The organism is Nocardia aurea (assembly GCF_003123685.1).
GTDB lineage: Bacteria > Actinomycetota > Actinomycetes > Mycobacteriales > Mycobacteriaceae > Nocardia > Nocardia aurea.
This window is the reverse complement of the sequence record NZ_QCYJ01000132.1, coordinates 1-57003: the sequence shown is the minus strand read 5'-3', so window position 1 is coordinate 57003 and position 57003 is coordinate 1. Positions and strand designations below refer to the sequence as shown.

The window sequence follows — 57003 nt, the reverse complement described above, 5'->3', positions numbered from 1 at the left end:
CACCGAGGTCCTGCATGGCAATCCAATTTCTCTGTAGGACAGCGGTTTTCTGCTCCTCTGTCAGGCCGTACTCGGCGCAGTAGGCGGCCTGGTCTGCGATGAACCGGTCGCGGTTGTCTGCATGCTTGAGCGATCCACATAGACGATTGAGGGCATAGCCGCGCCGGCCCTGCTCGAGATCGAGGATGTAGTCGTCTCTGGCGGCGGTCACGGCTGCCTCCTATTCTCGGCCTCGTGACGGCGAGCGGCGGCGATGGTCTGCGCGAGCAGCGTCGCGATGGTCATCGGCCCGACACCGCCCGGCACCGGCGTTATGAACGATGCGCGCGCGGCTGCGGCCTCGAACTCCACATCACCGCGGTTGTCGGCGTAGCCAGCGTCGATGATCACCGATCCCGGCTTGATCCACGCACCCCGCACCAACTCCGGGATGCCGGCAGCTGCCACAACGACATCTGCGCCCTCGACCTCGCGAGCGAGATCGGTCGTCTTCGAGTGGCAGTATGTGACCGTCGCGTTCTGCCCCAGCAGCAACATGCCCATCGGCTTGCCGAGAATCGGACTACGGCCGATCACTACAGCACGCTGTCCGGCGAGCGGGATGTCATACGCCGCCAGCAGCCTCATGATGCCGCCCGGGGTGGCGGAATCGAAGCCCTTCTCCGCGAAGGCCATCGTCGCGAACGATGTTCGCGTCACCCCATCGACGTCCTTGGAGGGCGCGATCGCTTCGAAAGCGGCGCGCTCATCGATGTGCCCGGGTACCGGGTGCTGCAGCAGAATCCCGTCTACCTCGGGATCCGACGACAGTTGTTCGATCTGCTGCACCAGCTTCCCGGTGGCGACTCCGGCGTCGATGTCGATGCGGCGCGAGAGCATTCCGACCTCGGCGCATCGGTTGGCCTTCATTCGCACGTAAGTATGCGAGGCCGGATCGTCCCCGACCAGTACAGTCGCCAGCACCGGGGTACGACCAAATTCTTCGACAAAACGGCTGGTATCGGCGGCTACATCGTCAAGCAGCCGGTGCGCGACCGCGCGACCGTCCAAGATTTTCGCTGTCACTACCGCCTCCTAGAACACCACGGTGGTATTGCCGTCCCGAATGACCCGGTCGTCGCAGTGCCATGAGACGGCGCGCGACAACACCAGACGCTCGACATCGGCACCCTTGCGCTGCAGTTCCGCCGTGGAGTCTCCGTGCGCGACCCGGATGACGTCTTGCTCGATGATCGGTCCCTCATCGAGGTCCTCGGTGACATAGTGGGCGGTGGCACCGACCAACTTCACCCCGCGCTCTTTTGCACGTTGATAAGGACCGGCACCCATAAACGCGGGCAGGAAGCTGTGGTGGATGTTGATCACCGGAACTCCCACCTCTGCGAGGAAATCTCCCGAGAGCACCTGCATGTAGCGGGCAAGGACTACGAGATCGACGTTGCCTTTGAGCAGATTCAACTGCTCCTTCTCGGCAACGGACTTGGTCCCCTTCTCGACCGGTACGTGGAAGAACGGAATGTTGAACTGCCGCACGTCGTCGCCCAACTCCGGATGATTCGAAATCACCATCGGGACGCTCATGCGCAATTCGTCACGACGCTGACGCCACAGCAGGTCGAGCATGCAGTGGTCGGTCTTGGAAACCATGATCGCCACACGTTTGCGACGCTTCGCCTCCACCAAGTGGAAGTCCAGATCCAATGAGCCGGTCAGTTGATCTTCGAACTCCGCGCGGAGCTCATCGAGTTTCACCGACAGATCGGGCAGGTGAAAGACGGTGCGCTGGAAAAACCTTCCCTGCGCGCCGTCACTGCTGGTCTGGTCCAGGGACACTATGTTCGCGCCTTGCCGGGTCAGGGCTGCGGAGACCGCCGCCACGATGCCGGGCTGGTCATCGCCCTGTACGATCAGCCGGCCGTAGTCGGCGGAGAGACCGGCGCTCATGAGCGATCATCCTTCCCAAGGGAGGCCAGCATCTGCTGTCGCCACTCCTCTGTACCGCGGAGCTCGTTGAAGGTGAAGATGTGCAGGCCTGCGATGTTGTTCGTCGTCTTCGGAGCGGCCACCCCAAGGCGACGAACAAGCTTGGTCGGGTTGTAGGCACCCGGCATGAAGAATTTCCAGATCAGGCTCTGCTGCTTCTGCAGGAATCGAGCGGACTGTCCGAGCCCGATGCCGGCCGAGATGCGAATCAGTTTCTGCCGGCTCACCGGGCCCGGCATACCCACGTAGACAGGCAGATCAACGCCCTTGACACGGATGTCGGCGCCCCACGCGCCGATGGCGTCGGCGTCGAAGCAGATTTGGGTGAGCACGCGGGTGGCGTGCGAAGACTTATGCGCGAGCGCCAGATCCAACGCCGACTGCGAGATCGCCGCATGCCCCTCCGGATAACCGCCGATGCCGACGCTGTCAAAGGGGTGCCCGATCTCGTCCATCGCGCGCAGCAACCCCAGGGCCTCACCGAACTTGCCCGCAGGCTTCGGCGCGTCACCTCCGATCACGAATACCGAGGTGATTCCCGAATCGCTTAGCCGCGCGATCACATCGGCGACATGACGCTCATCGACGAATTGCCGGGCAGGTAGGTGCGGAGACACGCGGTAGCCGTGCCCGGCGAGACGTTCGGTGAGAGCAAGCGTCGTATCGATGCCCTTGGCTTCGGTCACCGTCACGGTGAGCGGGACCTCTGTGGGAACGTGCTCGACGACATCCTGCTCGGTCTTCTTGAACGGCATCACCTCGTAACTCATGTTGCGCACGAGTTCGGCCAAATTCGACTTCCGACGCACGCCGGCGGTGTCGTTGTTGAAGTACAGCATCTTTTCCTCGATTCGTCCGACCGGTCCGGTCAGGACTTGCGGTAGGTGTCACGAACTTCCTGCACGTACGGCGCCGGCGCGACCGTCGCCCGGATTTCGATCTGGCGATGAGGCTCGACGGCGGGCTTGCCAGAGTTGGGCTCCTCACCCCACAGCACCGTGACTTGCGTTCCCGGCTCGGCGACCGAACGGTTGACGGTCGCAAGCGAGACGAAATCCTGTTCGTTAACGATGTAGCCGAGATCGAGGGACAGCCCGACCTGCTTGCCGTCCTGCAGCACCTTGTCGACCTGGAAGAAGGCGTAGCGCGCCTTCGGCAGTTCGATGTACTTCGCCGGAGTGCCGGGCTCGTACAGGGAACGAACCGCAGCGGCGACATCCTCGGGATTCCATACCAGCGTCACCTTCTGCTTGGCAGGGGCAGCGGAAATGCGTTCGAGGGCTTCGCGCCCCAGGAAATCGTGGTCGAATTTCACCGTGCGGCCGTACCCGATGTCGTAGGGCGTCACGTAGTAGTCGGTGATGTCAGCCGAATCCTCGCTGCCGCCCAGCGAACCGAGCGACTGCGCGCCGAGCCACTCGCGGTAGCCCTTCATCTCCGATCCGAAGATCGCAGGCACCGCGGTCGGGATCCACCCGGACTCCAGGTTGGCCGTGGAGTACGCTTTCGCACCGGCACGGACCAGGTCGAACTCTTCACCGACCTCCAGGATCGCGGCGAGCACAGTGTCGCCTTCCTCCCACGGGCCGAAGAGCTCGAACCCGGGCTGTCCGGCCATCCCGTGGCGCAGGGCACGTACCTGCTTACCCGCGATGGTGAACTCGGTCATGTTGAAGAACTTGACGTCCGGGACGGGCGCACCGGTGAGCTTCTCGACCAAAGATTTGGCCGAGGGCCCCTGCAGCTCGTACCGGTAGACCTTCGGAGGTCCCGACGGGCGATCGTAGGAGTTCTCGTCGCGTTCGAGGGTGACGTCGTACCCACCGGCCTCGGCGTTGTACTGCAGCCAGTTGAGGACCGTGGGATGGCCGACTACGTCGAGCAGATTCTCTTCGAGATGAAAAAGAATCGCGTCGCCGATGAAGTAGCCGTCGGCGTTTACCGCCACATACTGCTTGGCCTTACCGGGTGTGAAATTGGCGAACGTGTTTACACCGAAATCGCTCAGCAGCCGAATGGCGTCCGGTCCCTGGATGTACAGGTCGGTCATGTGGTGTGACTGGTCGAGAAGCGCGCAGGAGGTCCGCCAGGCCTGCTGCTCGGAGCGCCAGTTCGTGAATTCCGGCGCGACCGGAAAAGTCATCGGCCGCACAGTCGAATTGCGCAGCAGTTCGACCGGCGATCCCGCACGCACGACCGCAGCCTCGAGACTTTCCACTCCCATGTCGTCTACCTCCTCTGGCCGGACCGGGGTCCGAGCCTCGATGCTCAGAAAGCGGCAAGTTCGGCTACCGCTGGTTCCAGTACAGGCCAACGCCGATCAGTATTCGTCCGGCATCAAGGCACACTTGTCTGCGACAAATGACCGATCTCGGCAGGCGCACTGATGTATTCCTGCTCAACGGGTGAAGTTGTCACCACGGCCGACTTCGCCTGCAGTTCTGCGTACTCATCGGCCGCCACCGAATCCCAGGTGATTCCGCCTCCGGTGCCATAGACCGCAGTGCCCCGTGCCCGGTCAGCCAGCACGGTCCGGATCGCCACGTTGAAACGGAAGCGGGTCGGTGTGCCGATCGGTGCCACGACCCCGACTGCGCCGCAATAGGCACCGCGCGGGCTCGGCTCCAGGTCGCGGATCAGCCTCATCGTGCGCGCTTTCGGCGCGCCAGTAACCGACCCGCAGGGAAACAGTGCGCGGAAGATGTCGAGCAGGTCCACATCGGGCCGTAGGCGAGCCGTCACCTCCGAGGTCATCTGGTGCACGGTGCGGTAGGTCTCGACTTGGCACAGAGAGCGAACAGAGACGCTGCCGACAACGGCGAGCCTGGCTACGTCGTTGCGGACCAGGTCAACGATCATGATGTTCTCCGCGCGTTCCTTCGGACTCGTTCGAAGCTTTCGCACACGCTCAGCGTCTTCCTGCTCGGTGGCGCCGCGTCGTGCTGTGCCCTTCATCGGACGCATCAGCAAGCGATTGTCACAGGTCTCAAAAAACAACTCCGGGCTCGCACCAGCGACGACGAAGCGGCCGGTGTCGAGGTAGGCGTTGTAAGCGCCGCCTTGTGCATGGACGACATCGCTGTACAGACTGCCGAGATCACCGACAAACTCGGTGTGCAAGCGAGTGGTCAGATTGCACTGATAGGTTTCGCCTGCGGCAATATGGCGGTGGACCGCGTCGACGGCGCGACGGTGCTGTTCGCGAGTCCATTCGTAGCGCCAGGGTTCGAGCGCGAATGCGGAACCGCCGGACCGGGATACCAGTGGAACGCGCTCGGGCGCCTCGGAGACACCGAACCAGACCAACGGCAAGCCTTCGATGGGTTCATGCACAGGCAACGTCGGATCCAGACCTGCGGCCGCTTCGTAACTGACGAACCCGAAGGCCCACAGGCCCTCGGCGCTGACGCGCTCGACTTCGGCCAGCGCAGCCGCGACTTGATCCGGGCGGTGCGCGACGATCTCGGACTGAATCCGCGGAAACCGGCAAGCGGTTCCGGCGAAGAAGTCGTCGAAGCGCGCCCACGCTTCTCGCTTGGCGGTCATCCGATCACCTCCGCGGCATCGGCCACGGTGAAGAAGGACCCTGTCACCACAACCGGCGCCTCGGGAGGTGCACAGGCGACCGCCCTCCGCAGTGCTGCGGCAACCGAGGGCTCGGCATAAACCGACAAACCTCCAGCCTCGCGTGCGAGTTCAGCGAGGTCCTCGGCAGCGATCGCGCTTCCGCGGCCGGCCCGGCGGCCGTAGGTCGAGAATTCGGTCGCGATGACCGATTCGGCCTCGGGTGCCAGCAGGTGCAGCATCTGCTCTGCACTCTTGCCCGCCTTCGCCGCGAGCACCCACACCGGTCGCTGGTCAGGCCAACACTCACCCACCGCGTCGACCAGGAACGCCACCTTGAGGGGGTTGTGCGCCCCATCGAGGACAACCTGCCGCCCCTGCCATATCCGGGTCTCGAATCTTCCGGGCAGCCGAACATCGAGCAGCGCCGCCGTGGCGCGATCGGGGTCGAGAGTCCAACCGTCGCGATCAGCCAGTCTCTGGGCAGCGCGAATCGCCAACGCCATGTTCACTTTCTGGAGGCCCGACACAGTTTCTCCGCGATCGAAGACTTCGGCCAGCACCTCGTCACAGTCGCCCACCGCCAGCAGGTGCAACGTGCAGCACCGCTGGCGGGCCGCTGCACGCAGTGCGTTAAGTACCTCGGGGGATCGCTGGTCCAGCGCGACCGCCATGCCTCCGATCGGCAGGATCCCAGCCTTCTGCGCCGCGATCTCGGCCAGCGTGTTGCCGAGGACCTCAGTGTGGTCCAGGCCGATTGCGGTGATCACGGCCAGCTTGTCGTTTCTGCGCACGGTGTTGGTAGCGTCCCGCAGCCCGCCGATTCCGGTTTCGATGACTGCGTAGTCGACGTCTTCGTGGCGGAAGAATTCGAAGGCAGCGGCAGTAGCCGCCTCGAACATTGTCAAGCCGCCCAGCTCGCGATCGCCTTCCTCGGCCGCCGCGAACACAGCGCGCAGCACAGGTGCCAGGCGGCGCGGTTCCGCTAACTTACCGTCGATCTGGAATCTCTCCAGGAGAGAATGAACGTGTGGCGACGTATAGGTTCCGGCGCGGAAACCATGGGCGCATAGCAGCGCCGTCAGAAACAAGCACACCGAGCCCTTACCCGCCGTGCCCGCGACGTGTATCGTCCGCATTTCCTCCTGCGGGCTATTCAGCGCATTCAGGAGATCGAGGGTGCGCTGGCGGGAATCGAGCCGCGAACTGCCTTGGCTTGCGGGCGAAATCGTCTGTTCTAGCAGAAGCCGTTCGATTTCATCGAGCGTTTCTCCCCGCCCCCGAAGTTGTCGGGTATTCATCGTTTCGACGATAGAAAAGGCAGCCGTCGCCCGGAACGGTGTGATGTCGCCGCTCCCGTGGTCGGAATGCATACCCGCATCGGCGGAATGACGTAGTAAATACCGGACGCCGAGACCTGCTGAGCCGCTCTGAGGCCCCCTAACGTCGAGGTCGAAGTCGATGTCGATGCGAGGAGTGACCGGATGGGTTCCTTATTGGTGGTCAGCGCCCACGCTGGCGACTTCGTCTGGCGTGCCGGAGGCGCGATCGCCCTCGCGACCAGCCGTGGGGACAGGGCGAAGGTCGTGTGTCTGAGTTTCGGTGAACGTGGCGAGTCGGCGAAGGCGTGGAGGGCCGGGAAGACGCTCGACGAGATCAAGGCGATCCGGCGTGCGGAGGCTGAGAAAGCCGCTGCTGCGCTGGGTGCCGAGATCGAGTTCTTCGACGCCGGTGACTACCCTCTGCGTGAGTCTGAGGAGTTGACCGACCGGCTCGTGCACCAGTTCCGCGACGTCGATCCTGCGGTGGTGCTCACCCACCCCCTGGTCGACCCGTACAACGGCGACCACCCGGCTGCAGCCCGGATGGCTCTGCAGGCTCGTATCCTCGCGCAGGCAGTCGGCTACGACGCCCCGGGGGAGCCACTGGGCGCTCCCCCGGTCTTCTTCTTCGAGCCGCACCAGCCCGAACAGTGCGACTTCAAGCCGACCGTGCTGCTCGACATCAGCCCCGCGTTCGAGGCCAAGCGCAAGGCGATGGAGTGCATGGGCGCTCAACAGCACATGTGGGACTACTACACCGACCTGGCTGTGCGCCGCGGCGTCCAGCTCAAGCGTAATGCGGGCCCCAATCTCGGGCTGGCACACAACACAATGGGCGAGGCGTACATGCGCGTATATCCCCAGGTCACGGCGGATCTGTCATGAGGAACGTCGTCGTCACCAACATTCCTCGCGCGCCGATCAATGCGGTGGAGGCCCTCGCCGACCACGGCGTCGCCACCGTGCACGAAGCGCTCGGACGCACCGGCTACCTCGGGCCACGGCTGCGGCCCATCTTCCCCGGCATTCGGATCGGCGGGACCGCTGTCACCGTCCTGTGCTGGCCCGGCGACAACCTGATGATCCATGCCGCGATCGAGCAGTGCACCGCAGGAGATCTGCTCGTTGTCACCACCAACTCACCGAGCTCGGACGGGATGTTTGGCGAACTCTTCGCGACCGCGTTGCAGACCCGTGGGGTCCGTGGCCTCGTGATCGATGCCGGGGTCCGTGACGTCGCCGAACTGCATGCCATGAACTTCCCGGTCTGGTCGTCCGCGGTGAGCGCTCAGGGCACGGTGAAGGCCACAGCCGGTTCGGTCAACATTCCGGTCAGCATCGGCGGACAGCTCATCACCCCCGGTGACGCGATCCTCGCTGACGATGACGGCGTCATGGTCGTCCCGCGCGGCGACGTAGCACGCGCCCGACAACTCGCGGAGCGACGTCTCGCCAAAGAGGAGGCGTCTCGCCGCGCGTTCCGTAGCGGTGAACTCGGCCTCGATCGCTATGGACTGCGCGACACGCTCGCGGAACTCGGAGTCGAGTACGTCTCGGCCGACGAGCATCACCGGTAGTCACTTTTACTACCGGGCCATCCCAAAAGAACGGAAAGCAATGAGCCCGCAGAATCTGCAGGAAGTACTCGACAAAGCAGGCAACACCGTCGAACTCCTGCGCAACTCCCAGCTGGGAACATACATCTACCCGGTGGTCCCCTCCGAGTTCAGCAACTTTCGCCGCGAGGTCACGGCCTGGCGCGAGGCCGCGGTGCTGTTCGACCAGAGCCACCACATGGTCAACCTCTTCATCTCCGGCCCCGACGCGCTGAAGCTGATCTCTGACACCGGAATCAACAGCGTGGCCAACTTCGCCGTGAACACCGCCAAGCAGTTCGTGCCGGTTTCCCCGGAGGGCGGGGTCATCGGCGATGGCATCCTGTTCCGGGAAGCCGAGGACAAACTCACCTTCGTCGGCCGCGCCCCTGTCGCCAACTGGCTGACCTATCAGGCCACCAAGGGCTACGACGTGGAACTGCACCTGGACCCGCGCTCGCCGTCGCGTCCGTACGGCAAGCAGGTGACCCGCGACCTGTGGCGCTTCCAGATCCAGGGCCCGCGCGCCTGGGAAATCATCGAGAAGCTGCACGGCGGCACGGTCGAGCAGGTGCGGTTCTTCCGTATGGGCTACATCAACATCGCCGGCGAACGTGTCCGTACCCTGCGTCACGGCATGGCCGGCGCCCCTGGCCTTGAGATCTGGGGACCCTACACCAGCTACGAGAAGATCCGGGAGGCGATCCTCGAGGCCGGCCGCGAATTCGGAATCGAGGCCGCTGGCGCGCGCGCCTACTCGTGCAATACCCTTGAGTCAGGCTGGATCCCGTCGCCGCTGCCTGCTGTTTACACCAGCGACGAGCTGCGCGGCTACCGCGAGTGGCTGGGCGCCGACAGCTACGAGGCCACCAACGCACTCGCCGGCAGCTTCGTCTCCGGCGACATCAAGGACTACTACCTCAACCCGTGGGAGCTCGGCTACGGCGGGTTCGTCAAGTTCGACCACGACTTCATCGGCCGTGATGCGCTCGAAGCGCTTGCGCCGCAGACCCAACGGCGAAAGGTGACCCTGTCGTGGAACGCGGACGACGTCGCGAAGCTGCTGGCCTCTCCTGTCGACCTGGACGGGCCGGTCTACCAGTTCTTCGACCTGCCCAACGCCAACTACGGCTCGTCGAACTATGACTCGGTCATCGACGCCGACGGCAACGCCATAGGGCTCTCGCTGTTCACCGGCTACAGCGCCAACGAACGGCGGGCGCTGTCGCTGGCAACCATCGACCCTGAGGTCCCGCTGGGTGCCGAAGTGCGGGTCGTCTGGGGTGAGCCCAACGGCGGCTCTCGCAAGACCACAGTTCAGCCGCATGAGCAACTGGCAGTGCGGGCCGTCGTGAGCCCGGCGCCGTTCTCCGCAGTGGCCCGTGAGAACTATCAGCCCGGCTGGCGCACAGCCGCGAAGGTCTGACTCGTGCTCGGGCCGGTGTGGCGCTCCGATGTGCCCCCGGCCCGACGCCGCACAACTTGTCGGAAGGTACAAAGATGCGCACGCTCGACGGACGAGTCGCCATCGTGACCGGAGCGGCCGGGGGGCTGGGCGCATCCATCGCCGAGCGACTGAGCCATGACGGTGCCCACGTCGTGGCACTGGATCGGCAACCTCCGGTCATTCCACCCGACGCGATCACCACGCTTCGCTGCGACGTCACCGACGACAACGATATCGCGGCCGCAGTCGCCGCGACCGTTCTCAAATTCGGGACTGTGGACATACTTGTGAACAACGCGGGCCTGTTGTCGGGACGGGATAGCCTGCTCACCGCCACCCCCGAGCAGATGATGCGGTTCTTCGACGTCAACGCGGTCGGCGCCCTTCGCCTAGTACAGGCTTGCTTCCCGTACCTGCGTGACAGCCGATTCCGCGGGCGGGTCATCAACGTGACGTCCCGAACCTTCTTCACCGGAGCACCCGGACAACTCGCCTACGTAGCCTCGAAGGGCGCGCTCATCGGTATGACCCGAGTCATGGCTCGGGAACTGGGCGAGCACGGCATCACCGTCAACGCTGTGATGCCCTCCCAGGTGGCCACACCCGGTACTCGAGAGCACTCCGACCACGAGGACTTCGCGCGCACCATGTCCCAGCAGTCGATCCGCGAATATGTTAGTCCCGCGAGATTCGCAGGGCTGGTTGCCTTTTTGGCCTCCGACGACGGTGCGCTGATGACCGGCCAGTCAGTGGCCTACGACGGTGGCGGCCTTCTGCACTGATCAAGCGGCGCGACACCACATCGCTGACCCGGAGTTTCCGCCGGGTGGGCGCGAACTCACGATTCAGGACTGTGAACTGATCCACTCCTCAACAGCCAGCGGGACCGGGCCGTGTTCGAAGCAGATGACCACTGAGCCATGGCGTGTCGAGGGGGCTGGGATATCAGGGTCACGGCAGACGCCCGAAGATGTTGCGGTGGTGGCGATTTCTGTGTCCATACCTGCGCTTTGTGACATGCCTGCGCCACCCCCGCTACCACCTCCACCGTTGAAACTTTGGGTTGAACCGTGGAAGCCTCCGCATCCACCCGGGTTGCCACCTCCACCGCCGCCTCCACCGCTGTGGTCTCCGTCAGGGGAACCGCCGCTCCCACCGCGGCTGTCCTCGTTGGAGGCTCCTCCGGACGGACAGTTCTCGGCCTTATCTGCAGCAACCTGACCCGGCCGCCCAGCACTACCTCGGTATGGACTGGCGATGATGTCCGGACTGCCTCCGGGGACCGTACCGGTCGACGCCGAGTCCCCGCCGTGTCCTGCTGCGCCCGCTGTTCCGCACCCCACAGATCACCGCCGAGGCGTCGAAGTTTTGTGATGGGCAGGATCACCACGCGCGTCCGGATCAGTCGCCACAGCGGGAACCTCGACCTCCTTGCCGCCGACGCTCTCCGACTGAGACAGAAGGCCGACTCCGCCCCCGACAGCACCTTCACCTTCGTCCTGCGCAACGGCGCAATCCACGACTGGGCCATGGGCGGTGTATTGGCCACCCCGGAATCAGCGGCCGTGCAGCACCACATCCACCGACAACTCGGACTCCAGCCCGAACAACGATAACCACGCGCCGCAGTCACCCGGCGACCGCGGCTGGGCCGCCACTGACGGTGTCGCCGTCGACGATCGAGGTGACCGTCGCTGTCGTCGTGTCCGCGGTCGCGGCCGGGACAGGAGCCAGAAACAGTCCGGTCACCGCCGCGGCTGCCGCTATCGGGGTGATGCACATCGTGCTCATCGCGTCCTCCGAGTCCGAGACATCCGACGCTAACCCCGACACACCCAGGCCATGGCCGTTCCAGCAAGGAGGGGCAGCGGACTCGACCTCTCTACCCCGTTCGTGCCCGCAGACCGGCGAGGCGTGGTGGACGCACCAGAGTCGATTAGCCGGTTCCTGGTGAGACCATCTCACCTGGCACGTGAAATCGAAGGCGTGGCTGTGTGCTACGACTTCATCCTCCAGTGCGGCGAGATCTACAGCTGGCTGCCGTGGATAGAGAACGCACGGTGTCATGTCGCGGACGGCTCGCCGACGCATCGAAATCGCGGACTGGACAGCGGCGGGTCGACCGTGGCGGTTATCGAAAGTCCGGCTGCTTCTACGCGCCGAGAATATGCCGCGGATACTGACTGATGGCTGTCATGCCGTCCAAATTCGGGTGATATGACTGAAGAGTCGCTCGACGATGTTGGCGTCGCTGCCAGGTCCGTCGGAGTTCTCGGCGAACGGACTATTGAGACCGTTTGTCCGGGGTTCGCTGTCGCAACTGGTGTGGTTCTCGGCATCCAGGAGGCTGACAGCAGTGGCCCGGTGGTCAGAGCGTCCGCCCGGGTCGCGGTGAGAAGTACGTCGTAGGCGTGGCGGTATGCGGCGGCATCGTCGACGCCGAGAGAAACCTCTGAACAGATAGCGCTCGTGGCGTTGATGACCGAAGGTACTGAACAGCACGGTGGCTCTCAGCGCCTTCGCGTGGACGGTGCGCACGATCTCTGTGAGGAGCTTGTTCGACGGCGGCGAACTCGGTCGCGGTGGGCCGGGGCGTGCTGGTGCTGCCGAGCAAACTCTGGCAGCGGCATCGGCCAGTGGCGGTACAACGTCCGCGATCAGCGGGCCGCAGCTCTGGACCAGAAGCAACGCGTTCAGGTCGAGGTCGTTCCCGCCGATTGTGATGGTGACCTGGCGGGCGTCGGCGGCGACAGCATCGATCTGGGCGGGCACAGTGTCGCCGTTGGGCAACCGCTGTGGTGCTGCGAGAATATTGGCGGTAGTCGCTCCCCCGCAGGAGGCGTCGGTCAGTTTCAGCTCCAGCGCGGAAGCCAGCTGATGGGCGTAGTTGCGACCCGAACGTCGGCATGCTAAGTCGAGTACCGGGGCGATACCGGGACCAGCGCATAAGAACTACCTAGTGCGACATAGGTATCCGACGCCGCCAGCTGGGCATGTGACGTGCCCGTGCAGGCCAGAGCGTAAACGGTAGCTGCCACCAGCGACGTCGCGCCGATGCGAGTGTCGGCCCCGCGTACGCGGGGATGGTCCATGCCGTCCGTGCGAGAGTTTCAGCGCCCCGACAGCCACCGTCGAAGATCAACTGCTCGACAGGCAATCCAGCGGCTATTCCTACGAACGACATATCTAGCCGTTCATCGTTGCTATCTCGCGTAGGGCCGAGGCGTGGCTATGCAGCACGTCGGAAAGATCCGTGAGACCGATTGTTTCGGTGGGCTTTTCGACGATCTCGTGGTTCTGCCAGCCGACAGCCCGGTAGCAGACCTGCGCCGCTCCTGATCGGCACGCCCGTACGACGGCGGGGTCGAGGTGAATTCGTACGACCAGTTCATCGAGTGCAGCGGCGATCTGGATCGGGCTACCGAGGTGTCGGGTCTTCCACCATGCCTGAGGTTCGGTACACCAGCGCAACTCCACCGTGTAGTGCAGTTCCGGACCAGCGCCCCTACTCGCCAATGTGTCCATCGCTGTCTAACTTGCCGCCTCCGAGGCGCGATCACATCTGGCCGAATGGTGTGATTGACCACAGTCGCCAGTGAAAGCAGCTCTGCCAGCAACCAATTCGTCCGCATTTCGCTGGCGAGGCCCGAGCCGCGCATCCCTTGTTGCCGGAAGACATTCAGGCATACGACAACTTCGGCGCCACCCCATCCCTGCGCCAAACCCCCACGCATAGCCGGTCCTGCACGACTGTCTAGCTGTGCCGCTGAATGTCCGTGCGCGACCCGATCGGTCACCAGGAGCGCGCGGCGGCGCCGTTCTGATCTACAACCCCGCTCACCGACTCGATTCCGAAGGAATCTCCATGAATCAGAGGTCGTTCAGCCCTCGACAACAGAGCCAGCAACCGCTTGGATACCAAGGAGAAGATCTATTGACGGCACCTGCACCACAGACGCGCCCTCCTGGCGCGATTGTTTCGGAGGGGGATCCTCGAATGGACCTCGACATCACCTGCCCGCAATGCCATCGGCTCGATCTGGTGCAGAGCGTCCCCGCTCTGTGCGCCGATGGCCTGTCTACGAGCGACGGGTCCGGCCTGTATTCCGGGGTCGGTGTCTCGGCCGGTGGACTGGTGCCTGTGGTCGGTACCGCGACCATGCAACGCACCCACACCAGCGCGCTGGCTCGCGTGTTCGACCGTGGTCCCGCTCAGGTTCGCACGGGCCGTCTCACGTTTTTCGGTGTGCTGCTGCTGATCCTGCCGTTGATCTCCCTCGGGAGTATCTTCGAGTTTCTGCGCCCGGAAAATCCTCACGGCATCGTCACTTTTATCGCGACGATGGCGGTCCCGTTCACGGTGGGCATTCCAGCGGCTGCCCTGTTGCTGGGCGCCGCAAGTCGCCGCCGCCTCAACGCCCGAATTGCGGCCGGTCGGCCCCGCGCGCACGCCGTGTGGGCGGCCGGGTTCTACTGCCACCGCTGCGGTCTCGCGTTCTGGCCGTACTCCCCCGCCCCCGGTGTGCCCGCCCGGCAGCCGGTGACCCCGCAGCAGTTCCGGTGGCTGGTGTGGGAGGCGGCGGGCTACCACAACCTGTAACCCGACATCACGGGGACGAACACCCCGTGCAGGGGTCAATCAGGCAAGCCTCGATCGAGGGGGCCGGTCCCGAAATCAGCACCGGTTGTGGGGACTTCTCCGCTTCCTGATTCCGGAGGAGCCTGCTTTCGTTCTCGGCGATCCTGCGAGCTTCCTCGCGATGGCCGAGGGTCGCTGGTGTGTGCGTGTGCCGTGCTGATCAGTTGGCGGGCTTGCTTCGGCGTGATCTCGAGTAGGTCGGCGACGTCGTCGTCGCTCTGGCCCTGGTCACGGATCAGTGCGGCGACCGCGGCCTGCTCGGCACGTAACCGCCTGATCTCCTCGGTGGCACGATCCTGGACCGCGCTGATCCGATCACGCAGCTCCGCGACCTCACCATCACGAGCGGCCTCACGCTCCGTGATCGCCTGCCACGCTTGCAGATAACGCCGCACCGCAGCAGCGATCGTCTGTTCACGTTGACGCGCGAGCACGCGGCGCTGACGCACCCGTTCACGCGAGCGTTCCAGACGTTCGACCAGTTCCGGTGATGCAGAATTCCGCGGAGACCGCGGCAGACGACGCGACGACATCGCTGAACCTCACAAACATTCGTTGAGTCAGCCCGCTGATCCGTCCGCCCACCAGGCTACGCCACTTTCACGCCACCAGGCGTGCGCTCGGTGAGGTCTTCACAGGGCGACGGCGGGGTGGTTAACCGGCGTCGATCTGGTCGGCAGCGTTGAGCAAATGAGCAGCGATCTTGCATGCCTCGCTCCCGGTCAGGTCGGTGGCGAGCCCGTGGGTGATCAACTCCAGACACAACTCGCGACGATCATCGGAATCGAACGCGCTCACTCGCACCGCGATCGCGACACCGCATGTGTAGGGATGCGGGTGGCGCACCACCATGAACGGTCCGCGATGCTCCACCGCCACGAGACCGAGCTCGTGACCGACTTCGGTATGACCGAGGCACCACGACGGACAATCCCCGTCAACAGGCGCCAACACCAGATCCGCGCCCAGGATCAGGATCCGCGCGACTCGGCGCGCGTCGACGGCACGCAACTCGACGCCCACGCCGTGCGGGTCGATCACACCGATCACACACTGGCGGTGCCCCTCACCGTCGTGAGCGCTCGACTGGATCCACACCTGGCGTGTCGTGTCGAACGCGAGGTGATCGTACAGATTGACCGCGACTTCCGCACCGTAGTGCGTCCCCCCATCCCGCGGATCACCCGGCGGTGGGTCTCGGTGGTCGACGCACCATGTCGGACAGGAAAACATCACGGCCACAACGACTCCCCACAAGTCACCCGACACTACGGGCCTGCCGAACCCCAGGCCCACCGGCCACTGTAACCGCGCCCCACGACACCGAAGCCGTAGGCCCACCCGATTGCCATTCCACCACCAGGAGGGAGTTTTGATGACTGCGCCCGACCCGCTGTTCCCTCGAGCCGGATCGGCTCCGGATCCCGCGCTCGCCGACATGGTGTCGGCGGTGCTTCCCGAGGCACTCGCCGAGGTGTTCCGACGCCGCGCCCGAGTGCAACACGAGGATGAAGAGTCCGGCTACGACGGCCGCGACCTCGAACTCGTCCTGCACGCCATCGCCACTCTCGCCGACGGCGCCACCTTCACCGCGCCCGATCTCGCACGGTTGGGTGCGGTGCTGAGTATTCCGGCGGTGTCGCAGTGCCTGCCCGCGACCGCCACCGGCGAGCACGCCCACGAGGCCGAGGCATTGTGGACGCTGTTGACCCGCGTTCTCACCGGAACCCACCGCGCCAATCCCGCGGTCCTGCTGTGCTACAGCGCATTCCTACGCGGCGAGACCGTCCTCGCCCAGAACGCGCTGTCGATCGCACTCGAGGCCGATCCCGGGCACGTGACCGCCCGACTGCTCGATGCCGTCTACGAGGGTGTTCTCCCACCGACGACCCTGCCCCGGATCGCACGATTGGCCACCGCAGCCGCCACCGACGTCGGCATCACCATCGATTGACCCTCGGACTCCCGGTAAGGAGACTCTCCATGCCCTCGACCACCGGGTCTCGCCCTGGCAGGCTCGATGCCCTCAAAGCCCTGATCGATCACCCACGGACTCCGGACTACGAACGTGAAGCCGCGCGGGCCATACTGGCACGACTACGCGACCAACAGGACACCCCCGCGCGTTCGGAATACATCGATCCCACCTGGTATGGCGCGAAGTACAGCGAGGTCCCTCGTTTCTGTGCGACCTCGGTGATCTCCAAGGCGATCCGGGAGGAGATCAAGACCCTGCGCAAGGTCGCGGGCAAGATCGGCGAGCAGGGCGAGATGAAGCTCTACGACCCCATCGGCGACGCCCCCGCCGAGATCCGCTTCGCCGTCACCACCTCCAGGCACGGGTCGATCACCATCACGATCCGCGACATTCCCGACGAATGGGGATGGGTACGCGAAGACCGCCACCACACCGGCCATGTCGCTGACTGGCCGAGCCCGGCCCTACGCGATCTGGGCCGAGCACTGCGCGCGCTGGCCAACGCCTACAACCACGACAACAGCGACATCACCACCGACTACTTCGACCAACGCTTCTTCCTCAACATCACCGCCTGCAAGGGCAGCGACCGCTACGGCGTCTCCGTCAGCTGAGACCTCCCACAGCCCTCGCTCACGCACCCGACCACGCGCCGGACACACCCGAACCGATTGACCACCAGGCACCTCCAAGCCCACCGACTTCCGCGGTCCAGCACACACCCAATACATGCACTCATTCGCACTATTTCACCTTTCTGTCCCGTGCCCGCCAGGTCGCGAGCACCTCGGAACAAACCCGCATCCGGGCCCCGACGTGCCGTTGCCGCCGATCCCACTGCCGAAGGAGTCCGGAGATGACACCGCCACCGCCCACCGATGACAGCACCGCGCCGCTCCCGGGTCTGCCGGGACGCGTTGTGCGGGTGAGCGATCCGCACGTCGGTCAGGGCGATCCGTTCATGGAGAACCTGGCCGATTTCCTGTTGTTCCTCGTGCCGCTGATGCTGGCCGAGATGCGGGAATGGACACCCGAACAGCGCGCACGCAACGCCGTGGACACCGCGACAATCATCGCCTCTCACGGCGACGACGCCCTCTACGGCGGACGCCACCAGGGACCGGCCCGCACCGCCATCGCTCGCGCACTCGCCCTGGGCGCCTACTCCCCGGGCGGGATCACCCAGTTCGCAGTGCACGCCTGCCTGCACGACCATCCCGACTGCACCGCCACCCGATAACCGCCGCACCGGGCGACATCGTCCGCGAGGCCATCGTCCTCCGAATGCCAGCCTTCGACCGACGCTCGCCACCCATTCATTGCCGCGAACGCGCTGTCCCGCAGCGATTTCCGCCCGCCATCCGCGCTGGGTCGGGCGTTCGCCGCCGGTCCCGACTGTCCTTCCACTTCCGCCGAAAGGGGTTCTGTCATGCCCGAATCCGATCTTGCCGCCGCGTGTGCGGTGTGCGCAACGCTCCGCGCGGGTCCCCGAAATCCCGTCGAGCAGCAACAAGTTTGCGGATCGTGCGTTAGCACGGTGGCGGTGTGCGACGGCTGCCACGAGCAGGCGCTGACACTGATGGATGGTGCGCCGAAACGCCCCGTACTCCTCGAGCGCCGCAGCACGAGAACCGTTTCAACCTGCGCGAGTGGGTCAGTGTGGTTCGGGTCGGTGGGCGGGGAGTAGTCCTGCGGCGAGGGCGCGGGTTGCGACGCCGGCGCGGCTGCGTGCGCCGAGGCGGGTGATGATGCGTCCGACGCGGTCTTTGATCGTGTAGACGCTGAGGTGTACTCGTTCGGCGATTTCCTGGTTGGAGTAGCCGTCGGCGAGGAGTTCGATGATGGCGATGTCGGTGTCGTCCATTCCCGCGTTGCGGGCGACTTCCGTTTTGAAGGTGGTCTCGACGATGTCGAGGACGCGTTCGATGTGCTGAGGTTGGCTGGAGACCTGGCTGCTCAGGAAGCCGAGTCGGCGGTAGATGTCCATTGCCGCGCGTTGTTGGTCTTCGATGATGGCCAGGCGGCTGGTCTTGTCGGCCAGTTCGGTTTGGAGGCGTCGGATTTCGGTGATATCGCGGCCGATGCCTTGGCGGCCGATGATGTGGCCGTCGCGCAGGACGCTTCCGGCGTGGATCTCCATTTCGCGGACTTGGCCGTCGGGGCGCAGGATCCTGGTCTCGAAGTACGGGCTGGTTCCGGGGTTGGCGATGCCGCGGTGGAAGTGGTCGAGCGCAGTCTGTCGTGCGTCGGGGGCGATGACCTTGGAGAAGTGCCGGCCGAGCAGTTCATCGAGCGGTCGGCCGAACAGTTCGATCCCGGCCCGGTTCAGATAGAGGAAATATCCCGCGGTGTCGAGGACGTAGACGACGTCGACCAGACGCTCGAGAAGACCCTCGTAGTCGAGGGACGGACTCTGACCTGCCACTCCGTGACTCTACGAAACGGTGAAGACGGCGATGGAACCGCCTCCGAGATGTCACCGCGGACCGTCGCGCGACAAATAGCCACCAAAGGGGGGCACGACACGACTTGCGGGGGTGTCGGGCGGTCGATACCGACGCCGAGTATGTGATCCATGCCATCGCAAAGCGAGATCATTGTGCCGGTCACAACCCCGGAAACGGAGGCCGTCGACTTCGGTGGCGCGCGCACGATGTGTGATCTGTTGTTGAGCACGGTGTGGCGGCATCCGGGTCGGGTCGCGCTGCGCTCGTATGAGACCGGCATGACGTGGACCTACAGCCAGTCGATGGCACGCATCGGTGCCGTGCTGGAGCGTCTGCGTGATCTGGGCGTCGGCAAGGGTTGCGTGGTGGCGTTGATGATGCGCAATATCCCGCAGTTCCACATCGTCGACAGTGCGGTGATGTTGGTGGGTGGGGTCCCGTTCAGCGTCTACAACACCCTTCCGCCCGAGCAGGTCGAGTACGTGCTGTCGAACGCGGGAGCGCGGATCGTGATCGCCGAGTCCGGGTTCGTGCCGGTCCTGCGTGCGGCGATGGCGCTGGGGGCGCCGATCGAGCGGATCCTGGTGGTCGACGAATTGGTCGAGGGATGCGCGGACCTGCTGACGGAGTTGGCGGCGCAGCGGTGCGGGTTCGACTTCGCGTCGTTGGAGCCGGTCGATCCCGACGCCCTGCTCACTCTGATCTACACCTCGGGCACGACGGGCCCGCCGAAAGGTGTCGAGCTGACCCACGCCGGGATGCTGGCCCAGCTGCGTGGTGTGCACGCCGCGGTTCCGGTTTCCGGCGGCGGCAGGCAGGTCAGTTTCCTGCCCGCCGCGCACGTCGCCGATCGGTGGACCTCGCACTATTCGGCGTTCATGACCTATGGCAACACCCTGACCTGTGTAGCGGAGGCGGCGAATCTGGCCGCGTGCGTCGTGGTGACGAAGCCGACGGTGTTCGGGGCGGTGCCGCGGGTGTGGGAGAAGTTCAAGACCGCGATCGAGAACAGCTACCCCGGTGACGTGCTCGCCGACGTCGCCGCGGACCCCACCGTCGGCGCGGCGCTGCTGGAAGGTCTCGGGTTCGGTGAGATCGAGTGGGCGGTGACCGGCGCCGCGCCGACTCCGGCCGCGGTGGTGGCGTTCTTCGTGGCATTGGGGCTACCGCTGTGCGAGGGACTGGGCATGTCGGAAGCCTCCTGTCTGGTCGCGGTCAACACCCCGGCCGCGCTGCGGGTCGGGAGCGTCGGTCGGGCGTTGTCGTCGGTGCGCGCTCGGACCGCCGAGGACGGTGAGTTGCTGTTGCGCGGTCCGCAGGTCATGCGCGGGTATCGCGGCCAGCCCGATCGCACCGTCGAGGCCATCGACGACGGGTGGCTGCACACCGGGGACATCGCGCGCATCGATGACGACGGATTCCTGTGGATCGTGGACCGCAAGAAGGAACTCATCATCACCGCCGCTGGAAAGAATCTGTCCCCGGCCAATATCGAGATGGCCGTGCGTTCTGCGGGCAACCTCATCGCACACGTCTGCGTGATCGGCGAGGCACGCCCCTACGTGGTTGCGTTGCTGTGCCTGGATCCCGCAGCCGTGGGCGGACGCGCGTTCGACGACCCGGAACTCATCGAGACGATCCACCACCAGATCGACCGCGCCAACGCCACCCTCGCACGCGTCGAACAGATCAAGAAATTCGCGATCGTGCAACGGGAATGGACACCCGGCGCCGAACTGACCCCGACGATGAAGCTGCGCCGCGCGGCCATCGCCTCCACCCACGCCCGAGAAATCAAGGCCCTGTATGCGACCAGCCGATAGCCCTCCGCTGGTGTGCTCGGTGAGCGGAGGCCGCCACTGAACGCCGACAGCCGCCACTGACAGCCGCCGGGCGCCCTCGCGTGAACACCGCAGCGACCGGCATCCATCGACAGGAAGGTTCCCTCATCGTCGAGGGGCACCCATGAGTTCACGACACCTACCACTCGGCCATCGCATCATCTCGGCGACGGCCGCCGCCGCTCTCGCTGTGCTGATCCTGCCGACCGCGACACTGTCGGCCCAACCCCAGCCTCCCGGCACTGTCGAGGAGATCAACGCGTTGAGCGACGTCGCCGCCTCCCGCGCGGTGTGCGGCGTCGGCTCCGATCCCGCGGCGGGTCCCGAAACCGGTCTGCAAGGCGATGTTCCGGCCGCCGACCGCGGCAACCGCCGCAGCGCCCAGGGCTACAGCTGCAACATGCGCATGCTGGGCAACTACGCCGGACAGGGCGGAGGCATCAACTCGATCACCTTCGAACACTGCGCCTACATCGGCACCACCTTCCCCGGAAACCTCATGAGCGAGGCCCAGGGCGTTCAGGTGCTCGACGTCTCCGACCCCACCGCGCCGACCCGGACCGCGGTGTTGAACGAGCCCGCCATGCGCGCAGGCACCTGGGAAAGCCTCAAGATCAACGAACACCGCAAACTACTGGTCGGCACCGGTGTGCCGTTCCTGACCGGTGCGGGCCTGTTGTCGGTCTACGACATCTCCGATTGCGCGCACCCACGCCTGCTCAACCCCGGCCCCGGCACGAATCTGGGGATGCCGCTGCCGATCACCGGCCACGAGGGCGGATTCTCCCCGGACGGCAACACCTACTGGTCCTCGGGCACCGCGCCGGGACTGGTCAGCGCCGTCGACCTCACCGATCCCGCCAACCCGCGCGTGATCTGGCAGGGACTGCCCGGTCTGTCGATGCACGGCATGGGGTTCTCACACGACGGCACCACCTTGTACCTGGCCGACAACATCGGCGGCATGGTGATCATGGACATCGGCGACGTGCAGCGCCGTGACCCGAATCCGCAGGTACATCAACGCTCGCACCTCACCTGGGCCGACGGGTGGGCCACCCAGCACAACGTCCCAGTCACCTATCACGGTGTGCCTTATGTGTTCTCGGTCAACGAAGCAGGCTCGGGCGGGGTGAAGATCTTCGACGTCGCCGACCCGACACGCCCGCGACTGACCAACACGATCAAACTCGAGATCAACCTGCCCGACAACCAGGACGTTCTGCTGGCCTCATCGGGCGGCGGTTCACTGTTCAGCTACGACGCCCACTACTGCGCCGCGGACCGGCCCGTCGACCCGACCGCGCTGGCCTGCGGATGGACCTCCTCGGGCATCCGTGTCTTCAACGTGGAGGACCCGACGAAGATTCGCGAGATCGCCTACTACAACCCACCCGCGCGCGCCGACCGCAAGGACCTGCTCACCAACTCCTCACACGCTATCGCCGCGGTCCTCGGTCTGCCCGTGCTGGCGGCACCCACCGTCCTCCAGGCGATGGTGGAGGGCCGTTTCGATCTCGACCAGGCCCTGAGCAACCGCACCGGGATGCTCACCGCCGACCTGACCACCGACTGGTGCTTCTCACCACCGGAATGGCGCGGCAACCAACTGTGGACCACGTGCTCGGACAACGGATTCCTCACCCTGGAACTGTCCCCGACGGTCTACACCCCGCCCGTCGACCAGCACTCCCACATCGGCTCATGAACCCCACCCGCTGGATCCGAACCGCAGCCGTCGCCAGCCTGGCCTTGCTGCTGGTGGTCCTCGGCGCGGCCCTGCGCCCGGCCATCTCCCCTGAGCGGTCGACCGCGATCCCTGTCCTGAACGAGGTCGAGACCGGCTTCGTCCAGGACATGCTCGCCCACCACAACCAAGCCGTGCTGATGGTTCAGCGCCTCGACCTCGGTGTCGACCCGAGCGTGGCGGTGCTGGCTCGACAGATCGGCGAATCGCAACGCACCGAGATCGGCATGATGGCGGGCTGGCTTCGCATGGCCCGCGCCGCCACCATCAACCCCGAACCCATGGCATGGATGCACCCCGATCCGCCACAGCATCACGGGCATTCATCCGCCACACCGTCTGACACCGTCACACCCGCCCACGCGGCGACGATGCCGGGCATGGCCACCCAGACCGATCTGGACGCACTCGCCGCTGCCCGCGGCCGTGACGCGGAGGTGTTGTTCCTGGCACTGATGCAACGCCACCACTACGGCGGGATCCAGATGGCCCAAACCGCCGACCGGCTGATCGACGCGGGCGTCGTCGAACAAGCGGCCCGGGAAATGTATGACACCCAGACCCGCGAGGCAGGACTGCTCGGACTGCTCCTGGACCAGCGGACCCTTTAGCCGGAACGCACCGCTGCTGGCCCACCCACGATCTCGGCGCCACCTCTCGGTCGGAAACCCGACCGGGCACTTGCACCTGCCCCGCACACAAACCAGCAAGGACATGGCGTCGCAGCGACCGCCGGTCGACCGGAGCGGTGCTCGAAATCACGGTACCGACAGGCTGCGCGCCGGCACACCGCACTGCACGATCAGAAATGACGGCCCATGACCTGCGACGATATATCGCACCGCACTCCCGTTCCATCACGTCGCCGAATGCCGCCCGCATCGTCGGTCCCGGGCACTGCCATCGAAGGGATCGTCATCGAACTGATCGCCGGGTTACTGGCGCCGGACACGCACCAGGCGCGGCGACGGTGTGCGAGGATCGACACGGACACAGAACATTTCGTTGAAGCGCTGCAGGGAATCGCGGACGGCGAACCCGTCCCGGTCCGATATCCTCGCCTGGAACGCGCCGCACGCCGATGGGCACGCGGCCCGGTTCCGGTCGATGTCATCGTGCACGCCGTGCATAGGATCGCCGGTGAATTCATCGACCACGTCACCGACCTCGACCACAGCGGTGGGCATGACGGGTGCGCATCGAACGACCTCGACGTCTTCGGTACCCGCGTCGTGGCCGTGCTGGACGTGCTCGACCGACTCACCACCACCATCGCAAGCGGCTACACCTACGTCGCATCCGAACCACGCCCCACGCAGCGCCTGGCTGACCCACGAGCCCTCACGACCGGAATCCAGTACCACAGCAGCGCTGGACCGGGCCTCTCGGACGGATTCGCCATCGCCCCTCGCTACACGGTGATGGCCGTCCACGTCGCCACCGAGGCGTCGCCACCCCAAGAACCCACGCCCACGTCCACCCCCGATCGGGTAGTGCGCCTGATGCGACGCGAAATCGCGGCGCGATTCGGCCATTTGGAGATGACCGCGCTCTCCCCCATCGGCGGCACGATCGTGCTGCCCGAGCACCCCTTCACCGACCAGGACCTCGACCATCTGGTCACCGCGATCAGCCACGCAATCAACGCCGAGACGACGGTATGCCGAACCAGCGCGGACAAACACGAACTACCCGAGGCCACCGAACGTGCGCACCGACTGCTCGACCTCCTCATCGCCAATTCCTACCCACCACAGCTCTACCGCTACGAGGACATGCCGCTCGAGACCCAGATCGCTCGGCCCGGCCCCGGACGCGACGCGCTTGCCGCGATCCTCGACCCACTCGACACTCACCCCGAACTGCTGGAACTGCTACGCATCCACCTACGCAACAACTTCGACCGCCAGCGCACCGCCGAGCATTTCGGCATCCATTGCAACACCGTCGACCACCGACTACACCGAATCGAACGCCTCACCGGATGGAATCCAGCCAGCAGCGAAGGCGGCTGGCGACTCGGCTCGGCACTGACCGCCCGCACCTGGAGCCTCGGCCTGTCCCCCCGCCACTGACCAACAGCCGGGAGATCGTCCTCTCGATGCTGCGCGCTGCTTGCAGGGCCTCGATCCGCTTCGGCGAGATTTCGCATCCGCCGCAGCGATCCCAGCGGCAGCGGCGTGTCCGCCGGGAACTCGATAAGCGTCCGGACCTGGGGGTATCAGCAGTCGTGCCCTGCGGCAGGGGTGGGTCTTATCCTCCGGAACCGGTGGGCAGAACCCCGATCGCAGGCAAGACCAGGGTGCATTCCACTGGCTGCGGATGTTCGGGATCGAGAGCGTTGAGGACCAGCTGGGCGGTGACGGGGTCGGAGTTGATCGACAGATGGTCGGCGTAGTCCTGAGAGCACAGATCCTGCACGATGTAGTTGGCGACACCGGGTTCGTGGATCAGTCCTCCGGTATAGGGGAGAACTTCGTCGTACCGGGTGACGATCTGGGTGTAGGCGACGCCGGGAACAGCGATTCCACCCTCGTGCAGCTCGCGCATGAACGTCGAGCTGGATAGCCCCTCGCCTGCGACGGCATCCGCAGAGCCGCTACTCAAGCCGGGGCTGTTGATGCCCTGAACGCCACCGGCGAGCCCGACCATCCTCGACACCTTCCCGGCGCCGCCGCCGGCCTTGATATACCAATAGGGCATGGTCGCGCCCAGGGAATGCCCGACGATCGCGACCTTGCCCGCGCCGGTGACCTGGCGGACCCGGTCGATGAACGTGTCGAGAGTCGCCGCACCGTCACGCATCGATCCCAACCCCCCGATGAACCCGTCGGGGTCACCGCCGGGACTGTTGTAGGTCAGCGCGAAGACGCAGTAGCCCCCGTTGGCCAGCAGAGGACCGTATGTCTGCCAGTTGTTATTGCGATTGGCCAGAATGCCGTGGACCAGCACGACCGGCTCCGGATGCTGCACCGACGGCCGACACGCCCAATCGTTGGTCCCCGGCGGACTGGCCGCTCCACCCTGGAGCGCGGCCCGGATCGCGTCGATCAGGAATTGGTTCGGCACCGGATACGGTGTCGCGGGAGCCGGATCGGCATGAGTGGCCGCCACAATCCCGCCTTGCAAAGCCACGGCCAGCACCGCACCCACAGTCAACGTGCGCCACCAGCGATTCCGTGAACTGGTCAAACTCTTCATGCCGAGGACTATGACACGCGGCGACACGACTACATCGTCTACGAAAACTATTGTGGGGCAATCACAATCCTCTGGGTGAGACTCCACAAAATTGGATCGGAATCCGTCTCGGAAGACCTGACAGTCGCGCTCACCGCTCATCGGGCGGCGGCGCCGTCGACTGCTGGAACTGCGCTGCCTCCCGGCGTGCGTCTGATTCTGGTTTGGCACGGCCAATAATTAACCGCGCTACGATCCCACCTCGCCGCAACCGAACATCACCTCACCCCGAAATCGATACCGTGCTCGACACGCTGGTGAACACGTCCACCAGCCAGCCGTCCTACCCCGCGGTCCACGAGCCTCCCGCGCTATCACCGGCGGATTACCCGCAGTTCCGCGCCACAGTGCTCCGGCTGTCGGCCACGAGCGCGGCCGATTGCGTCGACGAGGTTCACCGCGACGGAAAACACCGCACCCTCTAGGTTCTGTGTCGAAGTCAGTTGGGGTCGCTGTTCGGCTCGACTTCAGCCATCCACATCCCGGACTCGCCGACCCGCTGTCCTGGCCAAACACGCCCCTTCTAGGGACTGCCGGATTTACACCCCTCGGCAACGGGTGATCTTCTCCACCAAAAATCATTCTTAAATGCGCATATCAACGTATGACTATACCGCCATCCGTGCCGACTGGTCCTCCCGCACCGGTCCGGCACTCCTACGTTCACGAAAGGTGTTCTCTCATGCCCGAACTCGATGCCACCGCGTGTGTGGTGTGCCGGTCCTGCCGGACGGGCCCGCGATATCCGGTCTCCGACGAGTCGGTGTGCGGGTCGTGTCTGGCCGAGTTGCCCTGTTGCGACGGCTGCCACGACCACGCCCTGCGTGTCACCGAAACCGCCGATGACCGTCGCCTCTGCTCGGCCTGCGCGCGCGCCTGGGGCGGGTGTGTGTCGTGTGCCCGGTTGACCGAACCGCACGAGCGCACCGACACCGACCGGGTCGTGTGCTATCCGTGTGCGTCGGCGTTCTTCGACCGGTGCTTCCACTGCGGTAGACACAGCGCCGCCAGCCGCTACGTCTCCGGCGGCCTGCGCGCCTGTACCCGTTGCGCGGGCGGGTTCACCGCCTGCGAGCGGTGTGGGACGCTGCGGCGCGGCGGCCGTGAATGTGAGCTGTGCAGTTATCCGGCGCGGGTGCGTAATTACAGTTTCAAACCCGACCCGCGATTCCACGGCGACGGCCCGCTGTATCTAGGGCTCGAACTCGAGATCGTCGTGCCCGACCACGTCCACGACACCGCCGTCGGCGTGGTGACCGATCGCCTGGGCGGGCTCGGGTATGTGAAGCGGGATTCCTCGATCGAGCCCGGCGGATTCGAACTCGTCTCGCACCCGATGAGTTACCGCTACGCCCTCGACGAGTTCCCCTGGGGACTACTGGGTGAACTCGCCGAACTCGGGTGCGGCACCAACGCCGGTGTCGGGTTGCATGTGCATGCCAGCCGCGCCGGGTTCGTCTCCCCCGCGCATGTGTATCGGTGGATGAAGTTGCTGTACCGCAACGAATCTCAGGTCACTCGGTTGGCGCGGCGGCGTTCACGCTATGCCCCGTTCGATCGTGTCGCGCGGTCTCGGGTCAAGGACACCGCGAAGAACCATGTCGCGGCTCTGGGTTTGGACCGGTATCAGGCGATCAACCCGTATCCGCGTCACACCCTGGAGTTGCGGGTGTTCTCCTCCTCGCTCGATGTCGGGCGGGTGCAGGCGGCGTTGGCGTTCACCGCCGCCTCCATCGACTACACCCGAACCCTGCGGATCGCCGATGTGCGGGCCGGGGCGTGGGAATGGGATCGCTTCGCCGCCTGGGTGCATACGCGCCCAGCGTATTCGCCGTTGGTCGCGCAGTTGCGTGAGTTGGAGCTCACATGTGCCTGCTGAGCTGTTTCCCACCCGGTGTCGCACCGGATCCGGCGGCGTTGCGGATCGGGGCCCAGACGAATCATCACGGCCACGGCTACGCCCTGATCACCGGCGACCGGATCCGTGTCGGGCACAGCATGGCACCCGAACCACTCATCGAGGAATTCACGCGACTACGCGCCCGATATCCGGGCGGGTACGGGTTGTTTCATTCCCGCTACGCCACCCGCGGTACCCGCAGCCTCGACAACTGCCATCCGTTCCACCTCGGCGGCGACCCACGAACAGTGTTGGCGCACAACGGAACCCTTCCCAAACGTGTACATCCCCGCGCTTACGATCCACGCTCGGACACCCGCATCGCCGCGGAGGAGTATCTGGCCGGGGCTCCGTTCGGGTCGATCGACACCCACCGCGGCGCGCGCGGGCTGGCGTCGTGGCTGGGGTCGAGCAAACTGCTGATCCTCACCGTCGATCCCACCTACGCCTATCCGGCGTATCTGTTCAACGAGTCGGCCGGCATCTGGGACAACGGGATCTGGTACTCCAACCCCGGCTATCAGCCGATGTCGCGGCGATGGCCCGAGCGTTACCGCCTGCGCTGCGGGGGATGCCGCGAATTCGACCTGGACCGCCGCGGCCGTCACTGCACCGGATGTGGTTGGTGCTTCGACTGCGAACAACCCTTCCCCCACTGCCACTGCCACACCCGCCACCGCACCACACCGCGCGGCAGCCGCGGCGCCACCGCGCGCAATCACACGCACCGCCGCGATTCGGATCGGATCCGCGCCACCACCCCCAGCACTACCTGAACCCCGGCCCACCACCGTCCGATCCTCACCTCCATACGCCCCCGAGCCCCCGCACGACCAGCCGGTTCTCCCGGTGGTCGTGCGGGGGCTTGGTCGTTTCCGTCGAAAGGTCGTGATCGCTCATGCCCACCGCCACTTTGCCCGATACCCACTGTGCGCAGTGCTCGCTGCCGGTCGCCGCGGACAGTCTGGTCGCTCTCGCCGAAGGAGACCGGGTCTGCCAGGACTGCGTCACCGAGCTGTCGTTCTGCGACGGCTGCGCCACCCCCGCCCGCACCACCAGCTACACCGTCGCCAATACCGCGCTGTGTGGTGGCTGCTCCGCAGGCTGGTATCGGTGTGAGCGTTGCGATCTGTTCACCGGTGAGATCGTCGCGATCATCGACGGCCCCGACGTGTGCGGGTCCTGTGCGCGGGAGTTCGAACGCTGCGACGACTGCGGCGCCTATGCCCGTCACACCGAGACCGTGCAGAGCGGCGACGACGTCTGCTCGACCTGCCGCCACGAGGACTACCACTACTGCGAGGACTGCTACACCCTGGTCCCGCTCGATGACCAGCATTGCGAAAGCTGCTACGACGAGGACCGTGGCCACGAGCTGGTCCACGACTACTCCTACACCCCCACCCCCCTGTTCCACGGCCACGGCCCGCTGTTTCTGGGCATGGAACTCGAACTCATCACCCCCTACTCCCGCTACAACGACGCGGTCGTGCTCGCGGTCGCCGAACTCGGAGACCTCGGCTATCTGAAAGAGGACGGCTCCATCCACCCGACCGGCTACGAACTGGTCACCCACCCGATGTCGTGGGAGTACGCGCGCACCCGCTTCCCCTGGCAACTCTTGAACAAACTGCGACTGCTCGGCTGCCGCACCGACACCACCGTCGGTATCCACGTCCACGTCTCCCGCGCCGGATTCGACTCACCCGCTCACGTCTATCGGTGGTTGAAGTTCGTGTACCGCAACGAATCCCAGGTCACGACCCTCGCGCGGCGTCGCTCGCATGATTGGGCGGAGTTCTCCGCGCATGCCCGCTCCCGAGCGTGCGAGTACGCCAAGGGCAGCCGACACGGGTGGGGCCGCTACCAGGCGATCAACGTCAACCCTGCCCACACCTTCGAGCTGCGGGTCTTCGCCTCCTCCCTGCACCCGCGCCAAGTCAAAGCCGCCCTCGCTTTCGCTGCGGCGTCGGTCGAATACACCCGCACCCTCACCGCCGCCCAGGTCGCGCGTCAGCGGGGTTGGGAGTGGTCGGCGTTCACCGCCTGGCTCACCACTCGCCCCGACTACGCCGATCTGCTCACCGAACTGGAGGTCCTGGCATGTGCATGCTGACATTCGTCAAACCCGGCGCCACCCCCGACATCGCCGCACTGCGCAACGGCGCCTGGTCCAACCCGCACGGGCACGGCTACGCCCTGATCACCGCAGACACGATCACCACCGGACACAGCCTCGACCCCGAAACCGCACTCGCAGAATTCGCGGCCCTGCGCTTCGAATACCCGCACGGCCCGGCGTTGTTCCATTCCCGATTCGCCACCCACGGCAAACCCACCCTCGACAACTGCCACCCCTTCCCGGTGGGTGGCGACGAGCGAACCGTGCTGGCCCACAACGGGATCCTTCCCCCCAACGTCCACCCCGGCCCCGGCGATGAGCGGTCCGATACGCGGATCGCGGCCGAGGACTTCCTGCCCACGGCTCCGTTCGGGTCGTTGGATTCCTGGCGCGGCCGCGAAGGCCTGGAACGCTGGCTGGGCAGCGACAAGTTCGTGCTGCTCACCCTCGACCCCGCCTACGCCCAGCGTGCCTACATCTTCAACGAAGCCCGCGGGCACTGGGACAACGACACCGGGATCTGGTACTCCAACCACGACCACCTCCCATCACGCTGGCACTACGAGGATTACAGCGACTACGGGTACTGCCACGGCTGCGGAGAGGAAGACAGCACCCTCGCGGGCCCGCACTGCTGCCACTGCGGATTCTGCGCCGCCTGCTACGCACCCTTCCCCCACTGCGAATGCCCCGACCTGGCCGGGCACCAACGCTACGCCGCACTCCTCGACATGGAAAACGCATGAACCGGAACCACTTCCGGCCGCACAGCATTCGAGAGGAGAGCGCCTGTCATGCCCGGATGCCCGAACCTGGCCGATATCCGCCTCCACACCCGTGACATCGAGGACCACCACGTCATCCTCAGCACCGACGGACAGCGCGTCCGAATCGTCATCCGCGACACCGAGCATCCCGACACCGACGGGTGTTACACCGATCTCGGACCCGTAACCGCCACCACGCTGGCCGCGGTGATCAACCTCAGACACATCCCGATGCAGTGGGCCACTGCATCGGCCGGTGACCGATGAGCCCCGATCCCGCCGTCACCGTCGAACTCCATCGCCTGCGGCGGTCGGGGACACCGGTCACGCTCACCCTGCGCGGCGGGCACCGCCAAGACGGCGTCCACATCGCCGCGGTCCACCGCCACCACACCGTCTTCCACCGCGACGGTCGCGGTGAGCAGGTGCTGCTGCCGTTGCGATTCATCCACGCCGTGGCCCCGCACACCTCCACCACCACCGTGAAGGAGTCCACCACCGATGAGCGAACCCATTCCCACCTACCGTGACCAACTCACCACACTATTGCTCGCCGAGCTCCTCACCCACCTCGACGCCGGCGCGGCCTTGACCTCCTACAGCCACGGCGTCGCCACAGCCCTCGGCCACGAGGTGCTGGCCACCTTCGACCATCTGCTCGCACCGTTCTCCGACAGCGCAGGGCGGCTGCGCGTCTACCACCAGATACTCGCCGCCCCCGATGGCGACACCGTGCGCACCGCCCCGGCGGCGGGTGAGCCCGAATGAGCGTCGACCTGTCGAGCTACACCGCTCGCCTTCGCCTGGACCCGCACTATGCCGCCTACCTGCCCGACGATGACCGGATGCCGATGTCCATGCTGGTCGTCGGGTATCACGCGGCGTTCGCCACCGGTCCGCGACCGGGCACCCCGGTCGCGGATTTCGACGGCCTGCCCTCCCTCGCCGAGAACACCGTCGGGTTGGCGCTGGTGCGGATCGAATACGCCACCCAGATCACCACGATCATCCCCGACGGTGGCAGCGAAACCAGTTGGGCACGTGATCCGTTCGGGATCGGGCTGCCGGAGTTCGGGTGGCGGCTGGTCCCCACCCAACACCGTGATGGCCGGTGGGTGATCGCGTCGGGGTCGTGGGCCGCCGGTGCCCGCCAAGCCGTGCTGCCCCGATCGGTGACCATCCAGGTCCCCGGAACCCCGACCGTGGTCGGTGTCCACGACCGCGACCCGCACACCGGAAACCGTTGGCCGAGCACATGATCATCGGTCACATCGGTGAGCTCACCGCGTGGATCGAGGCGAACCTGCCCGCCCTCGACCCCGACCGCTTCCACCCCTGGACCAGCGGCACCGCGGTCCCGGGCGCGCGGACCGCACGCATCGAGGTCCGCGTCCACAGCACCGCTCTGCCCGTACGGAAACTCGGCGTCGACCTGTTCGCCCAGCCCCTCACCGACCAGACCGCCACGTAACCGCCTGCCGAGGTGCGGCTGCTCTCGCGGCTCCCTTCTTTCTGGATTCGAGGTGAACTATGTCCTCCACACCGTCCTCTCCCGCCGACCCCGCGCGGGTTCCGGTCCCCGACCGGCTCGCAGCCAGGCCGACCTCGCGCGGGCTGGTCGTCCCCTACGTCACCCTCACCCACCGCGACCCCGCCCGACCGGTCTGGGGCATGCTGCACCACCACCGCCAACGCCACACACTGTGGGCCAAACTGTGTCAGATCTGCGGGCAGCCCCTGCACGAGCGTGTCGTGCTCTACCTTCGATCGGTCGACTACCAGCGTGGACTCTCGGTGGAGCCGGGATTGCATCCCGAGTGCGCCCACTACAGTCGCCGGGCCTGCCCCATGCTCACCGGACAGCAACAGCACTACCACCCCAACCCGGCGGTGCGGCTCGCGCGATGCGCGGATCCCGACTGCGGATGCCGCTACTGGCAGCCCCGCCACCCCGACCCGCGCGAGAAAGCGCGCGAGGCCCAACCGGCCGAAGCCTGGTACGAGGCATGGCTGGCACGCTCGGACTACCGCGTCATCGATGACCCCGGTACCGAGCATCTGGCCCCCGAAACCGGAATCGACCTGCGCGGTGTCCGGTTCTTGCGGCTGCGCAAGATCCGCGACGCCGCTCAACCCGCTACCGACCAGCCGCCCGAACCCTTGGCGATGCTGATCGCGATCCGTGCACTGTTCGGCACCTGACCAACTCAACCGGGCCATCGGCGCATTGTGTGAAAGGAGTTGTGTGGGAATGGATTTTCTCGAAATCACCCGCCGGATCGCGGCCGGGCTCGGGCCCGGGTGGCGTGCCGAGCCCGGCTACATGACCCAACGACACAGTCAGTTGTTCGGGCCCGGTGATCAGTCGTTGATGATCACCCACGGCGATGATTCCCACCGCCGGACCGATCACGGCCGCTTGCGCGTCGTCGGCACCTACCAGCCCCCGTTCTCGGCCTTCCGCTGCAGCGGCGACACCGACCACCACATCACCGTCGCCGCCCACCGCCCACCCGCAGACATCGCCGCCGCCATCGAGCGGCGTCTGCTCCCGGGCTACCGACAGACGCTCGACGGCTACCGGCGGTCCGCCCGCGCGGACGCGGTCGTGCTGGCCCGACGCGACGCGATCCTCGAGGAATTGGCCGCGATGTTGGCGCCGGTGCACCGACTGCGGGAGGACGGCATCGAATTCGGTCACCACTGCGATCCGGTCTCGGCCTCGATCCGGGTGCTGCGCAGCGGTGACGCCGAAATCGCTGTGCGTGTGGACCGCGACCACGTCCTGGACCTGGCCCGTCACCTCGCCACCCTCCGCCCTGGGACAGCGGCATGAACGCCGTGACTTCCGTCGTCGGTCGCGCGCACCACCATCCCGGCCAGGGCGCACCGACCGTCCGGGCGGCGTTGACCAGTGCTGCTCGCGGGTTCCACGTATTCCCTTTACATGCGGGCAGTAAGGTCCCCGCGGTCGAGAACTGGGAGAACGCCGCCACCCTCGACCCTGCCCGGATCCACCGGTGGTGGCGCCGCTGGCCCGCAAACAACATCGGCATCGCATGCGGGCCCAGCCGCCTACACGTCATCGACCTGGACACCAGCCACGACCAAGACCCACCAGCACGATGGGCGGGAGCCCGCGACGGCCGCGACGTCTTGGCCCGCCTCGCTCACGAGGCCGGACAGTCGCCGCCGATCCCGACGTTCGCGGGCGCCACTCCCTCCGGCGGCATGCACCTGTACTACCGACCCCCACCAACACCGCTGTTACGCAACACCATCGCCCGACTCGGCTGGCGCATCGACAGCCGCGGGATCGGCGGATACGTCGTCGCACCCGGCTCCACATTGGCCGCGGGCCGCTATCGGGTCCTCGACGACCGAGACCCGATCCCGCTGCCGCACTGGCTGGCCGAACTCCTCGCACCACCACCCGCACCCCTGCTACCAGTCGTCGCGACCTCCGACATCGGGCACCCAGACGCCTACATCGCCGCGGCGCTACGCAACCAAGCCGACCGGATCTCGAACGCGCGCACAGGTACCCGGCATCAGACGGTGTTGTTGGCAGCCAACAGCCTCGGGCGGCTCGTCGGGGCGGGACTGCTCGACCGCGACCACGCCTACACGGTTCTGTTCGACGCCGCCGCACATCATGTCGGCGTCGACGGCTTCACCGTGCTCGAAGCCGCCCGCACCATCGACGACGGCCTCACCTACGCCGCGCACCGCACGGCTACCCGCCCACACCGGCAGTGACACCCACCCATCGACCCGGCCACACCTGCCCCTGCGATGTGCCGCGTTCCCGGCCTGCCGATCGGCGCGGCCGCTATTGCAGAATGGGGAGTTGATTCCCTGTGATGTCATCGATCGATTTGTGGTTTCCGTTGGATCAGGTGTGGCCGATCGCCGAGCACGCGATGGCCGCACCGGAACATTCCTGGTCTCCCTACGACACCGAAAATCCGCCGGTTCCGGCGTTGATCTGGGCCAAGGACGAGGGCACCTACCTACTCAGCAACGGACGACCCCGCCAACTCGACCCCCACCGGCCCGGCCACTCGATCATCTGCCACGCCGTGGGCTGGACCGACTCCCACACCGGCCTGGGCACCACCGCGGTCGGCGGTGACGACTTCGCCGAATACATCGCCCTGACCGAACACGACGAGACGACCCCACCGTTGATCGACCTGATCCGCGAATTCGGGCCGCACCACGGATGGCTCATCCTCACCGTCGAACCCAACAAATACACCGTCGCCGTCCAACGCCCCGGACCGACCAGTCCACGCCCCTGACACCTGTCGAAGACGCTCGAATCCAGCCTCTTCCACATACAGTCACTTCCCGGTCGGTGGCCGGTGACCGCTCTCCCACCACGTGCGCGCCACCCGGCGGGTGGTGTCTTCTTCCTGACTCACACTACGGAGGATCTGTCATGTCGAATTCTATGCCCGTGCAGGTCGTGACCCGCACCGAGTACGAGCAGCTGATCGAGCGCGGGTATGCCGGTGCGCTCTCGGCGCTGACCGACGATCGGGTCAGCGCCCAGTGGCGGGATCGGTTCCCGGACTGGCGCGCCCGCAACTGGGTCTACACCGACACCGCTGGTGACGGGGTACTTCGCTTGGCCCCGCTCAACGTGACCCGCCAGCGCCGCGCCGCCGCCTGAGACCCGCACCCACCCAACCCATCCGGATATCGACGCCCACCCTTGCCCTCGGCTCGTTCACGCCTTGGGTGGGCGTCGACTCACTTTCCGAGGAGTTCACCGATGAGTACCGCTTCCCTGTCCCTCGTCGCCGCCACCATCGAGACATCCGACCAGCCCGACACCGACCAGACCACCACCACCGACACCGACACCGACACCGACACTATCGGGGAGAACGCGGACGTGGAGTTGGTGGCGCCGCCGGAAGCGGTGGCGGAGTACAAGGATCCGCACGAGCTGATCATCGATGAGAACGTGCGGATGAGTTTCGATCTGGACGACTACCCCGAGCAGGAAGCCTCGATCCGCGTGCGGGGGGTGCGGGCACCGGCGCTGGCGCAGCGCGGAGCGGACGGGAAGATCCGTGTCTACGACGGGCAGCTGCGGGTCCTGTTGGCCCGCAAGGTCGGACTCGCGCAGGTGCCGGTGTGGATCACCCCCGCCGACCCCGATGTCGTGGATAACGAACAGCGTATCGAGCGCCTGCTGGATCAGATCACCCTCAACGACCGACGCATCCCACTGCCCGAGGTCGACCGCGCCCGCGGGATCGCGTTGATGCTCGAACTCGGCGCGACCCCGACCCGGATCGCGCAAGGGCTGGCCCGTAAACGTGGCGAGGTCGCCAAGACAGGTGCGATCGGCGCGTCCCAGACCGCGACCCGGTTGCTGGCCGAGCGGCAGTTCGATCTCGACCAACTCGCGGTCATCGCCGACTACGACGCCCGCGGCGACACCGACGCCGTGACACGTCTGGAAAACGCCGGACGCTGGGACTTCGGCTACACCCGCCGCCTGATCGACAACGAACGCGCCACCACCCGCGACCGGCTCGAGACCGCGCTCGCCTACGCGGTCTACGGATTCGGCATCCTCACCACCGAACCCGACACCGACACCGGATACCTGCCCATCGAGCGGCTGGTCACCGAGGCGGGCGAGCCGGTCACCGTCGAGCACCTCTACACCGACCCGACCCTCTGGGTGGTGTGGCTGGCCGTCGAACGCGGCCGACTGCTCGTCGACACCGAATCCGGTGCCCACGTCGCGATCGAGGACGTGGACTGGAGCACCCGCGCCAACCCCGACGCCACACCTGCCGACGGGTTGCGCCACGTCGACACCGTCACCCGCGCCGACAAGTGGACCCCGACCTACTACCTGCCCGAGAAGGCATTGCCAGGAAGCGGATTCACGATCCTCGCCACTGCGCCCGATCCGGAGGCTGAAGCTGCGGTCGTGGCTGCCCGGGAGCAAGCGCGGTTGGATCGGCGGCGGGTGCGCGTGCTCAACGAACGCGGCGAGGCGGTCAACGAACGTCGCTACGAGTTCCTGCCACGTTTGCTCGCCGGTGCCACGCTGCCGCGTGACACCGCGGCCTTCGTCGCCGAAACCCTCGCTCACCGACTCGCCTTCGACGAACGCGCACAGGTGAGTGCCCTGTTGGGCATCGAGGCCAGCACCGAATCGCTCGTGGCCGCGATCAGGGCGGCGTCGCCGAATCGGGCGTGGAAGATCGTGCTCGCCATGCAGGTCGCCATCGCCGAACTGAAGATCGGCAAGAGCCTGTGGCGCGACGGGGGCGAGTCGACCGGGCGGTATCTGCGGTTCCTGTCCGAGGCCGCCACCGAGCTCAACGCCCGCACCGGTGACACCGACTTCGCTCTCGTCGAGGTCGAACAAGCCGCCGCCAAGCTGATCGACTACCGCGACATCGATATCGAGTCCTGAACCCGCACAACCATCGACCGGCCCGCCACCGATCCTCGTGGCGGGCCGGTACGCGTTGTGTCCCAACCGAACAGGAAGGAAACACCCTCATGGCCGGAGACACGATCATCACTGTCACGGGAAATCTGACGTCGGACCCCGAATTGAGATTCACGCCCAACGGGGTCGCGGTGGCTGATTTCACCGTCGCTTCCACACCCCGCTACTTCGACCGCAACACCAACGAATGGAAAGACGCCGAAGCGTTGTTCCTACGCTGCAACATCTGGCGCGACGCCGCCGAGAACGTCGCCGAATCCCTCCCACGCGGCGCCCGGGTCATCGTGACCGGACGGCTCAAGCAACGACGCTGGAAGACCGACGACGGACAGAATCGCACCACCACCGAACTCGAGGTCGACGAAGTCGGCCCGAGCCTGAAATACGCCACCACCACGATCAACCGCGTCCCCCGCAATCCCGATCCGGGCGGCAACAGCAACAACGGTCGCTCGGCCGGACGCCCCGCCGCGCAGGAACGCTCCGGCGACCTCGTCGGCGCGGGTGTCGGCGCCGGTCCCGGGTCCGAGGATCCGTGGGCGTTCACCGGGTCGGGTTCCTTCGGCGGGTCCGGCGAGCCACCGTCCTTCTAACAGCCCACCCACGCGCGGGGATGCCCGGCGCGGCCGATCCTGCGCTGCAGCCGGGCATCGTCGCGCACCCAGACCGACCGACGACCTCGACCGACCGCCATCCCCACTGCGGTCCCGAGGAGGAACCAGCTCTGCCCAGCACCACGATCCTGACCACCCAGTCCCAAGGCTTCGCGGCGGTACTCGACGAACCGCATCCCGTCTACGCCGCGCTGTCCGCAGCGGTCGTGATCCCGATCGCCGACGAGCTCGCCGCTGAGCGCGCCCCGTGCAGGAGTCCGGTCCACGATCCTGTACCGATCGCCTACCTGATGTCTCGTGACGAGCCACCGGCGGCAACGCCTACCGCAGCAAGTTCCGCAACACGACGTGCCCAGTGCACGACGGTCCCGCGGGACGCGGGCGGCTGGCATTGCTGCCCCACCCGTGCATTACAGGCCGGGCAAGCGACAGCGAGACAGTGTCTAGACCACTCAGAAGTCATGTCGTCAACTCCCCAATCACTCGTCGACGACAAAGCGTAATCGGGTAGCTCGATCGTAAATTTCTGCGGCGAATTTCGCTACCGGGTTCGGGCCAGATGTGCCAGACGTACCGACGGACGGAGCCGACCGCACGTGTCAAGCAGCATCAGCGTAGCTGTCGGGGTGGCAACGATCGCAAGATCCTCAAGTCACACCGCCATGCAGATCGGCATCCCCCGTTGCCGATACCGAACTCAGACCCGGTGATGCCCGACACGGCCGATCCCGCGCTACCGCCGGACAACGTCGCGCCCCCGGACCGACCGACGACACCGCTCGACCGCCATCCCCTGCCCCCAAAGAAGGAACCACTATGCCCAGCACCACGATCCCAACCACCCACTCCCAGGATTTCAGCGCAGTGCCCGGATACCGCGACGACGAACCGCACCCCGTCTACGCCGCGCTGGCCGGAGCGGTCGTGGTCCCGATCGCCGACGAACTCGCCGCCTGGGCGCACCCCATGCGGGAGTTCGGGCACGATCTGCGACTGGTCGCAGCACCCAGTCCGGCGACCGACGCCGTGCGTACCGATCCGCACGCGGTCGCGGCGCGGCGCGCCCGTCGCACCCCGCGCGCGACCCCGGTGGCGTTGCGTCATCGGGTCCGTGACGCCCGCGCTGCGGCGGCCCGCTGCAGGGCCGAGGCCGAACTCGATGATTACTTCGCCGACCGCGAACCGTTGGCGGCCTGAGAAGGGGCCGGGTCGAGAAGGAGTCGGTCGGGGTGTCCGGGGTGTTCGTCTGCCCGGGTGCCCCGCCTTCCTGAAGGGCTACCAGGGCGGTGCCCGCCACGCCTGCGGGCCCGCGCCCGGACGCCCACGAATTTCCCCAGCGCGCCGACCACCATGCATGACCGGGTTCGGGGGTGTGCGCGGAAATTCGTGCTCGCCCGCAACGGCCGCGTTCCCTCCGCCGTGTCGGTCCCCACCCTGGTCGGGCGCCCTTCAGGCGGGTCACCCGACCAGCCGCCCACCCCTCGTGTCGCGAAAAGCACACGCCAGCACCGGGGGCGGGTTGCCTCCTCTTCGCGCGAACGGAGAACCCCTTCATGACACTGCGATTCCCCACCCTGTTCCAGACCGCGCTGTTCTGCCTGCACGGCCTCCACACCACCCACCCAGTCCTGGCCCGGCGGAAGTTCCCCGACATCCTGCCCCTGGCCAGCGAGGCCGAACGCGCTGTCCTCGACCAGATCGCCGACGCCTTCACCCGACACCCGTTCCAGACCGCGCACAAACGCATCGACGCCCTCTGGCGCAGTGTCGACGAGGATCTGAAGGATCTGGTCAACGCCGCCGCGTCCCTGTCCGACCCCGGCCTCTACCAACCCACCACACCCGAATACGTCGAGGTGTCGCTGGCGGCCGCGGAACTGCCACCCATGCCGATGCGGATACGCTACCGCCCACCCGTCACCACCCGACAACCCTCCCGAGCCATCGACGCCGCACGCCACCACCCCGACGCCATCACCGCACGAACCCAAGCACGGGCCCTGCGAAGCCGTCCGATTCCGGGCGATCACCGCGCGCCCATGCTCGCTTGCCTGATCGAGCGTGACCGTCGACTCGACGAATACACCGACACGAACCTGTTCCGGGACGCCACCTCCATGCCCGACCCCGACGACAGCACCCTCGAACCAGAAACACCGCAGCGCCACCGACAGCGTCCGAGCGCGAACGAACCGGCCACCGCGAACGATCAGCCGGTCGAAAAGGAGGGCACCATCGAGGACGAACAGCGGGCGCGGGAGTTGAAGAAACGGCGGCGGCCCCGCGATCACGAAGAAGCCACCACCGCGTGGGACCGCGAATACCTCAACTACGTCCTCGGCCAGCACGAGCACCTGCGCCGCGACACCGACCAGACCCTCGACCAAGCCACCACCGACTACCTCGCCGACCACGACACCGACACCGACACCGGAGCCGGGGCCGGGGCCGCGCCGCAGGGTCGCCGCGCCGGACAGGGTGTGCGACGGCGAGGGGGCCGTGTCGCGCGTGGGGAGGCCGAGCACTTCGCCCGCGAGCGCACCGGACTGCGGGTGCGTGACGACGCCCGCCCCGAGATCCCGACCCAGGGCAACGGTCTGGACTACGACGCCGCCGCGATGGTGCCGGTCATGGGATGGCGGTGCGTGTCCTGCTTCATCGAACGCGCCATGAACGACCAACGCCCCCTCCACTCCCGTGGTGGGCGGTTGGTCTCCGACGACGGACTGTGCGACAGCTGCCGCGCCGACGACCGCCCCGGGATCGCGCCGCTGCCCGAGAAGTTCACCCTCGAACAATTCGTGTTCTCCCGCTGCGACTACCTCACCACCACCTACCCCACTACCGCGCACGCGCTGATCGTCGAAGTCTGGAACCGGGCCTCACCCCACCCGATCTGCCGACACCTCACCCGCTACCTCGCTACGCACCCTGAGCTGACACCCAACCCCAACCGTCCGTTCGAGCGCGCCACCGAACACGCCGCCGACCAGCCGTCGCGGCGCTCCACACAGACCAGGGCGCGGAAGAACCGTGTCCGTTTGGGAGCCGGTCAACGCCACAGCCGCTGCGAGGGCTGCATGAACCACACCGTCGTACACGCCGACAACTACTGCACCAGTTGCCGCATCGACCTCGCAACGGTCACTCCCGCCCGCCGCACCCACGCGGCCTGACCGCTCCCCCTGATCGCCGGTCCGTCGCGGTGTCCACTCCCGCGGCGGACCGGACCACCATCACCAACCTCCTACCCGGCAACTCCCGGCGATACCCTCACCTCACCTCCGCCCACAACGAACACTCCCCACTCGCTTCGCTCTCATCCACCCATCAACCCCTCACTCCACCTTCCACACGCCCCATCACCCTTCTCCCTCCCCCGCCTCCTCTTTTCTCAAGCACACCTCTGGCATTTAGGCATAACTCGGACATCGACGGAAAAGTGACAGCTGGAACCTGGTGCAGGTGGACTGTCGGAGGCGGCTTGATCCGGTACGCCTGCGCCGACCGGGAGTCGTTGACTCGGCTGTGTCCGCGGCTACGGTGAGGCGACAATGCCACCTTTCCGTTGACGGTCCGCAGCGGATTCTTCGCGAAGATCCCTGGTTCTGCTGCAACACTTCACCCGTGAGGTCTTCGATCTTCCTGGTTCGGCACGCTCAGTCCGTCCCACCCACCCCGAACGGGCCCACCGAGTATCAACGGCCGCTGACCGAGGAAGGCAGAACCCAAGCGAACCAGCTCGCCGATTCCCTGGCCGATCTCAATCCCGGCGTGGTCATGTCCAGCCCCTACCTGCGTGCCATCCAAACCCTCGAACCCTCGGCCCGGCAGTGGAACCTACCGATCCACACCGACCAGCAGCTGCGGGAGTGGGATTCGGGGATCGAACCAACTCCCCACTACGAGCGCCTTTACGAGCAAAGCTGGGCCCGCCCACGGTGGGCGCGCCCCGGCGCGGAAAGCCTGCACGAACTCACCGAGCGCGCGGTCCAGACGCTGACCGACATCATCGAAGAGCCTCCGCCCGGGTGCCGCGTCATCATCGGCAGTCACGGCACATTCATCTCGCGAGCACTGATCGGTCTCGGATTCCCTGGCATCGACTGGGCCTTCCAACAGGCCATGCCGATGCCCGCGGTCTACCGGCTGCAGTTCGGCGACTCCAGCGTGCACGCGGTCGGCCCAGGTCTCTGAACTCCACGTTCGGTCAGCCGGCCCACGATGATCCCCGGTTTCCAGGGCTATCCGCGATCGGTGGTGACGGGGTGAAAAACTCGTCACTATGTCGCAGCTGCGGGTTGGTGTCCTGGTCTCCCACAACGGATCGAACCTCAGGGCGCTCCACTGTGCCTCGGCCCAGCCCGATGCAAAATTCGTGATCGCTGCGGTGATCAGCAACAACAGCGGATCCGGTGGCTTGGACTATGCACGCGAGCAACAGATCCCCACTGCGCACCTGTCGACCAGAACCCACCCCGACCCTGACGACTTGGACAATGCCATCAGAGCGATGCTCGTCGAGAACGGAGTCGACTGGGTGGTGACCGCCGGGTACATGAAAAAGCTCGGCCCGGCCACCCTCGAGGAGTTCGCGCCGCGAATCATCAACATCCACCCAGCGCTGCTGCCGAAGTTCGGCGGCCAGGGCATGTGGGGGGCGCACGTACACCGGGCCGTTCTGGAATCCGGAGAGCCGGTCAGCGGCCCCTCGATCCACCTGGTCGACGACGAGTACGACGCCGGCGAAGTCATCGCCCAGCTCGAAGTGCCGGTGCTGCCCCACGACACCGTCGATACCTTGGCCGCGCGCGTACTCGCTGCCGAACACACGCTGCTGCCCAGGGTCATCGCCCAACTCGCCGCCGGACAGCGATTCTCCTGAATATCCCTCGCCCGTAGATCCCGCAACGCGACCCTGGCCAGACGGTGACCACCATCCAGCCGCGCTGCGCGACATAGTCCCACCAGCGACAACACGAACAACACCCCGAACAGTTCGGGTCGTAAAAGAGCGGTTCACCGACACTTTCCGGACTATCGACGGAAATTGGACAAGTCCGAGGTCCCGCAGGCGGACCATCGGACACGTTGCCAGCGTCGAGATCCTGTCGACCTCAACGGCTTTGACGGCCGAAAGGCAGCAGCGCTTGCCAGGTGTCACCAGGACCTTCAATCGACCGCGGCGCCAGCGCCTCGTGTAAACCTGCTGGACAGGCTCGCACTCGGGGGCCGAGGATCGGCCGATGCAGGCTGCGCTGTCCGCTGCTCGGATCACGTTGGTTTCGCTCGCCGAGGAGCATCTCGACTACGAGATCGAGTTGGACTCCGACCCCGAGGTAATGACCTATCTCGGCGCCGGTACAGCACGATCGCGTCCGGAGATCGAACAGGCGCACCATCGTCGACTCACCGCTGCCACGCTCACGTCCGGGCTCGGCTACTGGGTTGGGTTCGTCGAGGGCCAGTTCGTTGGATGGTGGACGCTGTCGACTCCGGAGCGTCCGGATCAGGGCCCGGTCGAGGGACAGGCCGAGCTCGGTTACCGACTGCTGCCGCGATATTGGCGCCGTGGCGTCGGCAGTGAGGGAGCCCGGGAATTACTCCGACACGGCTTCGTCGACTTGGGGCTGGAGCGGATCTTCGCCGAAACGATGGCCGTCAATACCGCCTCCCGCGCAACCATGGCCTCCATCGGCATGCGATACGTCCGCACCTTCCACCTGCCGTGGGAACACCCGATCCCCGGCAGCGAACACGGCGAAGTCGAATACGCCCTCACCAGCGACAACTGGCGGACCCACCAACGCCACTAGACACACCCCCGCGACCTGCCCCCGACCGGCTCGTGTTCGACCGGATCCCGAGCGTGCGACTGAACCGATAAACAATTCGGTCACGAATGCAGTCTCAGCCGTGCTCGCCGACCGATAAATAGCTCAGCGCGTTCGACTTTTCCAGCGTTTTCGTGCTCGATGGAGTGATGACCGCGACGATACATAAAGTCGTCGCAGGCAATGGCTACCAGTACTACCTGCGAAACGTCGCCGCGGGAGACAACGACTCCCGCGGTCGATCCTCGCTGTCCGACTACTATTCCGCCCACGGCGAGGCACCGGGCGCGTGGCAGGGCTCCGGCCTGGCCGCCCTCGGCATCGACGCGGGCGCGGAAGTGACCGAGTCACAGATGAAATCGCTGTTCGGACTGGGTAGACACCCGGACGCCGAACAGATCGAAGACGACGTCTACGACACACGCCTGGCCGCCGGCGATACACCGAAAGCAGCCCACAAAGCAGCCGATAAAGCGTCACGTTTAGGTAATCCATTTCGGGTCTACACCCCTACTTCCGATTACCGAAAACAGTGCGCAAAGGCGTACGAAGCACACAATATCGCGCACGGAAAACCACGAACCGATCGCATTGCTGATGAGGTGCGGGCGCAGATCCGGTCGTATGTCGCGTTCGATATGTTCACCGACGAGTACGAGCGGCCACCGGTGGATGAGCGGGAACTGTCGGGATGGATCGCCAAGAACTCCCGCCCCCCGACAACCGCAGTCGCCGGTTTCGACCTCACCTTCTCACCGGTGAAGTCGGTATCGGTGCTGTGGGCGCTAGCCCCACTCAGCATCTCGGAGAAGATCGAGGCCGCCCACCATGCAGCGATCGCGGATGCGTTGAGATGGTTGCAGCGGGAAGGGATCTTCACTCGCCTGGGCCGAAACGGTGTCCGCCAAGTCGACGTGGACGGGATCGTCGCCGCGTGTTTCACCCACCGCGACAGCCGCGCCGGCGACCCCGACCTGCACACGCATGTGTTGATCGCCAACCGTGTCCGCACCGTCGACGGGCTGTGGCGCACGCTCGACAGTGCCACCCTGCATCACGTGGTGGTGACCGTGAGCGAGATCTACAACACCCGCCTCGAACACCACCTAGAAGACACCGTCGGTGTCGAGTTCGCACCACGACCAGGCACCGACCCGACCAAACGTCCGATCCGCGAGATCCTCGGCACCCCGCTCCGGTTGATCGAGGCATGGTCGCGACGCGAAACCGCGATCCGCGCCCGCGTCGGAGAACTCTCGGCCACCTTCCAACACCGCCACGGCCGCGAACCCATTCCCAGCGAAGTGCGTGACCTGGCCCAACAGGCCACCCTCGAAACCCGACCTACCAAACACGGTCTGCGGTCCTTCGCCCAGCAACGCAGCAGCTGGCGGGCTGAAGCGATCGCACTGCTCGGTGACCGCGAGACCCTCGCTCGGGTGGTCTCGACCGCGTTGAATCCGCTACGCGCACCACGAGTTACGGCCACCGGTGAGTGGATCGCCGCCACCGCTGACCTGGTCATCGAGGTCGTGGCCGAACACCGCCCGACCTGGCGGGCAGCCAACGTCCGCGCCGAGATCGAACGCCACATCCGCGGCAAGATCCGCGGCAGGGACTGGGAACCAGTGACCGAGGCCGTGCTCGCTGAAGCTCTCGCTCCGTCTCGTTCGATCCCACGCGGTGACCCCGATATCGCCGCCGAGCCGGAACTCGCGAGTATCCCGGCCGTGTTGGCGCGCGGTGACGGTGCCAGCGTCTACACCCACGCGGGTTCGCAGATCTACACCTCCACACGGGTGTTGGCGGCGGAGAAGGCACTGATCGAACTGTCGGTGCAGTCCGGGGCCCGCCAACTGGACCGGGCCACCGTCACCGCGGCGGTGCGTGACTACAACACCGCGAATCCGGATCGGCCCTTGAACGCCGGACAGGCCGGGGTCATCGAAGGGTTCGCCACCTCCGGCCTACGGGTCCATACCGCCAACGCCCCTGCGGGTTCGGGCAAGACCACCGCGATGGCGGTACTCACCAACGCGTGGAATTCCAGTGGCGGTGCGGTGCTCGGGTTGGCACCGACGGCCTCGGCGGCGGCGGTACTCGGGGAGTCGATCGGCGCGCGGTGTGAGACCGTCGACAAACTCCTCGACGTCCTCACCCGCCACACACCGACTGCCAACAATCCGGCGTGGGAGCGTGATCTGCCCGCGTCGTTGCCGCAGTGGGTGCTCGATATCGACGCCGACACGTTGGTGATCGTCGATGAACACGTCAAACTCGGCACCCTCAAACGCCTCCGGTTGCTGCGATTCCTCACCGACCGCGGCGCGACCATCCGCTGCATCGGCGACGACCACCAGTTGCCCTCGATCGAGGCCGGCGGTGCGGACGCCGACATGCACACCGCCGCACCCGAACACACCCTGACTCTCACCCACGTCGTACGCTTCGCCTCCACCGCCGAAGCATCGGCCAGCTTGAGCCTGCGCGAGGGTGACCCGGCGGCGCTGGGCTGGTACCTGGACAACCACAGGATCCACGCCGGGCACGTCGGTGCCACCCACGACGACACCTACACCGCGTGGGCCGCCGATCACCTCGCCGGTCGCGACACCATCATGTTGGCCGCCAACCATGAGGTCGTCACCGCGCTCAACGAACGCGCCCGCACCGACCGCCTCGCCCGCGAAGGCGGGGGTGTCGGTGCGGAAGTGAGGCTCGCTGACGGCCTGACAGCCAGTATCGGTGACACGATCCGTACCCGCCGCAACAACCCACGACTGCGGATCAGCGAGTCCGATTGGGTGCGCAACGGCTACGTCTGGACCGTCGAGACCGTGCATTCCGACGGCACGATCACCGCGAACCTGCACGGAAAAACGCGCGCGACTGTGCGTCTTCCCGCCGACTATGTCGCCCAACATGTGCGGTTGGGGTACGCGGCCACGATCGATTCCGCGCAAGGAATTACCGCCGATACCTGTCACGTCGCACTCACCGGCGGCGAAACCAGGCAGCAGTTGTATGTCGCGATGACCCGCGGGGTGCACGCCAACCACGCCTACATCCCGACCGCGTTGAGCGGTGAAGAGGGCTCGTTCTGGACCGAACCGGCCGTGTATCCACGCACCGCCGTCCAAGCTGTCGTGCAAATCCTGGCGCGCGACGGCGCCCAGAAATCGGCGCACACCCAGTTGCGGGATGTGTTGAATCCGCATCGACGGCTGGGACGCGCCCTCGATATCTACCTCGATTCCCTCGGCCTCGCCGCGGAAAGCGCGCTCGGCGCGCACGGTCTGGCGCGCCTGGATGCCGCTGCCGAAGCGCTGCGCCCGAACCTGACCGAGAGTCCCGCCTATCCGGTCCTGCGCCAGCACCTCGCGATACTCGCCGCCTCCGGTCGTGACCCGGTACACGAACTACACACCGCCGCCGCCATGCACGAACTCGACACCGCCGCCGACCCAGCCGCCGTCCTGACCTGGCGACTCGACCCCACCGGGACACACTCCACCGGAACCGGGCCACTGCCCTGGACGCACGGCATCCCGACCGGTCTCGACCCCGATGCGACCCAGGTCGCGGCCCGCGCGCGGATCATCACCGACGTGGCCGCACAAATCCGCCGCGACACCACGACCTGGACACCAGTCACCGCGCCCGCCTGGGCACGCCCGCTACTCGGCACGAACGGGAAGTTGCTCGCGGAGGTGGCGGTGTGGCGTGCCAGCCTGCACATCGACGACACCGACCTCCGCCCCACCGGACCGAACCGGTACGCCATCCTCGAACGCGAACACCAACAGTTCCTCGACACCCGTGTCGAAGCCGCGCTCGGTGACCTCACCCGCCCGGTCCATCGGTGGGCCGACACGATCGGTGGTATCGAGCCGCGGATCCTGGCTGATCCGTATTGGCCGGTCGTCGCCGACCGTGTCGACCTCGCCGCCCGCGCCGGAATCGACATCGCCCACCGGCTCACCGAGGCCGCCGCTTTGCGGCCGTTGCCCGACGAGATGCCTGCCGCCGCGCTCTGGTCACGCCTGGAACTCGCACCGTCAGCGCTCGATGGCGACCTGAACCTGCGACCGGACTGGATCACCGACCTGCACACCGTCCTCGGCGACGACGTCACCGATCGCTTGGTCAATGATCCCGCCTGGCCGCGCCTGGTCGCGGCTATCGACCGCGCCACCGGCACGACATGGACGCCGCTGCAACTGCTCACCACCGCGAACGAACTGCTTACCGCCGACACCCCGGACGACAGCACCGGGCTGCGTCCCGACCAGATCGCCGCCGCACTCGCCTGGCGTATCGACGCACTCCTGCACCACAGCCGCACCACCGAAAACGAGCCCACCACACCACGAAACGAACCGCGCATGACACAGCAACCCAACACCGAAACGCACCAACCCGAACACCCGCTAGACCTCGAACCGGCCGTCGCCGAGCCCGACTTCGACGAACCACTACCGGAGGTCGAACCCGAACCTGACCGCGCCCCCGAGACCGGCCCCGCCGAATCGATCCGGACGATTGCTGAACTGTTCCAGAGCGGCGACATCACCGCTGCGGTGCGTCGATTCCGTGAATTCGAACATCTCGCCACCGACGAGCAGCGATGGGTCATCACCGAAGTGACCGACACCCTCTACCGCAACGCCTTCCCTGTCGCTCGCGCGCGACTGCACTGGGCCGGTGACCGTTTCCCGCGACACCGCGCGCTCATCGACGCCTGCACACCCGACACCGATCCCCACGTCTACCAACCCGACACCGCACCTCGGCGCCCCTCATCCGACCGCATCCATCCAGCGCCACGCGACCGCATGACCCGCCACGACCACACGCTCATCAGCGACCCACTGCCCGACCCGATAGTCCGCGCACGACACGCCGAACAGCAATATCAGGACACCCGCGCCGGAGTCGACGACCACCCCGACGCTCGCCCCGACGCCGACGAAGTACGCCGACTCACCGGCGACGCGAACCAACGCCGACCAGACCGCCCGCACGCCGACGACGTCGATGACCGCCCCACGAAGCCGCTGGCCGGACGCAGTTACCGCCGCGACGAAGCCCGAGACCTCGTCCCCGACGGCTACGCCCTCGATTACGACAAAGCCGGCACCGCCCGAGCCCGCGGCCTGGAATGCGTGTCCTGCAACATCGAACGCCGACCCATCGACGCCACACCCATCCCACCACGCCGCAGCGACGACGGACTGTGCGAAGACTGCCGCCAGGACAACCAACCCGCCATCCCCGACCACGACCCCACCCACCACGCGACAGCACGCGCGCAACACCTCGCCGCCACCAAACCCCTCCGCACCGCGCACGCCATCCTGCGCCGCGACTGGCAAGCCACCCCCAACCCCATCCACCGCGCCGAGATCGAAGCCTGGATACACGCCCATCCGCTCCCCGACCCGATGCCCACCGTCGAGCCAGAATACGAACCGCCCGTCAATGATCTGTTGTTCGCCAACACCGACACCGAACTCGAAGACCGGATCACCGAACTCCAGCAGGAACTCGCCCTGGCAGGCACCAATGTCGTCATCGACTCCCCCGCACCACTCGGCGCCGTCGAAGACTCGGAGATTGATACAACTGTCGCGCGCCACATTGCCGCCCAAGAAGCGATCCGCGCCGCCGTCGCGGCCGAGGACCAGCTCCACCACACTACGCGCGCATTGCACTCCACACGCAACGAACTGGCAGCCTCTCGCGAACGGCTCGACGCCATACCCACCCGCAAGCGGACCACCCGCCACACCCTGGGCACCCGCGTCGACGAACTCATCGCTGAACAAGCCACCCTCGAGCGTGAGCACAGCCGCGCGCGTGAAACCTCCCGAAGGTCCCGCCTCAACGCGATCCGCTACAGCGGACCACCACAGGGTTGGAACCAGATACTCGATACAAGTCCCCAACAGATCGAGGCCCAGGCACGCGAACACCAGCACGCACACGACACCATCGACACCAGGACAGACGACTTCATCACCGATACCAACACTCAGATCGACCGCTACCGTGCCGAACTCGCGCGTCGATACTCCCTCACATTGGCCCAGCGTGGTCAAGAACAAGCGCTGCGCCACAAAGCGGAGGTCGACAACATCGTCGATTCACCCCTCGACGATCCGACCTCCTGGTCGACACCTGACGCAGACTTCGGACTGTGACCGAACGAGACGCATACCGACGCACCCTGTACTCGCTATGCCCATGATTCAATTCGCCGATACCTGACCGCTCAGGCTGGTGCCCCCCAGCGGACCACCAGGCAGTGAGATGCCCCGTCACGCACAATCATGCAAAGGTCCCGAGCGTGAGCGCGGTTCGTGTACAGGCACATACGACATCCGCCGCTCTGCGTGCGCGAATGAACAAGGATTCCCGCGGCGATTGGGCGCCGCGCGGCGAAGATCGGATTGCTGCCTGCGGTCCTGCTCACTTTGACCGCCGGACTCGGGGTAGCCGCCGCCGTATACGGACTGCTGCGTTGGATCACTCCGGTCGATGCGAGCAAGGCCGCCGTTGAGATCGGCATTACCTGGGTCGCGTTGACCGTCGTCGCCGAAGTCGGTGGCGTCGTCGCACTCGTGATCGCCTACTGACGTCAGCGCGACCTCGAACAATCCAGGTTCATCGAAGGCATGGGCCTCGCCGAACCCCTACGTTCACCACACCTTCGACACGGCCGGGCTCTCTACTCCGCGACCTCACCAGTCTTGCCCTCGTCTCACTCCAGTATCGATACGCTGCAAGGTCCGAGACCGACCTTGATGTGCGCAACTACCTTCGCCTTCCTCGGGTCCTTTACGTCTACCACCGTAAGACTGTTTCGAGCGGCGTCGCCGAAGCCGGAGTTACCTCGACTGAAGTTGGATGAGAATAGCTCGTGCGACGCGACAGATAAAGCCACGCCTCGAGGCGACGGCCCGACTGAAACCCGGGTCGCGACTGCGTTTTTTACGGTATCGATTACCACGATCTCATTGGCGTTCTCAATACTGACGAACGCAAATTTCTCATCCGATGAAAACGCAATTGCCCTACTGCCATAGCCCACCTGGATTCTCTTCTTCTCGCTACTATTTGAAATGTCTACGACGGATATATAGTCGGCTTGGGTGTTCGCAACATAGGCTACGGTCCCATCTGAATTGGGCGTGAGGCTGTAAGGTCTCGCGCCACTCCCAACAGGAATCGCTGACAGCGCAGACAACGATGTCAGACCTGTGGTGAGGTCCAGGTTCCCAATTGCATCCGAACCCCATTGCGCGACAAGCAGACGGTTTGCTTTCGGAATCACCGCCATATGTCGGGGGTTTGCCCCCATCGCGATACGCCGAATTTCCCTGCGTTCTGTCAGATCTACGATGGATAGGGTGTTATCACCAGAGTTAGAGACGTAGGCATGGCGCCCGTCGGGCGACAGCGTCATACCACGAGGCGCTATTCCGACGGTAATCTTTGCCACTTCACGATCGCGATTCAGATCAACTACGGATACCGTATTGCCCGCACAGTTTGACACATATCCGAAATTCTTTTCTCTATCGAACCTAACTGCTCCACGGGGGCTGCCGCCGACAGATACTCGCTTCAGCTCTTTTCGGCTCTTCACGTCCACAACCGAGATGTCATCCGAGTCGGTATTCGTTACGTAAGCCTTTGCCGCATTCGCCATGTCATCTCCTGGGTGGTTTGGATTGTCCAGCCAAATCTGCACAGAGCGATGCCTCAAGATGAGGACTTTACCGCGAGGCGGAGCATCGGGTCTCGACTAGCGTACTGCAAGCAGTATGAAGTCAAGGTTGTCTCGGCGAGTTGCCAATCGTTCGACGCGTCGGTGTGCCGCTCCCCGCGTCACCAGGAGAGACCAGGGGAAGTGTTGCGCTACAGAACCCGTCCTGTGCACAGGACTTCAGGCAGTCGTGCAACTGACTTCGAGCACAAACACCGAACCCATCGACGCCTCCCTCGGTTGTCTACCGCAGATGATTCGCCGAGTCGCCCGGCGCGGTGGGGATGTCACGCACCGCCAGGGGACCGGTCTACCGCAGATAATCGGCCGTCATCTTCGGTAGACCTCGGATACTCACTCCGCTGATGGTGGTGGAGTCACCCCAGCAGGCCACTCGGTCGCGTCGTCGTAGACAACACCACGCAGGTCCGCATCGGTCAGGTCTGCGTTGATCAGACTCGCGCCGACCAGGATGGCGTTTGTCAGGTTCGCGCCGACCAGATTCGCACCAGCCAGATTCGCACCGCGCAGGGTCGCATCGTGCAGGTTTGAGCGGTATAGGTGCGCGCCAGTCAGGTTCGCGCCGCGCAGAGTGGCGCCGCTGAGGTCCGCGTCGGTCAATTGCGCGCCGCTCAGATTCGCACGCAGGTTCGCGCCATTCAGGTTCGCATCGAGCAGGTTCGCGCCAGCCAGGTTCGCATCGCGCAGATCCGCGCGCAGATCCGTACTCTTCAGATCAGCGCCAGCCAGGTTCGCGCCAGCCAGGTTCGCGCCGGCGAGGGCCGCGCCGAGCAGATTCGCGCCGGTCAAATCTGCGTTGCGCAGATACGCGTCGTGTAATTTCGCATGGTTGAGGTTCGCGCCGTTAAGGTTCGACTTGCCGAGGTTGGCGCCAGTCAGGTCCGCGCCGCCTAAATCTGCACCGGCTAGATTCGCCTGTCGCAGATCTGCGCATCTCAGATTCGCGCCGCGCAGGTTCGCGTCGGCTGAGTCGACCCCGCGCAGGTCGTAGCCGTAGCCCGACCACTGGTCTGCGTGACGTTGAATTACAGAGGCGATGGATAGCCGCACCTCTTTGTCCCCTGCTGCTACCGAAGAGCGTATGTAGGCACACAGAAGATCGAGGCACACCTGGGTCTCGTCGTGCAACGCGGTGGGCACCGACGTGCTGTTGGTGGTTTCCGATTCACCATTGAGGGTGTTCCAGTCGTCGGCCAGTGCCGCGAGGGCGTACACACCTGCCTGGCGCACCGCAGGAGAAGTGTGGGCGAGTTGTTCGGCGGAGGTGGTGTAGCGCTTGCGCATCCCCTCGATCCGCTCCAGCTCGTGTGATTGCGCGAAGTGCGCCCGAGTTAGCGCTTGTGCCTTCGCGAATTGCCGCTCCGACGTATGTCGAGTCATCAACACACCTGCCAGCGCGATCACTGCGGTCGTCACCGCCAGCCCGCCCGTCAAGACCGTCGCCACGGGCTGCGTCAACCAGGTCGGATTCGGTGTGGCGGTCGTCCCGGCCTGCGCGCTGGCGGCTGCGGCGCAAACCACGCTCGCCACGACCACAACAACGAGTCCCCCCAAAAGTCTTCTCATGGAGGCGATCCTGTCACCGTTCTCACGACCGCGCCGCCCGATAGCATTGCCGCCACGGCCATGTTCAACGAACGCATCGACCATAGATAAGGGGCCATTATCCGCAGCAGAAGGTGCGGTCAGTTCGATCCACGCGATGCTCGACTCCTCGGCCTCTTCTGTTCAGAAGGAGTCCGCGTCAGAGTGGTTGCTTGGCAGAGCGTATCGCCGGAGCGCCGACTTTGTCGTCGTCGGTTGAGTGGACGAAGGTGGCACGTCGTGCCAGACAATTTCTGGTTCAGGAACTTTCGGGGGCTGACTACCGGCGAATTCGACATCACCTGGTCAGCCCACCTCGCCACCTCGTCTGGCGCCCGCACAGTCATGCTGTTGTGAATGTGCCTGCCGCGACGAGATCGAGCAGACGGCGGTGCAAGAGGGAGACGACGTCCTTGCTGGACGTCAACGAGGTCAGGTCATCCGTCGTCAGCAACAGAATTCTCGTCTGCTCATTCAACGCCAACGCCGCCGAGTGGTATGCCCGTGTCTGCTCATGTGGGTTACCAGTGACACCGTTGGCCGCAACCAGAACGCCGAGAGAGCATCCGCGGTGACGGATCTTGGTGGCGAATGTGCTTACCGTTGAAGAGTCGACAGGATTGCTCCAATTCTTGCACTCGACAAGGAAAATCTCGGGAAGCAAGCGTAGGCCGTCGTCTTCTCGAAAGTTCATGACCGCTATGTCCACCTCTTCCGAGCCGAAGCGGTTCAGGCTATTGCGCTGCGTCTCGCATCCAGCTATCGACTCGAAGATGTGGACCATGACGTCCTCGTAGGCACGTCCGCGCACATAGGTTGAGTTCACAGGGTCGACTGCTTGGCGCATGTAGTTCGAAATCGCCGCGCTGCTCAACTCAACCACGAGCAAAGCCTCCGTGCACCACGGCATTTCGCATGGAGACCAGCACTTTGCCGATGGGTTGTTCAGCGAGCACATCGATGAGGTCACCCGCCGACACCACTACGATCCGGGATGCCACTTCAACGGGTAACGAAATATCGTATGCCCCTGGCAGAGTCACGTGGTAGATCAGCAGACCGAACGGTGCTGGTCTTGTCGCGAGTTGGTCGGCAAAACGGCGAGCTGCCGTGATCAGCCCTTGGCGCGGCGGCGAGTCCCACAGTTTGAGCTGAATCAGTACGGGACCGTCGATCGTGAGTTCGGTCCCCCGGTCCCACAGAGATAGATCCCATCCGCCCTCAGCGTCCGGAACCGGCCGAGATACTTGGGAACCTGGACTGTCCAGCAGGTTCAGCATGAGATGCTCGAAGGTCCGCGCGCTATCGCCGCGCGGTTCTCGGCCTAGATCCCGTAAGCTCGTCCGGGCGACGGTGGCCTCTTCGGGCGTGAGTGCTGGGGATTGCTCGAGCGGCTGGCGCGCGCGAGGAGTTTCACGGCTAATTGATCGCAGAAATTGTTTGAGGTGCAGTTCTAGTGCGCCGTGATTGTCGAGATCGGCGTCGACGCGGGTGAGACCGGCTAAAACAAGCGGGACTTTCCGGGAGGGAGCGACTACCAAGAAGACCGGCACTTCCCTACCGAGTGCGACGCCGATGTCCACGAACACAGCGGCTTCAGCTTCAGCGTCAGCGGGTCCAGCCAGTAGCGCGCAGGCGAAATCTGCTGGTGGGTCCAGCTTCTCGGTTAGCCAGTCGATATGCAGGCGATCGATTGCGACGACCTCGACGCGTAGTCCCTCCATTACGTTTCGGAGTTGATCATCAGCAGCATGAGGGTTCGTGATTAGCAGGCATCTCACGGTGGCAACCCTACTGTCAGCGAAAGGAAATGGCGGGCTGTGGTCGCCCCGGCATGGTACAACTTCCCTAGGTTCTGTGCCGAAGTCGAGCGAGGGTGGTTTGGGTCGGGTCTCATCCGTGTCGTAGCCATTGGTTGATGGCGGCGACATGGATCGTTGCCAGGTAGCGGACGGCGAGTTTGTCGAACCGGGTGACAATGACACCTTTCTGTCCGAGTAGAGAATCGAGAGGTCCGGCCTTCGATGGTTCAGGTGGCGGCCGGGGTGAAATACAGGCTCGGAGGACAACGGCTGGAGGTGCCCACTACCGCGGCCAGGGGTTCCACGTCTCCGAACACCTCTGCGGCGAGCGGTAGTGGCTGTAGGCAGTGATTCGGGTGAGGCGATGGCGGGTCATCCCACCCGCCCCGTGCAGAACTATCTCCTCGCTCTCAGCATCGTCGTCGTTCGCGATGTCGTCGGGCCGGGCGAGTGGAGCCATCGCCAGCAGGGCGTGGAGATCGATGTCGTTGTCGCCGTCGGCGCCGGTGGTGGCGAGTTCACCGGGGTCAGTGGTGATCAACGCGTTCTCCATGGGAGAGGCCATCGACCCGAACACCGCCCGGTCGGCACCGACCGCGAGTAGGCCGCTGCCGCGTGCGGCGGAGAGCAGGAACTGTTGTTCGCCCTGGGAGAGCCGGAACGCGGTGGCGACCTCGTCGATGGCTTGAGGGGCTTGGCGCAGCAGGATCTGTGGACATCGGTTGCGTTCGGGTCGGTGCTGGCGGGGGTTGGTGTTCACATGGCGTCGAGGTGGGTCAGGACGAGCAGCAGGAATGTGGTGGCGGCGGCAAAACCGATTCCACCGTCGCGGATCACCGCGGTGATGTGTCCGCCTTCGAAGTGGGTGAGCAGTGCGGCTGTGATGCCGATGATGACGCCGAGCAGGCCGGCGATGGTGATCAGTAATGCTTTGCGCAGCTTCTGGTTCACGGGGTCCTCCTGATGGGTTGCGGTGTGGTCTGAGTCCAGAAGACCGTGACGGGTGCCGCTTCGGCGAACTGCTTCGCTGGCTAGAGTGCGTGAATGCGCATGTCAGGCTGCGGTTCTCGAGGGTCGAGAATCTTTCGAGTCGATTCGAGTCGTACCGACTCGAACTCGTGCGGGGCGTAATGATGACCGGGATGGTCGCGAGGATGGCCTTCTTCGCCGAGCTCGACAGGTTGCGGGTGGCGGCGAACAAGGGGCGTGGGCCGCTGTCAGTGCAGAAGATCGCCGACGGCACCGGTGTATCGAAGTCGACGCTGTCGGGCTGGTTTCCGGCCAAGACGTCGAAGCGAAAACCGACCGTGCCGCGCGATGACGATCAACTGCGCACGGTGATCGTGTTTCTCCTGCGCGAAGCCGGGGTCCTGAAAGTGCATCAGGGTTTGGATCGCCGGACCTGGCAATATTGGCTGAACCGGCGAGACGCCGCCGATGTCGCGGATGCTCCCGTCGCGTCGGGTAGGTCGTTCTACACGGTGAAGGTGCGCGAGTTCATCGCGCCGGCCGACGGATTGCGTGAGCGTGAGACCGAATGGGCGATGTTGACCGGTTTCTGTGCTGGTCCGGAACGGTATCTGTGGATACGAGCCGATCCATGGGCTGGGAAATCAGCGCTGTTGTCTACCTTTCTTCTCGAACCGCCGTCCGGTGTCACAGTGATCGGGTTCTTCATCACCGACCGTGCGGGCGAGAGCGACCATCGGGCGTTCACCGATGCGGTTCTCGACCAGCTGAAGGTGCTATTGCCCGATCAACGAGAAACGATCGAGCAGGAGAAGGTCAGCCGGGACGGATTGTGTGCCGAGATGCTCACGACCGCCGCCGAGCGAGAGGCAGTCGCGAAGCGGCGGTTGATACTGGTGGTCGACGGTCTCGACGAGGACTCCGGCACGCCCTCGATCGCGAGTCTGCTTCCGGTCCGGCCTCATGAGAACCTGCGCGTGATCGTCGCCAGCCGACACGGCCCCGAGATCCCGATACCGGAGCGCCATCCCTTGAGCGCAGCCGTCGGCTACGAACTGGGTAAGTCGCAGTTCGCCGCCGGCCTCGAACACCGTGCCCGCAGCGAACTCAGATCACTGCTCGCCGACCCCGCCTATCGGTACATGGTCGCGTTGATCACCGCAGCGAAGGGCTTGACCGGTCGCGAGATCGCCGAACTCACCGACCTGGCGCCGTTCGAGATCGACCCCTTAGAGGTCAGTTCAGAATGAGTTTTCGGAGGCAGATGACCGCGCAGGCGAGGGTGAGTAGCGCGTGGTGGATGTCGGCGCGGCGTTCGTAGCGGGT

The 57003-nt window shown here is 65.5% G+C and carries 58 protein-coding genes (1 of these 58 only partly in view); 37 read left to right on the top strand and 21 right to left on the bottom strand.

Going from position 1 to position 57003, the window contains the following annotated elements; all coding sequences use genetic code 11:
- The 7 genes from DAT37_RS35520 to DAT37_RS35490 all read right to left on the bottom strand — a co-directional run.
- A protein-coding gene (locus tag DAT37_RS35520) for a protocatechuate 3,4-dioxygenase (RefSeq protein ID WP_109529326.1) crosses the window boundary here: on the bottom strand, positions 1-211 show its 5' portion. It extends 134 nt beyond the left edge of the window; the window shows 211 of its 345 coding nt (coding positions 1-211); its start codon is at positions 209-211; its stop codon lies beyond the left edge, outside the window.
- Positions 208-1065, bottom strand: coding sequence for a bifunctional 5,10-methylenetetrahydrofolate dehydrogenase/5,10-methenyltetrahydrofolate cyclohydrolase (locus DAT37_RS35515; RefSeq protein ID WP_109529325.1), 858 nt, complete (start codon positions 1063-1065; stop codon positions 208-210). The genes DAT37_RS35520 and DAT37_RS35515 overlap by 4 nt, the downstream gene beginning before the upstream one ends.
- A 9-nt stretch (positions 1066-1074) precedes the next feature.
- The gene (gene purU / locus DAT37_RS35510; RefSeq protein WP_109529324.1) at positions 1075-1944 is read right to left on the bottom strand and encodes a formyltetrahydrofolate deformylase; all 870 of its coding nucleotides are present in this window, start codon (positions 1942-1944) and stop codon (positions 1075-1077) included.
- The gene (locus tag DAT37_RS35505; RefSeq protein ID WP_198654591.1) at positions 1941-2822 is read right to left on the bottom strand and encodes a methylenetetrahydrofolate reductase; all 882 of its coding nucleotides are present in this window, start codon (positions 2820-2822) and stop codon (positions 1941-1943) included. The genes purU and DAT37_RS35505 overlap by 4 nt, the downstream gene beginning before the upstream one ends.
- Before the next feature lie 29 nt (positions 2823-2851).
- Positions 2852-4207 carry an aminomethyltransferase family protein gene (locus tag DAT37_RS35500; protein WP_109529323.1) on the bottom strand — a complete coding sequence of 452 codons (1356 nt, stop codon included), beginning with the start codon at positions 4205-4207 and terminating at the stop codon, positions 2852-2854.
- Positions 4208-4320: 113 nt separating this feature from the next.
- Positions 4321-5529, bottom strand: a complete 1209-nt coding sequence (gene pabB, locus DAT37_RS35495; RefSeq protein ID WP_109529322.1) for an aminodeoxychorismate synthase component I — start codon at positions 5527-5529, stop codon at positions 4321-4323.
- Entirely contained in the window at positions 5526-6920 is a 1395-nt protein-coding gene (locus DAT37_RS35490; RefSeq protein WP_109529321.1) for a bifunctional folylpolyglutamate synthase/dihydrofolate synthase, read from the bottom strand. The genes pabB and DAT37_RS35490 overlap by 4 nt, the downstream gene beginning before the upstream one ends.
- A 111-nt stretch (positions 6921-7031) precedes the next feature.
- Between DAT37_RS35490 and DAT37_RS35485 the strand changes: the two genes are divergently transcribed.
- The 5 genes from DAT37_RS35485 to DAT37_RS35465 all read left to right on the top strand — a co-directional run bounded on the left by DAT37_RS35485 (position 7032) and on the right by DAT37_RS35465 (position 11527).
- Entirely contained in the window at positions 7032-7754 is a 723-nt protein-coding gene (locus DAT37_RS35485) for a PIG-L deacetylase family protein (protein WP_109529320.1), read from the top strand.
- Positions 7751-8446, top strand: a complete 696-nt coding sequence (locus tag DAT37_RS35480; protein ID WP_109529319.1) for a 4-carboxy-4-hydroxy-2-oxoadipate aldolase/oxaloacetate decarboxylase — start codon at positions 7751-7753, stop codon at positions 8444-8446. The genes DAT37_RS35485 and DAT37_RS35480 overlap by 4 nt, the downstream gene beginning before the upstream one ends.
- Positions 8447-8486: 40 nt before the next feature.
- A complete protein-coding gene (ligM, locus tag DAT37_RS35475; protein WP_109529318.1) occupies positions 8487-9890 on the top strand; it encodes a vanillate/3-O-methylgallate O-demethylase in 1404 nt (467 codons plus the stop codon).
- 74 nt (positions 9891-9964) lie between these two features.
- Positions 9965-10693, top strand: coding sequence for an SDR family NAD(P)-dependent oxidoreductase (locus tag DAT37_RS35470; protein WP_109529317.1), 729 nt, complete (start codon positions 9965-9967; stop codon positions 10691-10693).
- A gap of 591 nt (positions 10694-11284) precedes the next feature.
- Complete coding sequence (locus DAT37_RS35465) at positions 11285-11527, top strand: hypothetical protein (protein WP_109529316.1); 243 nt, start codon at positions 11285-11287, stop codon at positions 11525-11527.
- A gap of 13 nt (positions 11528-11540) precedes the next feature.
- Here the strand turns inward: DAT37_RS35465 and DAT37_RS44495 are convergent, their stop codons facing one another.
- From DAT37_RS44495 to DAT37_RS35455, 3 genes are all read right to left on the bottom strand, one after another.
- On the bottom strand, positions 11541-11702 hold the full coding sequence (locus DAT37_RS44495; RefSeq protein WP_157978851.1) for a hypothetical protein: 162 nt from the start codon (positions 11700-11702) through the stop codon (positions 11541-11543).
- Positions 11703-12104: 402 nt separating this feature from the next.
- On the bottom strand, positions 12105-12842 hold the full coding sequence (locus DAT37_RS35460; protein ID WP_109529315.1) for a GDSL-type esterase/lipase family protein: 738 nt from the start codon (positions 12840-12842) through the stop codon (positions 12105-12107).
- A 255-nt stretch (positions 12843-13097) separates the two neighbouring features.
- Entirely contained in the window at positions 13098-13436 is a 339-nt protein-coding gene (locus tag DAT37_RS35455) for a hypothetical protein (protein WP_109529314.1), read from the bottom strand.
- Positions 13437-13908: 472 nt separating this feature from the next.
- Between DAT37_RS35455 and DAT37_RS35450 the strand changes: the two genes are divergently transcribed.
- The gene (locus DAT37_RS35450; protein ID WP_109529313.1) at positions 13909-14511 is read left to right on the top strand and encodes a hypothetical protein; all 603 of its coding nucleotides are present in this window, start codon (positions 13909-13911) and stop codon (positions 14509-14511) included.
- A 35-nt stretch (positions 14512-14546) separates the two neighbouring features.
- Here the strand turns inward: DAT37_RS35450 and DAT37_RS45085 are convergent, their stop codons facing one another.
- The gene (locus tag DAT37_RS45085; RefSeq protein ID WP_109529312.1) at positions 14547-15083 is read right to left on the bottom strand and encodes a hypothetical protein; all 537 of its coding nucleotides are present in this window, start codon (positions 15081-15083) and stop codon (positions 14547-14549) included.
- Positions 15084-15204: 121 nt separating this feature from the next.
- Positions 15205-15783, bottom strand: a complete 579-nt coding sequence (locus DAT37_RS35440) for a DUF6907 domain-containing protein (protein ID WP_408637482.1) — start codon at positions 15781-15783, stop codon at positions 15205-15207.
- Between the two features lie 142 nt (positions 15784-15925).
- On the opposite strand from DAT37_RS35440, the gene DAT37_RS35435 reads away from it, so the two are divergent.
- From DAT37_RS35435 to DAT37_RS35425, 3 genes are all read left to right on the top strand, one after another.
- Complete coding sequence (locus DAT37_RS35435) at positions 15926-16504, top strand: DUF4192 domain-containing protein (protein ID WP_109529310.1); 579 nt, start codon at positions 15926-15928, stop codon at positions 16502-16504.
- Positions 16505-16533: 29 nt separating this feature from the next.
- A complete protein-coding gene (locus tag DAT37_RS35430) occupies positions 16534-17142 on the top strand; it encodes a hypothetical protein (protein WP_109529309.1) in 609 nt (202 codons plus the stop codon).
- Between the two features lie 242 nt (positions 17143-17384).
- Entirely contained in the window at positions 17385-17768 is a 384-nt protein-coding gene (locus DAT37_RS35425; RefSeq protein WP_109529308.1) for a hypothetical protein, read from the top strand.
- Between the two features lie 414 nt (positions 17769-18182).
- Here the strand turns inward: DAT37_RS35425 and DAT37_RS35420 are convergent, their stop codons facing one another.
- Entirely contained in the window at positions 18183-18953 is a 771-nt protein-coding gene (locus DAT37_RS35420) for a helix-turn-helix transcriptional regulator (RefSeq protein WP_109529307.1), read from the bottom strand.
- A gap of 150 nt (positions 18954-19103) precedes the next feature.
- Between DAT37_RS35420 and DAT37_RS35415 the strand changes: the two genes are divergently transcribed.
- The 4 genes from DAT37_RS35415 to DAT37_RS35400 all read left to right on the top strand — a co-directional run bounded on the left by DAT37_RS35415 (position 19104) and on the right by DAT37_RS35400 (position 24638).
- A complete protein-coding gene (locus DAT37_RS35415) occupies positions 19104-20798 on the top strand; it encodes an AMP-dependent synthetase/ligase (RefSeq protein WP_109529306.1) in 1695 nt (564 codons plus the stop codon).
- A 142-nt stretch (positions 20799-20940) separates the two neighbouring features.
- On the top strand, positions 20941-22524 hold the full coding sequence (locus DAT37_RS35410) for an LVIVD repeat-containing protein (protein WP_109529305.1): 1584 nt from the start codon (positions 20941-20943) through the stop codon (positions 22522-22524).
- A complete protein-coding gene (locus DAT37_RS35405; RefSeq protein WP_109529304.1) occupies positions 22521-23174 on the top strand; it encodes a DUF305 domain-containing protein in 654 nt (217 codons plus the stop codon). The genes DAT37_RS35410 and DAT37_RS35405 overlap by 4 nt, the downstream gene beginning before the upstream one ends.
- A 513-nt stretch (positions 23175-23687) precedes the next feature.
- A complete protein-coding gene (locus DAT37_RS35400) occupies positions 23688-24638 on the top strand; it encodes a PucR family transcriptional regulator (protein ID WP_157978849.1) in 951 nt (316 codons plus the stop codon).
- A gap of 178 nt (positions 24639-24816) precedes the next feature.
- Here DAT37_RS35400 and DAT37_RS35395 read toward each other — a convergent pair whose 3' ends face one another.
- The gene (locus tag DAT37_RS35395) at positions 24817-25764 is read right to left on the bottom strand and encodes an esterase/lipase family protein (RefSeq protein ID WP_157978848.1); all 948 of its coding nucleotides are present in this window, start codon (positions 25762-25764) and stop codon (positions 24817-24819) included.
- A gap of 721 nt (positions 25765-26485) precedes the next feature.
- Here DAT37_RS35395 and DAT37_RS45825 point away from each other — a divergent pair.
- From DAT37_RS45825 to DAT37_RS35310, 16 genes are all read left to right on the top strand, one after another.
- Entirely contained in the window at positions 26486-27682 is a 1197-nt protein-coding gene (locus DAT37_RS45825) for an amidoligase family protein (RefSeq protein ID WP_232840203.1), read from the top strand.
- Entirely contained in the window at positions 27670-28479 is an 810-nt protein-coding gene (locus DAT37_RS35380; RefSeq protein WP_109529300.1) for a class II glutamine amidotransferase domain-containing protein, read from the top strand. The genes DAT37_RS45825 and DAT37_RS35380 overlap by 13 nt, the downstream gene beginning before the upstream one ends.
- A gap of 122 nt (positions 28480-28601) precedes the next feature.
- On the top strand, positions 28602-29819 hold the full coding sequence (locus DAT37_RS35375) for a hypothetical protein (RefSeq protein WP_232840202.1): 1218 nt from the start codon (positions 28602-28604) through the stop codon (positions 29817-29819).
- Positions 29807-30571 (top strand): class II glutamine amidotransferase domain-containing protein, encoded by a 765-nt coding sequence (locus tag DAT37_RS35370; RefSeq protein WP_109529299.1) that lies wholly within the window; start codon positions 29807-29809, stop codon positions 30569-30571. Before DAT37_RS35375 ends, DAT37_RS35370 begins: the two co-directional genes overlap by 13 nt.
- Before the next feature lie 48 nt (positions 30572-30619).
- The gene (locus DAT37_RS35365; protein ID WP_109529298.1) at positions 30620-30859 is read left to right on the top strand and encodes a hypothetical protein; all 240 of its coding nucleotides are present in this window, start codon (positions 30620-30622) and stop codon (positions 30857-30859) included.
- Positions 30856-31122, top strand: a complete 267-nt coding sequence (locus tag DAT37_RS35360) for a hypothetical protein (RefSeq protein WP_109529297.1) — start codon at positions 30856-30858, stop codon at positions 31120-31122. The genes DAT37_RS35365 and DAT37_RS35360 overlap by 4 nt, the downstream gene beginning before the upstream one ends.
- Positions 31094-31360, top strand: coding sequence for a hypothetical protein (locus tag DAT37_RS35355; protein ID WP_109529296.1), 267 nt, complete (start codon positions 31094-31096; stop codon positions 31358-31360). Before DAT37_RS35360 ends, DAT37_RS35355 begins: the two co-directional genes overlap by 29 nt.
- Positions 31357-31851, top strand: coding sequence for a hypothetical protein (locus DAT37_RS35350; protein ID WP_109529295.1), 495 nt, complete (start codon positions 31357-31359; stop codon positions 31849-31851). Before DAT37_RS35355 ends, DAT37_RS35350 begins: the two co-directional genes overlap by 4 nt.
- Complete coding sequence (locus DAT37_RS35345) at positions 31836-32063, top strand: hypothetical protein (protein WP_157978847.1); 228 nt, start codon at positions 31836-31838, stop codon at positions 32061-32063. The genes DAT37_RS35350 and DAT37_RS35345 overlap by 16 nt, the downstream gene beginning before the upstream one ends.
- A gap of 59 nt (positions 32064-32122) precedes the next feature.
- Complete coding sequence (locus DAT37_RS35340) at positions 32123-32794, top strand: cell envelope biogenesis protein OmpA (protein ID WP_109529293.1); 672 nt, start codon at positions 32123-32125, stop codon at positions 32792-32794.
- A 49-nt stretch (positions 32795-32843) separates the two neighbouring features.
- Positions 32844-33428 (top strand): hypothetical protein, encoded by a 585-nt coding sequence (locus DAT37_RS35335; RefSeq protein ID WP_109529292.1) that lies wholly within the window; start codon positions 32844-32846, stop codon positions 33426-33428.
- Positions 33425-34351, top strand: coding sequence for a bifunctional DNA primase/polymerase (locus tag DAT37_RS35330; RefSeq protein WP_109529291.1), 927 nt, complete (start codon positions 33425-33427; stop codon positions 34349-34351). The genes DAT37_RS35335 and DAT37_RS35330 overlap by 4 nt, the downstream gene beginning before the upstream one ends.
- A gap of 104 nt (positions 34352-34455) precedes the next feature.
- Entirely contained in the window at positions 34456-34896 is a 441-nt protein-coding gene (locus tag DAT37_RS35325; protein ID WP_157978846.1) for a hypothetical protein, read from the top strand.
- Positions 34897-35036: 140 nt separating this feature from the next.
- Complete coding sequence (locus DAT37_RS35320; protein ID WP_157978845.1) at positions 35037-35270, top strand: hypothetical protein; 234 nt, start codon at positions 35037-35039, stop codon at positions 35268-35270.
- A gap of 102 nt (positions 35271-35372) precedes the next feature.
- Positions 35373-37043: a ParB/RepB/Spo0J family partition protein gene (locus DAT37_RS35315; protein WP_109529288.1), complete on the top strand. Its 1671-nt coding sequence runs from the start codon at positions 35373-35375 to the stop codon at positions 37041-37043.
- Between the two features lie 89 nt (positions 37044-37132).
- Positions 37133-37675, top strand: coding sequence for a single-stranded DNA-binding protein (locus tag DAT37_RS35310; protein WP_109529287.1), 543 nt, complete (start codon positions 37133-37135; stop codon positions 37673-37675).
- A 304-nt stretch (positions 37676-37979) separates the two neighbouring features.
- Here the strand turns inward: DAT37_RS35310 and DAT37_RS46630 are convergent, their stop codons facing one another.
- Positions 37980-38159 carry a zinc finger domain-containing protein gene (locus tag DAT37_RS46630; RefSeq protein ID WP_456320130.1) on the bottom strand — a complete coding sequence of 60 codons (180 nt, stop codon included), beginning with the start codon at positions 38157-38159 and terminating at the stop codon, positions 37980-37982.
- A gap of 353 nt (positions 38160-38512) precedes the next feature.
- Here DAT37_RS46630 and DAT37_RS35300 point away from each other — a divergent pair, with 353 nt between their 5' ends.
- The 7 genes from DAT37_RS35300 (at position 38513) to DAT37_RS35270 (ending at position 50168) form a co-directional block, all read left to right on the top strand.
- Positions 38513-38893: a hypothetical protein gene (locus tag DAT37_RS35300; RefSeq protein ID WP_109529285.1), complete on the top strand. Its 381-nt coding sequence runs from the start codon at positions 38513-38515 to the stop codon at positions 38891-38893.
- 356 nt (positions 38894-39249) lie between these two features.
- Complete coding sequence (locus tag DAT37_RS35295; protein WP_109529284.1) at positions 39250-40872, top strand: hypothetical protein; 1623 nt, start codon at positions 39250-39252, stop codon at positions 40870-40872.
- Positions 40873-41323: 451 nt separating this feature from the next.
- On the top strand, positions 41324-41893 hold the full coding sequence (locus DAT37_RS35290; protein ID WP_109529283.1) for a histidine phosphatase family protein: 570 nt from the start codon (positions 41324-41326) through the stop codon (positions 41891-41893).
- Positions 41894-41981: 88 nt separating this feature from the next.
- The gene (purN, locus tag DAT37_RS35285; RefSeq protein ID WP_109529282.1) at positions 41982-42581 is read left to right on the top strand and encodes a phosphoribosylglycinamide formyltransferase; all 600 of its coding nucleotides are present in this window, start codon (positions 41982-41984) and stop codon (positions 42579-42581) included.
- 361 nt (positions 42582-42942) lie between these two features.
- Positions 42943-43512 carry a GNAT family N-acetyltransferase gene (locus DAT37_RS35280; RefSeq protein ID WP_109529281.1) on the top strand — a complete coding sequence of 190 codons (570 nt, stop codon included), beginning with the start codon at positions 42943-42945 and terminating at the stop codon, positions 43510-43512.
- A 167-nt stretch (positions 43513-43679) separates the two neighbouring features.
- A complete protein-coding gene (gene mobF / locus DAT37_RS35275; protein WP_109529280.1) occupies positions 43680-49733 on the top strand; it encodes a MobF family relaxase in 6054 nt (2017 codons plus the stop codon).
- 249 nt (positions 49734-49982) lie between these two features.
- Positions 49983-50168 (top strand): hypothetical protein, encoded by a 186-nt coding sequence (locus DAT37_RS35270; protein WP_109529279.1) that lies wholly within the window; start codon positions 49983-49985, stop codon positions 50166-50168.
- A 125-nt stretch (positions 50169-50293) separates the two neighbouring features.
- Here DAT37_RS35270 and DAT37_RS35265 read toward each other — a convergent pair whose 3' ends face one another.
- The 6 genes from DAT37_RS35265 to DAT37_RS35245 all read right to left on the bottom strand — a co-directional run bounded on the left by DAT37_RS35265 (position 50294) and on the right by DAT37_RS35245 (position 55659).
- The gene (locus DAT37_RS35265; RefSeq protein ID WP_109529278.1) at positions 50294-51244 is read right to left on the bottom strand and encodes a beta-propeller fold lactonase family protein; all 951 of its coding nucleotides are present in this window, start codon (positions 51242-51244) and stop codon (positions 50294-50296) included.
- A gap of 411 nt (positions 51245-51655) precedes the next feature.
- On the bottom strand, positions 51656-52972 hold the full coding sequence (locus tag DAT37_RS35260; protein WP_109529277.1) for a pentapeptide repeat-containing protein: 1317 nt from the start codon (positions 52970-52972) through the stop codon (positions 51656-51658).
- Between the two features lie 277 nt (positions 52973-53249).
- Positions 53250-53789 carry a restriction endonuclease gene (locus tag DAT37_RS35255; protein ID WP_157978844.1) on the bottom strand — a complete coding sequence of 180 codons (540 nt, stop codon included), beginning with the start codon at positions 53787-53789 and terminating at the stop codon, positions 53250-53252.
- Positions 53782-54630, bottom strand: coding sequence for a hypothetical protein (locus DAT37_RS44490; RefSeq protein WP_157978843.1), 849 nt, complete (start codon positions 54628-54630; stop codon positions 53782-53784). The genes DAT37_RS35255 and DAT37_RS44490 overlap by 8 nt, the downstream gene beginning before the upstream one ends.
- Positions 54631-54991: 361 nt before the next feature.
- On the bottom strand, positions 54992-55468 hold the full coding sequence (locus tag DAT37_RS45080; protein WP_198654590.1) for a hypothetical protein: 477 nt from the start codon (positions 55466-55468) through the stop codon (positions 54992-54994).
- A complete protein-coding gene (locus DAT37_RS35245; RefSeq protein WP_109529275.1) occupies positions 55465-55659 on the bottom strand; it encodes a hypothetical protein in 195 nt (64 codons plus the stop codon). The genes DAT37_RS45080 and DAT37_RS35245 overlap by 4 nt, the downstream gene beginning before the upstream one ends.
- A 230-nt stretch (positions 55660-55889) precedes the next feature.
- Here DAT37_RS35245 and DAT37_RS35240 point away from each other — a divergent pair, with 230 nt between their 5' ends.
- Entirely contained in the window at positions 55890-56927 is a 1038-nt protein-coding gene (locus DAT37_RS35240; RefSeq protein WP_157978842.1) for a P-loop domain-containing protein, read from the top strand.
- The last annotated feature ends 76 nt before the right edge of the window (positions 56928-57003 follow it).

Coding starts and splice junctions, on each gene's coding strand:
- DAT37_RS35480 (WP_109529319.1), top strand. CDS start 7,751: ATGAGGAACGTCGTCGTCACCAACATTCCTCGCGCGCCGATCAATGCG.
- DAT37_RS35330 (WP_109529291.1), top strand. CDS start 33,425: ATGAACGCCGTGACTTCCGTCGTCGGTCGCGCGCACCACCATCCCGGC.
- DAT37_RS35375 (WP_232840202.1), top strand. CDS start 28,602: ATGCCCACCGCCACTTTGCCCGATACCCACTGTGCGCAGTGCTCGCTG.
- DAT37_RS35350 (WP_109529295.1), top strand. CDS start 31,357: ATGAGCGTCGACCTGTCGAGCTACACCGCTCGCCTTCGCCTGGACCCG.
- DAT37_RS35380 (WP_109529300.1), top strand. CDS start 27,670: ATGTGCCTGCTGAGCTGTTTCCCACCCGGTGTCGCACCGGATCCGGCG.
- DAT37_RS35325 (WP_157978846.1), top strand. CDS start 34,456: ATGTCATCGATCGATTTGTGGTTTCCGTTGGATCAGGTGTGGCCGATC.
- DAT37_RS35265 (WP_109529278.1), bottom strand. CDS start 51,244: ATGGCGAATGCGGCAAAGGCTTACGTAACGAATACCGACTCGGATGAC.
- DAT37_RS35490 (WP_109529321.1), bottom strand. CDS start 6,920: ATGCATTCCGACCACGGGAGCGGCGACATCACACCGTTCCGGGCGACG.
- DAT37_RS35405 (WP_109529304.1), top strand. CDS start 22,521: ATGAACCCCACCCGCTGGATCCGAACCGCAGCCGTCGCCAGCCTGGCC.
- DAT37_RS44495 (WP_157978851.1), bottom strand. CDS start 11,702: ATGAGCACGATGTGCATCACCCCGATAGCGGCAGCCGCGGCGGTGACC.
- DAT37_RS35365 (WP_109529298.1), top strand. CDS start 30,620: ATGCCCGGATGCCCGAACCTGGCCGATATCCGCCTCCACACCCGTGAC.
- DAT37_RS45825 (WP_232840203.1), top strand. CDS start 26,486: ATGCCCGAACTCGATGCCACCGCGTGTGTGGTGTGCCGGTCCTGCCGG.
- DAT37_RS35425 (WP_109529308.1), top strand. CDS start 17,385: ATGACACCGCCACCGCCCACCGATGACAGCACCGCGCCGCTCCCGGGT.
- DAT37_RS35450 (WP_109529313.1), top strand. CDS start 13,909: ATGGACCTCGACATCACCTGCCCGCAATGCCATCGGCTCGATCTGGTG.
- DAT37_RS35310 (WP_109529287.1), top strand. CDS start 37,133: ATGGCCGGAGACACGATCATCACTGTCACGGGAAATCTGACGTCGGAC.
- DAT37_RS35440 (WP_408637482.1), bottom strand. CDS start 15,783: ATGTTTTCCTGTCCGACATGGTGCGTCGACCACCGAGACCCACCGCCG.
- DAT37_RS35455 (WP_109529314.1), bottom strand. CDS start 13,436: ATGGACACATTGGCGAGTAGGGGCGCTGGTCCGGAACTGCACTACACG.
- DAT37_RS35315 (WP_109529288.1), top strand. CDS start 35,373: ATGAGTACCGCTTCCCTGTCCCTCGTCGCCGCCACCATCGAGACATCC.
- DAT37_RS35340 (WP_109529293.1), top strand. CDS start 32,123: ATGTCCTCCACACCGTCCTCTCCCGCCGACCCCGCGCGGGTTCCGGTC.
- DAT37_RS35360 (WP_109529297.1), top strand. CDS start 30,856: ATGAGCCCCGATCCCGCCGTCACCGTCGAACTCCATCGCCTGCGGCGG.
- DAT37_RS35465 (WP_109529316.1), top strand. CDS start 11,285: ATGGGCAGGATCACCACGCGCGTCCGGATCAGTCGCCACAGCGGGAAC.
- DAT37_RS35320 (WP_157978845.1), top strand. CDS start 35,037: ATGTCGAATTCTATGCCCGTGCAGGTCGTGACCCGCACCGAGTACGAG.
- mobF (WP_109529280.1), top strand. CDS start 43,680: ATGACCGCGACGATACATAAAGTCGTCGCAGGCAATGGCTACCAGTAC.
- DAT37_RS35370 (WP_109529299.1), top strand. CDS start 29,807: ATGTGCATGCTGACATTCGTCAAACCCGGCGCCACCCCCGACATCGCC.
- DAT37_RS35470 (WP_109529317.1), top strand. CDS start 9,965: ATGCGCACGCTCGACGGACGAGTCGCCATCGTGACCGGAGCGGCCGGG.
- DAT37_RS45085 (WP_109529312.1), bottom strand. CDS start 15,083: ATGTCGTCGCGTCGTCTGCCGCGGTCTCCGCGGAATTCTGCATCACCG.
- DAT37_RS44490 (WP_157978843.1), bottom strand. CDS start 54,630: ATGGAGGGACTACGCGTCGAGGTCGTCGCAATCGATCGCCTGCATATC.
- DAT37_RS35355 (WP_109529296.1), top strand. CDS start 31,094: ATGAGCGAACCCATTCCCACCTACCGTGACCAACTCACCACACTATTG.
- DAT37_RS35505 (WP_198654591.1), bottom strand. CDS start 2,822: ATGCTGTACTTCAACAACGACACCGCCGGCGTGCGTCGGAAGTCGAAT.
- DAT37_RS35415 (WP_109529306.1), top strand. CDS start 19,104: ATGCCATCGCAAAGCGAGATCATTGTGCCGGTCACAACCCCGGAAACG.
- DAT37_RS35300 (WP_109529285.1), top strand. CDS start 38,513: ATGCCCAGCACCACGATCCCAACCACCCACTCCCAGGATTTCAGCGCA.
- DAT37_RS46630 (WP_456320130.1), bottom strand. CDS start 38,159: ATGACTTCTGAGTGGTCTAGACACTGTCTCGCTGTCGCTTGCCCGGCC.
- pabB (WP_109529322.1), bottom strand. CDS start 5,529: ATGACCGCCAAGCGAGAAGCGTGGGCGCGCTTCGACGACTTCTTCGCC.
- purU (WP_109529324.1), bottom strand. CDS start 1,944: ATGAGCGCCGGTCTCTCCGCCGACTACGGCCGGCTGATCGTACAGGGC.
- DAT37_RS35295 (WP_109529284.1), top strand. CDS start 39,250: ATGACACTGCGATTCCCCACCCTGTTCCAGACCGCGCTGTTCTGCCTG.
- DAT37_RS35335 (WP_109529292.1), top strand. CDS start 32,844: ATGGATTTTCTCGAAATCACCCGCCGGATCGCGGCCGGGCTCGGGCCC.
- DAT37_RS35410 (WP_109529305.1), top strand. CDS start 20,941: ATGAGTTCACGACACCTACCACTCGGCCATCGCATCATCTCGGCGACG.
- DAT37_RS35500 (WP_109529323.1), bottom strand. CDS start 4,207: ATGGGAGTGGAAAGTCTCGAGGCTGCGGTCGTGCGTGCGGGATCGCCG.
- DAT37_RS35260 (WP_109529277.1), bottom strand. CDS start 52,972: ATGGTCGATGCGTTCGTTGAACATGGCCGTGGCGGCAATGCTATCGGG.
- DAT37_RS35395 (WP_157978848.1), bottom strand. CDS start 25,764: ATGAAGAGTTTGACCAGTTCACGGAATCGCTGGTGGCGCACGTTGACT.
- DAT37_RS35280 (WP_109529281.1), top strand. CDS start 42,943: ATGCAGGCTGCGCTGTCCGCTGCTCGGATCACGTTGGTTTCGCTCGCC.
- ligM (WP_109529318.1), top strand. CDS start 8,487: ATGAGCCCGCAGAATCTGCAGGAAGTACTCGACAAAGCAGGCAACACC.
- DAT37_RS35485 (WP_109529320.1), top strand. CDS start 7,032: ATGGGTTCCTTATTGGTGGTCAGCGCCCACGCTGGCGACTTCGTCTGG.
- DAT37_RS35435 (WP_109529310.1), top strand. CDS start 15,926: ATGACTGCGCCCGACCCGCTGTTCCCTCGAGCCGGATCGGCTCCGGAT.
- purN (WP_109529282.1), top strand. CDS start 41,982: ATGTCGCAGCTGCGGGTTGGTGTCCTGGTCTCCCACAACGGATCGAAC.
- DAT37_RS35430 (WP_109529309.1), top strand. CDS start 16,534: ATGCCCTCGACCACCGGGTCTCGCCCTGGCAGGCTCGATGCCCTCAAA.